53 protein-coding genes and 1 pseudogene (2 of these 54 running past the window's edge) are annotated in these 56,402 nt (G+C 74.3%); 28 read left to right on the plus strand and 26 right to left on the minus strand.

Going from position 1 to position 56,402, the window contains the following annotated elements:
* Together fxsT and ACFP3R_RS04295 are read left to right on the plus strand one after the other, a co-directional pair.
* A protein-coding gene (gene fxsT / locus ACFP3R_RS04290; RefSeq protein ID WP_380633050.1) for an FxSxx-COOH system tetratricopeptide repeat protein crosses the window boundary here: on the plus strand, positions 1-1,268 show its end. Its footprint begins 2,590 nt before the window's first position; the window shows 1,268 of its 3,858 coding nt (coding positions 2,591-3,858); the start codon falls outside the window, past its left edge; it ends in the stop codon at positions 1,266-1,268.
* A gap of 115 nt (positions 1,269-1,383) precedes the next feature.
* Positions 1,384-2,367, plus strand: coding sequence for a hypothetical protein (locus ACFP3R_RS04295; protein ID WP_380633051.1), 984 nt, complete (start codon positions 1,384-1,386; stop codon positions 2,365-2,367).
* A gap of 126 nt (positions 2,368-2,493) precedes the next feature.
* On the opposite strand, the gene ACFP3R_RS04300 is transcribed toward ACFP3R_RS04295, so the two are convergent.
* The 3 genes from ACFP3R_RS04300 to ACFP3R_RS04310 all read right to left on the minus strand — a co-directional run bounded on the left by ACFP3R_RS04300 (position 2,494) and on the right by ACFP3R_RS04310 (position 7,353).
* Complete coding sequence (locus tag ACFP3R_RS04300) at positions 2,494-4,758, minus strand: hypothetical protein (RefSeq protein ID WP_380633053.1); 2,265 nt, start codon at positions 4,756-4,758, stop codon at positions 2,494-2,496.
* Positions 4,755-5,813, minus strand: a complete 1,059-nt coding sequence (locus tag ACFP3R_RS04305) for a P-loop NTPase family protein (RefSeq protein WP_380633054.1) — start codon at positions 5,811-5,813, stop codon at positions 4,755-4,757. The genes ACFP3R_RS04300 and ACFP3R_RS04305 overlap by 4 nt, the downstream gene beginning before the upstream one ends.
* Positions 5,814-5,931: 118 nt before the next feature.
* On the minus strand, positions 5,932-7,353 hold the full coding sequence (locus tag ACFP3R_RS04310; RefSeq protein ID WP_380633056.1) for an SDR family NAD(P)-dependent oxidoreductase: 1,422 nt from the start codon (positions 7,351-7,353) through the stop codon (positions 5,932-5,934).
* A 76-nt stretch (positions 7,354-7,429) separates the two neighbouring features.
* On the opposite strand from ACFP3R_RS04310, the gene ACFP3R_RS04315 reads away from it, so the two are divergent.
* Both ACFP3R_RS04315 and ACFP3R_RS04320 read left to right on the plus strand, forming a co-directional pair.
* On the plus strand, positions 7,430-8,839 hold the full coding sequence (locus ACFP3R_RS04315) for a hypothetical protein (protein WP_380633057.1): 1,410 nt from the start codon (positions 7,430-7,432) through the stop codon (positions 8,837-8,839).
* On the plus strand, positions 8,836-9,258 hold the full coding sequence (locus tag ACFP3R_RS04320; RefSeq protein WP_380633059.1) for a hypothetical protein: 423 nt from the start codon (positions 8,836-8,838) through the stop codon (positions 9,256-9,258). The genes ACFP3R_RS04315 and ACFP3R_RS04320 overlap by 4 nt, the downstream gene beginning before the upstream one ends.
* Before the next feature lie 68 nt (positions 9,259-9,326).
* Here the strand turns inward: ACFP3R_RS04320 and ACFP3R_RS04325 are convergent, their stop codons facing one another.
* Positions 9,327-10,280, minus strand: coding sequence for a LysR family transcriptional regulator (locus ACFP3R_RS04325; protein ID WP_380633363.1), 954 nt, complete (start codon positions 10,278-10,280; stop codon positions 9,327-9,329).
* Positions 10,281-10,491: 211 nt separating this feature from the next.
* Here ACFP3R_RS04325 and ACFP3R_RS04330 point away from each other — a divergent pair, with 211 nt between their 5' ends.
* The 9 genes from ACFP3R_RS04330 to ACFP3R_RS04370 all read left to right on the plus strand — a co-directional run bounded on the left by ACFP3R_RS04330 (position 10,492) and on the right by ACFP3R_RS04370 (position 19,810).
* Entirely contained in the window at positions 10,492-11,289 is a 798-nt protein-coding gene (locus ACFP3R_RS04330; protein ID WP_380633060.1) for a 2-amino-3,7-dideoxy-D-threo-hept-6-ulosonate synthase, read from the plus strand.
* Positions 11,290-11,327: 38 nt separating this feature from the next.
* Positions 11,328-12,401: a 3-dehydroquinate synthase II family protein gene (locus ACFP3R_RS04335; RefSeq protein ID WP_380633062.1), complete on the plus strand. Its 1,074-nt coding sequence runs from the start codon at positions 11,328-11,330 to the stop codon at positions 12,399-12,401.
* Between the two features lie 6 nt (positions 12,402-12,407).
* Positions 12,408-13,760, plus strand: coding sequence for a class I adenylate-forming enzyme family protein (locus tag ACFP3R_RS04340; RefSeq protein WP_380633063.1), 1,353 nt, complete (start codon positions 12,408-12,410; stop codon positions 13,758-13,760).
* A 24-nt stretch (positions 13,761-13,784) separates the two neighbouring features.
* Positions 13,785-14,363: an isopentenyl-diphosphate Delta-isomerase gene (idi, locus tag ACFP3R_RS04345; protein WP_380633064.1), complete on the plus strand. Its 579-nt coding sequence runs from the start codon at positions 13,785-13,787 to the stop codon at positions 14,361-14,363.
* 412 nt (positions 14,364-14,775) lie between these two features.
* Complete coding sequence (locus tag ACFP3R_RS04350) at positions 14,776-15,582, plus strand: DUF1996 domain-containing protein (protein ID WP_380633066.1); 807 nt, start codon at positions 14,776-14,778, stop codon at positions 15,580-15,582.
* On the plus strand, positions 15,579-17,282 hold the full coding sequence (locus ACFP3R_RS04355) for a discoidin domain-containing protein (protein ID WP_380633067.1): 1,704 nt from the start codon (positions 15,579-15,581) through the stop codon (positions 17,280-17,282). Before ACFP3R_RS04350 ends, ACFP3R_RS04355 begins: the two co-directional genes overlap by 4 nt.
* Before the next feature lie 56 nt (positions 17,283-17,338).
* Complete coding sequence (locus ACFP3R_RS04360) at positions 17,339-18,352, plus strand: LacI family DNA-binding transcriptional regulator (protein WP_380633068.1); 1,014 nt, start codon at positions 17,339-17,341, stop codon at positions 18,350-18,352.
* Between the two features lie 38 nt (positions 18,353-18,390).
* On the plus strand, positions 18,391-18,972 hold the full coding sequence (locus ACFP3R_RS04365) for a DUF305 domain-containing protein (RefSeq protein ID WP_380633070.1): 582 nt from the start codon (positions 18,391-18,393) through the stop codon (positions 18,970-18,972).
* Between the two features lie 40 nt (positions 18,973-19,012).
* On the plus strand, positions 19,013-19,810 hold the full coding sequence (locus ACFP3R_RS04370) for a DUF998 domain-containing protein (RefSeq protein WP_380633072.1): 798 nt from the start codon (positions 19,013-19,015) through the stop codon (positions 19,808-19,810).
* On the opposite strand, the gene ACFP3R_RS04375 is transcribed toward ACFP3R_RS04370, so the two are convergent.
* Positions 19,774-21,387 carry an AMP-dependent synthetase/ligase gene (locus tag ACFP3R_RS04375; RefSeq protein ID WP_380633074.1) on the minus strand — a complete coding sequence of 538 codons (1,614 nt, stop codon included), beginning with the start codon at positions 21,385-21,387 and terminating at the stop codon, positions 19,774-19,776. The genes ACFP3R_RS04370 and ACFP3R_RS04375 overlap by 37 nt on opposite strands.
* Positions 21,388-21,432: 45 nt before the next feature.
* Between ACFP3R_RS04375 and ACFP3R_RS04380 the strand changes: the two genes are divergently transcribed.
* From ACFP3R_RS04380 to ACFP3R_RS04390, 3 genes are all read left to right on the plus strand, one after another.
* The gene (locus ACFP3R_RS04380) at positions 21,433-21,981 is read left to right on the plus strand and encodes a TetR/AcrR family transcriptional regulator (protein ID WP_380633075.1); all 549 of its coding nucleotides are present in this window, start codon (positions 21,433-21,435) and stop codon (positions 21,979-21,981) included.
* A gap of 4 nt (positions 21,982-21,985) precedes the next feature.
* On the plus strand, positions 21,986-22,393 hold the full coding sequence (locus tag ACFP3R_RS04385) for a hypothetical protein (RefSeq protein WP_380633076.1): 408 nt from the start codon (positions 21,986-21,988) through the stop codon (positions 22,391-22,393).
* A gap of 162 nt (positions 22,394-22,555) precedes the next feature.
* Complete coding sequence (locus ACFP3R_RS04390) at positions 22,556-24,094, plus strand: cellulase family glycosylhydrolase (RefSeq protein ID WP_380633078.1); 1,539 nt, start codon at positions 22,556-22,558, stop codon at positions 24,092-24,094.
* Positions 24,095-24,135: 41 nt separating this feature from the next.
* Here ACFP3R_RS04390 and ACFP3R_RS04395 read toward each other — a convergent pair whose 3' ends face one another.
* Genes ACFP3R_RS04395 through ACFP3R_RS04410 form a run of 4 tightly spaced genes read right to left on the minus strand, consistent with a single transcriptional unit; the run spans position 24,136 to position 28,449 of the window.
* Positions 24,136-25,389 (minus strand): effector-associated domain 2-containing protein, encoded by a 1,254-nt coding sequence (locus ACFP3R_RS04395; RefSeq protein WP_380633080.1) that lies wholly within the window; start codon positions 25,387-25,389, stop codon positions 24,136-24,138.
* 57 nt (positions 25,390-25,446) lie between these two features.
* On the minus strand, positions 25,447-26,925 hold the full coding sequence (locus tag ACFP3R_RS04400) for a glutamate-cysteine ligase family protein (RefSeq protein WP_380633082.1): 1,479 nt from the start codon (positions 26,923-26,925) through the stop codon (positions 25,447-25,449).
* A gap of 22 nt (positions 26,926-26,947) precedes the next feature.
* Entirely contained in the window at positions 26,948-27,607 is a 660-nt protein-coding gene (locus ACFP3R_RS04405) for a 4'-phosphopantetheinyl transferase family protein (protein ID WP_380633083.1), read from the minus strand.
* Entirely contained in the window at positions 27,604-28,449 is an 846-nt protein-coding gene (locus ACFP3R_RS04410) for a metallophosphoesterase family protein (RefSeq protein ID WP_380633085.1), read from the minus strand. The genes ACFP3R_RS04405 and ACFP3R_RS04410 overlap by 4 nt, the downstream gene beginning before the upstream one ends.
* A 415-nt stretch (positions 28,450-28,864) precedes the next feature.
* On the opposite strand from ACFP3R_RS04410, the pseudogene ACFP3R_RS04415 reads away from it, so the two are divergent.
* From ACFP3R_RS04415 to ACFP3R_RS04425, 3 genes and pseudogenes are all read left to right on the plus strand, one after another.
* Positions 28,865-29,206 (plus strand): annotated as a pseudogene (locus ACFP3R_RS04415) (transposase); the annotation flags it as partial.
* A 97-nt stretch (positions 29,207-29,303) separates the two neighbouring features.
* Entirely contained in the window at positions 29,304-29,555 is a 252-nt protein-coding gene (locus tag ACFP3R_RS04420) for a hypothetical protein (protein WP_380633365.1), read from the plus strand.
* A gap of 151 nt (positions 29,556-29,706) precedes the next feature.
* Positions 29,707-30,504: an alpha/beta fold hydrolase gene (locus ACFP3R_RS04425; RefSeq protein WP_380633087.1), complete on the plus strand. Its 798-nt coding sequence runs from the start codon at positions 29,707-29,709 to the stop codon at positions 30,502-30,504.
* A gap of 36 nt (positions 30,505-30,540) precedes the next feature.
* Here ACFP3R_RS04425 and ACFP3R_RS04430 read toward each other — a convergent pair whose 3' ends face one another.
* From ACFP3R_RS04430 to ACFP3R_RS04460, 7 genes are all read right to left on the minus strand, one after another.
* Positions 30,541-31,713 (minus strand): histidine kinase, encoded by a 1,173-nt coding sequence (locus ACFP3R_RS04430; protein ID WP_380633088.1) that lies wholly within the window; start codon positions 31,711-31,713, stop codon positions 30,541-30,543.
* Positions 31,710-33,428: a sodium/solute symporter gene (locus ACFP3R_RS04435; RefSeq protein ID WP_380633090.1), complete on the minus strand. Its 1,719-nt coding sequence runs from the start codon at positions 33,426-33,428 to the stop codon at positions 31,710-31,712. The genes ACFP3R_RS04430 and ACFP3R_RS04435 overlap by 4 nt, the downstream gene beginning before the upstream one ends.
* Positions 33,425-33,808, minus strand: a complete 384-nt coding sequence (locus ACFP3R_RS04440; protein ID WP_380633092.1) for a DUF485 domain-containing protein — start codon at positions 33,806-33,808, stop codon at positions 33,425-33,427. The genes ACFP3R_RS04435 and ACFP3R_RS04440 overlap by 4 nt, the downstream gene beginning before the upstream one ends.
* Entirely contained in the window at positions 33,805-34,647 is an 843-nt protein-coding gene (locus ACFP3R_RS04445; protein WP_380633094.1) for a LytR/AlgR family response regulator transcription factor, read from the minus strand. The genes ACFP3R_RS04440 and ACFP3R_RS04445 overlap by 4 nt, the downstream gene beginning before the upstream one ends.
* A gap of 36 nt (positions 34,648-34,683) precedes the next feature.
* A complete protein-coding gene (locus ACFP3R_RS04450; RefSeq protein ID WP_380633095.1) occupies positions 34,684-34,815 on the minus strand; it encodes a hypothetical protein in 132 nt (43 codons plus the stop codon).
* A 170-nt stretch (positions 34,816-34,985) separates the two neighbouring features.
* Positions 34,986-38,000: an AfsR/SARP family transcriptional regulator gene (locus ACFP3R_RS04455; RefSeq protein ID WP_380633096.1), complete on the minus strand. Its 3,015-nt coding sequence runs from the start codon at positions 37,998-38,000 to the stop codon at positions 34,986-34,988.
* A gap of 46 nt (positions 38,001-38,046) precedes the next feature.
* Positions 38,047-40,542, minus strand: a complete 2,496-nt coding sequence (locus ACFP3R_RS04460; RefSeq protein ID WP_380633097.1) for a DEAD/DEAH box helicase — start codon at positions 40,540-40,542, stop codon at positions 38,047-38,049.
* A gap of 196 nt (positions 40,543-40,738) precedes the next feature.
* Here ACFP3R_RS04460 and ACFP3R_RS04465 point away from each other — a divergent pair, with 196 nt between their 5' ends.
* Positions 40,739-41,587: an SDR family oxidoreductase gene (locus ACFP3R_RS04465; RefSeq protein ID WP_380633098.1), complete on the plus strand. Its 849-nt coding sequence runs from the start codon at positions 40,739-40,741 to the stop codon at positions 41,585-41,587.
* Positions 41,588-41,775: 188 nt separating this feature from the next.
* Here the strand turns inward: ACFP3R_RS04465 and ACFP3R_RS04470 are convergent, their stop codons facing one another.
* From ACFP3R_RS04470 to ACFP3R_RS04480, 3 genes are all read right to left on the minus strand, one after another.
* Entirely contained in the window at positions 41,776-42,888 is a 1,113-nt protein-coding gene (locus ACFP3R_RS04470; RefSeq protein WP_380633099.1) for a lytic polysaccharide monooxygenase, read from the minus strand.
* Positions 42,889-43,315: 427 nt separating this feature from the next.
* Positions 43,316-43,735: an SRPBCC family protein gene (locus tag ACFP3R_RS04475; protein WP_380633101.1), complete on the minus strand. Its 420-nt coding sequence runs from the start codon at positions 43,733-43,735 to the stop codon at positions 43,316-43,318.
* A 28-nt stretch (positions 43,736-43,763) separates the two neighbouring features.
* Positions 43,764-44,345 carry a uridine kinase gene (locus ACFP3R_RS04480; RefSeq protein WP_380633102.1) on the minus strand — a complete coding sequence of 194 codons (582 nt, stop codon included), beginning with the start codon at positions 44,343-44,345 and terminating at the stop codon, positions 43,764-43,766.
* A gap of 133 nt (positions 44,346-44,478) precedes the next feature.
* Here ACFP3R_RS04480 and ACFP3R_RS04485 point away from each other — a divergent pair, with 133 nt between their 5' ends.
* From ACFP3R_RS04485 to ACFP3R_RS04505, 5 genes are all read left to right on the plus strand, one after another.
* Positions 44,479-44,943, plus strand: coding sequence for a hypothetical protein (locus ACFP3R_RS04485; RefSeq protein ID WP_380633103.1), 465 nt, complete (start codon positions 44,479-44,481; stop codon positions 44,941-44,943).
* Positions 44,940-46,154: a PPE domain-containing protein gene (locus ACFP3R_RS04490; protein WP_380633105.1), complete on the plus strand. Its 1,215-nt coding sequence runs from the start codon at positions 44,940-44,942 to the stop codon at positions 46,152-46,154. Before ACFP3R_RS04485 ends, ACFP3R_RS04490 begins: the two co-directional genes overlap by 4 nt.
* Before the next feature lie 277 nt (positions 46,155-46,431).
* Positions 46,432-46,698, plus strand: a complete 267-nt coding sequence (locus ACFP3R_RS04495) for a WXG100 family type VII secretion target (protein WP_380633107.1) — start codon at positions 46,432-46,434, stop codon at positions 46,696-46,698.
* Complete coding sequence (locus ACFP3R_RS04500; protein WP_380633109.1) at positions 46,691-47,371, plus strand: hypothetical protein; 681 nt, start codon at positions 46,691-46,693, stop codon at positions 47,369-47,371. Before ACFP3R_RS04495 ends, ACFP3R_RS04500 begins: the two co-directional genes overlap by 8 nt.
* Positions 47,372-47,400: 29 nt before the next feature.
* Complete coding sequence (locus ACFP3R_RS04505; protein ID WP_380633111.1) at positions 47,401-48,078, plus strand: pentapeptide repeat-containing protein; 678 nt, start codon at positions 47,401-47,403, stop codon at positions 48,076-48,078.
* On the opposite strand, the gene ACFP3R_RS04510 is transcribed toward ACFP3R_RS04505, so the two are convergent.
* Positions 48,005-48,775: a helix-turn-helix transcriptional regulator gene (locus ACFP3R_RS04510; RefSeq protein WP_380633113.1), complete on the minus strand. Its 771-nt coding sequence runs from the start codon at positions 48,773-48,775 to the stop codon at positions 48,005-48,007. The two genes, ACFP3R_RS04505 and ACFP3R_RS04510, sit on opposite strands and share 74 nt — an antisense overlap.
* A 55-nt stretch (positions 48,776-48,830) precedes the next feature.
* On the opposite strand from ACFP3R_RS04510, the gene ACFP3R_RS04515 reads away from it, so the two are divergent.
* Positions 48,831-49,574 carry an ESX secretion-associated protein EspG gene (locus ACFP3R_RS04515; RefSeq protein ID WP_380633115.1) on the plus strand — a complete coding sequence of 248 codons (744 nt, stop codon included), beginning with the start codon at positions 48,831-48,833 and terminating at the stop codon, positions 49,572-49,574.
* 63 nt (positions 49,575-49,637) lie between these two features.
* Here ACFP3R_RS04515 and ACFP3R_RS04520 read toward each other — a convergent pair whose 3' ends face one another.
* From ACFP3R_RS04520 to ACFP3R_RS04535, 4 genes are read right to left on the minus strand one after another with little or no spacing between them, the layout of a single operon-like run.
* Complete coding sequence (locus ACFP3R_RS04520; RefSeq protein WP_380633117.1) at positions 49,638-49,925, minus strand: hypothetical protein; 288 nt, start codon at positions 49,923-49,925, stop codon at positions 49,638-49,640.
* Positions 49,913-50,203, minus strand: coding sequence for a YbaB/EbfC family DNA-binding protein (locus tag ACFP3R_RS04525; RefSeq protein WP_380633119.1), 291 nt, complete (start codon positions 50,201-50,203; stop codon positions 49,913-49,915). Before ACFP3R_RS04525 ends, ACFP3R_RS04520 begins: the two co-directional genes overlap by 13 nt.
* Positions 50,200-51,213: a CHAP domain-containing protein gene (locus tag ACFP3R_RS04530; protein ID WP_380633121.1), complete on the minus strand. Its 1,014-nt coding sequence runs from the start codon at positions 51,211-51,213 to the stop codon at positions 50,200-50,202. Before ACFP3R_RS04530 ends, ACFP3R_RS04525 begins: the two co-directional genes overlap by 4 nt.
* Positions 51,213-51,962 (minus strand): type VII secretion target, encoded by a 750-nt coding sequence (locus tag ACFP3R_RS04535; RefSeq protein WP_380633123.1) that lies wholly within the window; start codon positions 51,960-51,962, stop codon positions 51,213-51,215. Before ACFP3R_RS04535 ends, ACFP3R_RS04530 begins: the two co-directional genes overlap by 1 nt.
* Before the next feature lie 118 nt (positions 51,963-52,080).
* On the opposite strand from ACFP3R_RS04535, the gene ACFP3R_RS04540 reads away from it, so the two are divergent.
* The gene (locus ACFP3R_RS04540; protein WP_380633367.1) at positions 52,081-53,400 is read left to right on the plus strand and encodes a replication-associated recombination protein A; all 1,320 of its coding nucleotides are present in this window, start codon (positions 52,081-52,083) and stop codon (positions 53,398-53,400) included.
* Between the two features lie 45 nt (positions 53,401-53,445).
* Positions 53,446-54,174, plus strand: a complete 729-nt coding sequence (locus tag ACFP3R_RS04545) for an SAM-dependent methyltransferase (RefSeq protein ID WP_380633124.1) — start codon at positions 53,446-53,448, stop codon at positions 54,172-54,174.
* Between the two features lie 52 nt (positions 54,175-54,226).
* On the opposite strand, the gene ACFP3R_RS04550 is transcribed toward ACFP3R_RS04545, so the two are convergent.
* Both ACFP3R_RS04550 and ACFP3R_RS04555 read right to left on the minus strand, forming a co-directional pair.
* Positions 54,227-55,441: an McrC family protein gene (locus ACFP3R_RS04550; RefSeq protein ID WP_380633126.1), complete on the minus strand. Its 1,215-nt coding sequence runs from the start codon at positions 55,439-55,441 to the stop codon at positions 54,227-54,229.
* On the minus strand, positions 55,395-56,402 hold the final stretch of the coding sequence (locus ACFP3R_RS04555; protein ID WP_380633127.1) for an McrB family protein. The gene runs 1,272 nt beyond the window's last position; 1,008 of the gene's 2,280 nt are visible here — the last part of the coding sequence; its start codon lies beyond the right edge, outside the window — the gene reads right to left on this strand; its stop codon occupies positions 55,395-55,397. The genes ACFP3R_RS04550 and ACFP3R_RS04555 overlap by 47 nt, the downstream gene beginning before the upstream one ends.

The following is a 56,402-nucleotide window of genomic DNA, read 5'->3' on the forward strand; positions in this document are numbered from 1 at the left end:
GCGCGATGGGCGGCGACGACCCGGAGGTCCGCCGCTGGCTGGTCAACCAGGTGCGGTTCCTGTTCACCGACGGCGGCGCGGGCGTACGGCGGGCCGCGCTGGGGCCCGGCCGCGCGCTGCTGGACTCGTGGACCGAGCGGTTCGGCGCCGCCGACCCGCTGCGCAACCGGCTGGCCGCGGAGCTGGCCAACGTCCACCGTGTGCTCGGCGAACCGGTCGAGGCGCTGCGCCTGGACGACCTGGCGCTGGCCCAGCAGCGGCGCGCGCTGGACCTCACCCACCCGCGGCCGCTGATCACCGCCCGGGGCCGGGCGGGTGACCTGCGCGGGCTGGGCCTGTTCGCCGAGGCGCTGGCCGAGGACCAGGCCACCTGGGAGGGCCTGCGCTCGGTGCTCGGCGACGACCACCCCGACACCCGCCGGGCGGCGAACAACCTGGCGTCCTCGATGTTCCTGTCCGGCGACGCGGCGGGCGCGCTCGCCGTCGAGGAGGACAACCACCGCCGGCGGAAGCGGCTGTTCGGGCCGGGCGACGCGCGGACCTGGACCACGCTTGCCCAAGTAGGGCTCTACCAGCGGGAACTGGGCCGCTACCCGGAGGCGCTGGAGTCGCTGCTGACCGCCTCCCAGCAGCTCCAGGCGCTGCGGCCGGAGCTGAACCAGACCCAGGTCGGCGTGCACTGGAACTACGCCATCGCGCTGCGCCTGGTCGGCCGGACCAGGGCCGCCAAGGAGCGCACCGGCAAGGCCCTGCGGGACTACCGCGAGGTCATCGGCCCGCACCACCCCTACACGCTGGGGTGCGCGCTGAGCTTCGCCGCCGACCACCGGCGCGTGGGCGGCGACCCGGACCTGGCCGTGGAGCTGGCTCGGTCCGCGCTGGACGGCTTCCGGCGGCACGTGGGGCTGCGCGAGCACCACCCGTTCGTGGCGCTGTGCGAGCTGGGCCTCGGGCTGGCGCTGCGCGCGGCGGGCGACCCGGCCGGCGCGGTGGGCCACGTCGGGACCGCCGTGGCGACCCTGCGGGACCGGCTCGGCGACACGCACCCGTGGACGCTGGCCGCGGCCGTGGACGAGGCGCGGGTGCTGCTGACCGCGGGCGAGGTGGACCGGGCGGCCGAGCTGATCGCCGAGGCGCACACCGACTGCGTGGAGTTCCTGGGCCCCGACCACCCGCACACCGCCGTCGCGGCGCACAACCTGCGACTGGCCGCGCACCCCGCGGACCAGGACTGGCGGGAGTGCGACGTCGACGTGCCGCACACCTGACGCCCCGCACACCCGACGCCCCGCACACCCGACGCCCCGCACACCTGACGCCCTGCACACCCGACGCCCCGCACACCCGACCCGCCGCACACCCGACCCCGCCGGAGGAGGCAGCGTGGAGCTGTACGAGGAGGAGGCCGAGCACCTCGGCCCCGAGTTCGACACGACCCGGCGCGCCTGCCGGGCGGCGATCCGCACCAGCCCCGCGCTGCACTACCTCGCCCACTACAGCAGCGGGGTGTTCGACTTCGGCGTCGACGTGCTCGGCGACCCGCCCGCGACGCCCGGCGCGCTGCCCGGCGGCACCCGCCGCGAGGACCTCAAGCGGCTCGGCAGGCACCTGACGTTCCAGGTGTCCGCGCTCGACCGGTCGTTGCAGGAGGTGCGGACCGGCCGGCTGATCCGCCTCGTGCTGCACACCGAGGAGGGCGCGCTGTTCTGCGACTCCGTCGTGCCGACCGAGCACGTGGTGGGCCTGGTGCTCGACCACGCGGGCGCGGGGCCGCTGTTCGGGCACCCGGCGGTGGACGAGGCGGACCGGGCGGTGGCCGGGCTCGCCACCCGGCTGCGCGCCGAGCTGAGCCTGGGCTCGCTCAACCCCGGCGGGTGGGAGGGCGCGGGTGCCGTGGCGGCCCTGCCCGCGCGCGACGAGGCGGAGCCGCACGTGACCGTGGGGGAGGAGCCGCCGGCGCCGTGCCTGTCGGCGGTGCGGGCGCGGGACCTGCACGTGGTGGCGCACGTGGTCGACGGCGAGGTGCGCGCCCTGGTCGACTGCCTGGGCGACGTGTCGCTGGCGCCGTTCTTCAAGCAGGTCACCGTGGAGGCGCGGCGGCGGTTCTACCAGGGGTTCGTGCCCGAGTTGGGCGCGCTGGCGACCAGGCTGAACCGGGCCGTGGCCCCGGTCGTCGGCGGGCTGCTGGTGCGGCTCGTGCTGGACGTCGAGATGGGCGCGGTCTACTACTACCGGCAGCGCGCCGGGGAATACCTGGTGGGCGTGACGATCGACCAGTCACGGGTGAGTTCGGCGGATGCCCGGATGTCCGGCCTGAGCGCGGAACTCACCCCGCCCGGTCCCCGAGCTCGGACCTCCGAACGTTGAACTCGGGGGTCGCGAACGTACGACACGACGGTCCCGAACGTACGACTCGCGCGAGTCGTACGTTCAGGCCGCGCGAGTCGTACGTTCGGGACAGGTGAGTTCTTCACTCGTGAGTAGGTTCGTGGGTCAGGTCGACCGGTCCACGGCGCGGCGGACGCGCGGGCTCAGGTTGCGCAGGGCGTGGTGCACGCGGGTGCGGCGGGCACCCTGGTTCACCCCGGTCACGAGGTTGCCCGCCCGCGCCGACCACGGCGGCAGGCTGAACAGCGGCTCCAGGGTGAACAGCGGCAGGAACTCGGCGATGTCGTCGTAGATCACGCACAGCGCCTCCAGCCGGTCCTCCGCGTCCGGGTCGCCCGCCGACCGGTACCACTGCGACACCGCCGCCCGGAACGCCTGCACGGCCCGCTGCATCATCAGCGCCTGCGCCGCCGCCCGGGTGAACTCCGGCATCCGCAGCCGCCGGTGCACCGCCTCCTGCGTCGCGGTCGGCGCGTGCTCGAACGCCTCCCCGAACATCGCGTCGACCTGCGTCAGGTCGTCCAGCGCGTCCACCGCGTCCCGGAACAGCTGCTCCACCTCGCCGGGCAGCCGGTCCGCCGGGGCGCGCAGCGCCGCGTCACCCGCCAGCGCCCCCAACTGCCGCTGGATCGCGCCGAGCTGCCGGTCCGCCGAGGTGCGCACGCCGTCCACGTGCTCGGCCAGCCGCTCGACGAACCCGTAGACGCTCGACTGCTGCCGCGCCAGCCGCTCCACCTGCACCCGCAGCGCGGTCAGCGGGTCGTCGCCCCCGCCGCCCAGCCGCTTGCCCGCCGCGCCGATCAGCGCCCTGAAGTCCTCCGGGAACGTCCGCTCCGCGTACACCAGCGGCTCGCGGCCCAGCAGCTCGCGCAGCTGGATCGCCACCCCGTCCGCCACCACGCCGTTGACCAGCAGCACCTGCTCGGCGCCCGGGTCGGCCTCGCGCACCGCGGTGACCCGCCGCACCACCGCGTCCAGGTCCGCGTTGTCCAGCAGCGACCTGGTCAGCAGCACGGCGCACCCGCCGGTCCGGTCCGGGAAGGTGACCCAGAAGTCGGCCATCGACTCCCCGCCCACGCCCAGCAGGTGCCGGTGCAGGTGGTCGTACCCGTCGGCGTCCAGCAGCCGCCGCACCACGCCCTCGACGTCGTCCGCGCTCAGCGACCCGAACAGCTCGCGCGCCGCCTGCCGCACCGCGTCCTCGGTGACCAGGAACTCGCCGCCCGCGCGCTCCGCGTCGTCGGCCACCCGGAACACCCGGTGGCACAACCGGATCACGTTGCGCGCGTTGCCGCGGGCGATGTCCCGCAGGTAGCGGATCACGGGCACGGTGAACGGCGCGAGCCGCCCTTGCCCGAACAGCGGCTCCTGCGCCAGCTCGACGAACTCCCGCACCTCCGCCTGGCTCAGCCCGGACATCACCACGGTGTAGGGGATGCGCTGCCGCACCGCGGGCGGCAGCACGGACTTGAAGTCGGGCAGCCCGCACAGCACCAGGCACGCGCCGGCCTTGGCGAAGACCTGCAACAGCGTCTGGAACGCCGCCATGGTCCGCTTCTGCGGCCTGCTGTCCGCGGAGAAGATCTTGTCCAGCTCGTCCACGGCCAGCACGAACCGCCGCTGCCTGCCGCCGAACAGCAGGGCGAACACGCCCATGGCCTCCAGCGCCGCGACCTCGTCGTCGATGGGCGTGGTGATGCCGCGCTCCACCAGCACCTGGTCCGGCGCGCCGCCGAGCAGCCACGACCACACCGAGTGCTCGAACCCCGGCCGCAGCAGCAGGGTGAGCGCGGTGCCGAAGTCCTTGTTGTTGGTGACCTCGCGCAGCGTGTCCTGGACCTCGCGCAGCAACGCGCTCTCCATCAGGCCCAGCCGCTCCACGACCTCCTGCGGCTCCAGCTTCCGGCTGCCCAGCCAGTCCAGCATGTCGCTGGTCAGGCCCGAGGACTGGAGCGAGTCCGCGACGATGTCCGCGTAGTACTCGCTGACCTGCGCGCGCACGCCCTCGCGGCCGAGCTTGCGCATGAACCGGCGGTACAGCTCGATGAAGCTGTCCGCGGTCGCGTCGAGGTAGAGGGCGTGGGTCGGGTCGGCCAGCACCTGCCGGGCGTGCCGCACCAGCCGGACCGCGAGGTGGGTCTTCCCGGTGCCGTAGTCGCCGAGCACGGCCACCACGGTGCCGGTGCGGTCACCGCGCGATGGCCGTTCGTCGAGGTAGGCGTCGAGGTGGGCGAGCGCCTGCCTGGCCGCGTCGGTGGTGATGGCCACGTCGACCGCGTCCGGGGTCGCGCCGAAGTCCGTGATCCGGGCGACCGCCATGGACGAGAAGGGGTTCTTCCGCGGGGGCGGGGGTTCGCTGCTGCCGCTCATGGCCCAATCCCCAGTCCATTCCGGGACCTCGTGTTGAAGAACGCCCTGATGTCCTCGACGGAGACCAGGTCGGCTTCGGTGTAGCTTAGCCCCGATTCGAGTTTGTGCTCGTAGGTGCCGTGCAGGAATCTTTGGAGCATGGCGACCGATTGGCACAGCTTCGCCACCAATTCGACCGCCTCATCACTCATCCGCGGATAACTCCCCGCTTCCGCGTGCCGGCTGAGCCGGTCCGCCGCGAACCGCTGCGCGTCGCCCTCGTCGAGCAGCCCGACGCACAGCGTCACCGGCGGTACCCAGGTCTCCAGCCGGCGCACCAGGTCCGCCACGTCGTCCGGGCCCAGGAACGCGGACTCGGCCAGGAACAGCACCTTGGCGCTGCGCAGCACCCGCGCGTAGCGGATCACCTCGTCGACCAGCTCGTTCGGGCTCGGCAGCAGCACGACGAGCGTGGTGTCCTCCCGCAGCGCCCGGCCGAGCCGGGGGAACACGCGGCGCGGCACGTCCCGGACCTCGCGCAGCTGCTCCTCCGCCTCCGGGCGCAGCGCGTCGTGGTCCACCAGCAGGTCGAACAGCTGGTCGCACACCTCGGTGGTGCGCTGGTCGATGGACAGCTCCTGGTCGGTGGGCAGGCAGCCGGTCACGTCCAGCACGACGCCGCGCAGCCCCCGCTCGCCCAGCCGCCGCACCACCCAGTCCGCGCACCGGTTGACCAGCGCCGTCTTGCCGCAGCCGGACTCGCCGGTGACCAGCACCAGCCGGCCGTCCTCCAGCAGGCCGGTCAGGTCGCCCATCTCGTGCTGGAACGCCTCGAACGCCTGCTCGGCGCCGTCCACGGGCACGTAGTAGTCGCGGTGGGCGTCCCGGTCGAACGGGCGCAGCGGCCGCATCGGCGTGCGCTCCCAGCCGGGCAGGGGGAACGGGTTGACCTGTCGGCGGGGCGCGGTCACGAGGAGCGCCCCGCGCGTCCCGGCGGCGCGCAGGCCGGACCGGCCCGATCGCCGTCCATGCCCACCCCCGTCGACCTCGCGGCGGCCCGCCGAAAGCCTCACCATACCGAGGGACGGTCGCACACCGTGCCGCGTTCTCCGGACGTGCTACCCGAACGGCGCATCGCCGTTGCTGCTCCCGGAAGTGGGACGAGCCGTCGTGGCGCCGATCACTTCCGCCGGGTCACCACGGGGACGGCGCGTAGTCCTTCAGGAAACACCCGTGCAGGTCCTCGCCCAGCTCGCCGCGCACGATCGGGTCGTACACCCGGGCCGCGCCGTCGACCAGGTCCAGCGGCGCGTGGAAGCCCTCGGCGGCCAGGCGCTGCTTGGTCGGGTGCGGTCGCTCGTCGGTGATCCAGCCGGTGTCGACGGCGGTCATCAGGATGCCGTCGGTCTCCAGCATCTCGGTGGAGCTGGTGCGGGTGAGCATGTTCAGCGCGGCCTTGGCCATGTTCGTGTGCGGGTGGCCCGGCCCCTTGTACGCGCGGCTGAACTGGCCCTCCATCGCGGAGACGTTCACCACGTACTTGCGCCGCGAGGGGGCGGCGGCCATCGCCGCGCGCAGGCGGGAGATCAGGATGAACGGCGCGGTGCTGTTGCAGAGCTGCACCTCCAGCAGCTCCACCGGGTCGACCTCCTCCACCCGCTGCACCCAGCTGTTGACCGGCGCCTCGTCCGGGACGAGGCCGCCCGCGTCGATCTCCTTCGACCCGGCGACCAGGGCCAGCGCGGTCACCGCCGGCGTGGCCCCGGGAGCCCCGGCCAGACCGCTGCCGGGATCGCCGTCGAGGCCGCTGGTGAGCGCCGCCGGGTGCGCCTCGGCGGTGCGGCCGAAGGTGATCAGCTCGGGCATCGGCCCGGACGGCAGGGGCACCGACTCGGCCGCGACGAGCGGCGCGTAGGCCCCCGGCGAGCGGCGCACGGTCTGCGCGGCGTTGTTGATCAGGATGTCCAGCGGCCCGGCGGCGGCCACCGAGTCGGCGAGCCGGACCACCTGGCCGGGGTCGCGCAGGTCGATGCCCACCACGCGCAGCCGGTGCAGCCAGTCGGCGCTGTCGGGCATGGACGCGAACCGCCGCGCCGCGTCGTGCGGGAACCGGGTGGTCACGGTGGTGTGCGCGCCGTCGCGGAGCAGCCGCAGCGCGATGTACATGCCGATCTTGGCCCGGCCGCCGGTGAGCAGGGCGCGCTTGCCGGTCAGGTCCACGCGCTGGTCGCGCTTGGCGCGGTTGAGCGCCGCGCAGGCCGGGCACAGCTGGTGGTAGAACGCGTCGACCTCGGTGTACCGGCTCTTGCACGTGTAGCAGGAGCGGGCGCGCAGCAGGGTGCCCGCCCTCGCGCCCGGTTCGGGCTCGGCCAGCAGCACGCCGCGGGTCTCGTCGTCGATGCGGGACGGGGAGCCGGTCGCGGTGGCCTCGGTCACCGCGCGGTCGGCGGCGGTGACGGACGCGCGGCGATCGGCCTTGCGGCGCTTGCGGAGGCTCTTCCAGATCCCGGCGGTGGCCCGGCGGACGGCGACCGCGTCGGGGTGCTCGGTGTCCAGTTCGTCCACCTGGGCGAGCACCTTCAGGGCGATCTCCAGTTCAGCGGGGTCAATCGACACGCGCCGTACTCTACCCGCGCGAAAAATCCCACCTGGACGGGTGAGTTTCGCGTGAACCCCGACTATGGTGCCCGGCATGCCTACAGCGGGTGCTGGTCCGCGGGTGCGGCGGTTGGCGCACCCCGACGCCGACATCCGGGCGCGTGCCCTCGGGTTGCCCCGGTCGCACCCCGTCCTGGTGGTCCTCGGCGCGGGGGACGACCCGGGCACCGACCTGGCCGCGACCGTGCTGCCGGTGCTGCGCGCGGTGCTCGCCGCCGCGGCCCGCACCGGTGTCACCGTGGTCACCGCGGGCGCGGACGCGGGGGTGGCGCACCTGGTCGGGTTGGCCGCCGAGGCGCTGGACGGGCGGTGGCCGAGGCTGGTCGGCGTCGCGCCGTCCGGCCGGGTGGCGGCCGAGGACGCCGAGCCGACCGGCGAGGAGGTCCGGCTCAACGCCAACCACGACACGGCGGTGCTGGTGCCGGGCTCGCGGTGGGGCGAGGAGCTGCCCGCGCTGTTCCGGGTGGTGGACGCGGTGGCCGGGGCCAAGCGCCCGGCGCTCGCGCTGCTGGTCGGCGGGGACGGGGTGACGCGCGCCGCGCTGGTGGAGCACCTGGGGCGCGATCGGCCGCTGCTGGTGCTCGCGGGCACGGGCGGCCTGGCCGACGAGATCGTGCACGGTCACCTCGCCGCGGGTGGCGGTGAGGCGGTCGATGCGGTCGGGGAGGACCGGGCCGGGGCTGACCGGGCCGGGGCTGACCGGGCCGGGGCTGAACGAGCGGTGACCGGGCAGGTCGTGGCGGAGGAGGACCCCGCCGCCGCCGCGCCACCCCCTACCGCGCCACCCCCCACCGCGCCACCTCCCACCGCCAGGCCCGACGACCTGGCCGTCCTCGTGCGCAGCGGGCAGGTAGCCGTGGTCCACGTGGACGAGGGCCCGGACAGGGTGGTCGCCGTCCTGGTCCGGGTGCTGACCGGCCGGCCGGGCGCCGAGGTCGGCCACACCGCCCCGCCCGCCACGATCTGGCCCCGCCCGCGCTTCCGCCCGCCCGAGCCGCACCCCGTGGTCGACCCCGGCTACGTGCTGGACTACCCCCGGCTCGCCGACGCGATCCACGAGGCCAACCAGCTGGTCGCCCCCGCCCTGCACGAGTGCGAGGTGGCCGCCCTCCGGGCCCGCGAGCGCGCCCGCCTCCTGGTCGCCCTCGCCATCGCGGCCGGGTTCGCCACCACCCTCTTCGCCGCCCTCCAGGTCTGGCTGCGGGACGTCCCGTGGCCCGGGGTGCTGCTGGCCGCGTCGGGCGCGGTGGCGGCGGTGCTGGCGGTCGTGGCCCGCCACGGCGAGGACCCCGACGCCCGCCTGCGCGCCGAGCGGCTGCGCGCCCTGTACTTCGACCACCTGGCCGCGCCACCCGCCGCCGACGACGCCGAGCGCGAGGAACGCGCCCGTGAGCTGTCGGCGGCCGTGGCGCGACACCGGTACGAACCGGTGAGCCGGGCATGACGACCACCCCCGACGACCACCGCGAGCAGTTCCTGCGCGCCTACCTGCGCCACCGGGTCGGCGACCGGCTCGCCGCCTTCGAGCGGGACCGCGCCCGCTGCACCACCGCCCGCCGCTGGACCACCGCCACCACCGTGCTGCTGTTCACGGCCGCCGCCGCCCTGGGCGCGGTCGCGGTGGCGGACGGGCCGCGCCGCGCGCAGTGGGCGTTCCTGGCCACCGCGGCGGCGGCCCTGGCCAGTGCGGTCGCCACCTACGAGGCCGCGTTCTCCTTCCGCGCCCTGTCGCGGCGCTCCGCCCACGGCGGCGCGCTGCTCCACCTGCTCCAGGCCCACGGCGCGCCGGAGGGCCGGGACGGCGTGGAGGCGTTCCGGACCGAAGCGGAGAGCGTGCTGCGGCATTCGGACCAGCCGCTGTGAGAAAAAGCCGCCGGGACCACCCCGCGAATCCCCGCGACCGCCACCACGCCCGGCCCGGTCGGACGACGTCAGCTGGCCGCCACGGTCAGCCCGGTCGCGGCCAGCTTCGCCGACCGCCCGTGGCCCCAGGTCCGTTCCTGGTAGGCGCGCAGCAGGGCCGCGTAGACGTCCTCGACGTACTCGGCGGCCTCGCAGTCCCGCTGCCACACGAGCATGACGCACCGGTGCACGGGGTTGCCCACGATCGGTTTCAGCACCACGCCCGGTAAGTCGTTGCCGCTGGGGAAGAAGCACGCCACGGTGTGCGCGGACCGCACCAGCTCCGCGGCCGACACCGGGTCCACCCCGAAGTGCGCGCAGCGCGGCGTGAACCCGGCGGCCTCGCACGCCAGCTGGAGGTTCAGCCGCCCGCCGCCGTAGCACTCGTCGAGCACGGCCCACTCCTCGTCGGCCAGTTCGGACAGCCGCACCTCGCCGCGCCCGGCCAACCGGTGCCCACTGGCGATCCCGACCAGCATCGGTTCGGTGACGACGGTCCGGTAGTCCACCTCTTCGGGAATCCGCAGAGGACTCTGGGGGAACTCGGTCACCAGGGCCAGGTCCACCTTGGCCGTGCGCACCAGCTCCAGCACCGCGTCACCGCTGCGCTCGATGTGCGTGGTCTGCGGGTGCGTGGGCAGCAGCGACCGCACCACCCCGACCAGCAGGGGGGTGAGCGACCCGGCCACGCCGCCGAGCCGGATGCCCGTCCCGGGGTGCTCCGCGGCCAGCTTGCGCGTCGTGACGAGCAGGTCGTCGAAGCGTTCCACCAGGTCGCGTGACCGCAGCACGACGTGCCGACCCAGCTCGGTCAGCTCGACCCCGTCGCTCCGGCGCAGGAACAGCGGACCCCCGAACCCGCGTTCGATGCGGCGCAGCTGGGCGGTCAGCCCCGCCTGCGCGATCTTGAGCAGCGAGGCGGCCCGGCTGATGCTGCCCGCCTCGGCGACGGTCAGCACGACGTGGAGGTGCCTGAGCTCCATGTGCACCGACGCAGCCTAGGGCAATCGGATGACGGCAAACACCGACCGCGAGAGTGTCGGGGCATGACGCTCTGTTCAGGAGACCGGAACGGCGTTGCTCCAACAGGTGCATAACTGGGGAGTTATCGCCAGTTCACACCTCCCGCCGCGCTCGCCGGCTACACCACCCTGCTCCATGGCCATCGCCGCAATAATCGGGAGGTGTGAGCGAATGAGGAAAGCGTTGCGGCTGCGACGGCTTTCCCGCCCGCGTGACGACAGGTACCTCTTCGTCCCGCTCGACCACAGCGTTTCCGACGGTCCGGTGGTGCCGCGCGACCGGTGGACCGACCTGGTCGACTCCGTCGTGGTGGGCGGCGCGGACGGCATCATCGTCCACAAGGGACGTGTCCGGACCATCGACCCGGCCGTGCTGGGCGGGTGCGCGCTGGTCGTCCACTTGAGCGCGGGCACCGCGCACATGGTCGACGCCAACGCCAAGGTGCTCGTCGGCGACGTCGAGGAGGCGGTCCGGCTGGGCGCCGACGCGGTCAGCGTGCACGTCAACATCGGCTCGGACACGGAGGGGCGGCAGCTCACGGACTTCGGCGTGGTCGCCAAGGCGTGCGACGACTGGAACGTGCCGCTGATCGCCATGGTCTACCCGCGCGGGCCGCGCATCGCCGACCCGAACGACCCCGAGCTGCTCGCGCACGTGGTCAACATCGCGGTCGACCTGGGCGCCGACATCGTCAAGACCAACCTCGCGCTGCCCACCGAGCGGATGGCCGAGGTCGTGGCCAGCTGCCCGATCCCGGTGCTGGTGGCGGGCGGTCCGGCGACCGGCGGCAGCCTGGTCGACCACGCCCGCACCGCGATGGCGGTGGGCTGCTCGGGCCTGGCCGTCGGCCGCCGCGTGTTCACCTCGCCCTCGCCGATGCCGCTGGTCGCGGAACTGGCGTCGATCGTCCACGAGGACCCCCGGGCGGACCTGGTCCGCGCCGTGACCGGCGTCGTGGCCTCGTCCTGACCCGCGCCGCCCCGGGTCCGACACCTTTTGGAGCACCGTTGAAGTTCGCCTGGATCGACCTGCGCGCCGTGCCCGAGGCGCAGCGCGAAGCCGTCGTCGACGCCGCCGTGCACGCCCGCCTCGCCGGCGTCGTGTCCGACGACCCGGCGCTGCTGGACACCCTGCCCCCGACGATCGACCGGGTCCTCGTCGCCGAGGCGCCGGTGGAGAGCCCGCACCTGGTCGTCGTGGTCGTCGACGACGAGGACCGGCTCGACCGGCTCGCCGCCGACGCGGCGTTCGTGCAGGTGAGCGACGACCGCACGCTCAAGCTCGCGTGCACCGCGGCGGTCCGGCTCGGCCACACGATCGTCGCGTTCACCGACCCGACGAAGATCCCGCTGGAGATCGTCATCGCGGCCGCCGACGGCGCGCCCGGCAAGCTGGTCACGGTCGTCGCCGACCTGGAGGAGGCGGCCATCGTGCTCGACGTGCTGGAGCACGGCTCGGACGGCGTGCTCATGGCGCCGCGCGACGCCACCGAGGTGTTCCAGCTGGCCAGGCTGCTGGAGGCGAACACCCCGCCGCTGGAGCTGACCACGCTCACCGTCGACCGCATCGCCCACAACGGCCTGGGCGACCGGGTCTGCGTGGACACCGCGTCCCACTTCCAGGAGGACGAGGGCATCCTCGTCGGCTCGTTCTCCTCCGGTTTCATCCTCTGCTGCAGCGAGACCCACCCGCTGCCCTACATGCCGACCCGGCCGTTCCGGGTCAACGCCGGCGCCCTGCACTCCTACGTGCTCGGCCCGGACAACCGCACCAACTACCTGTCCGAGCTGCGCTCGGGCAGCACGGTGCTCGCGGTGAACTCCGAGGGCCGCACGCGCAAGCTCACCGTCGGCCGGGCCAAGCTGGAGTCGCGCCCGATCCTGACCATCACCGCGCACTCGCCCGTGGGCGTCGAGGTGAGCCTGACCGTGCAGGACGACTGGCACGTGCGCGTGCTCGGCCCCGGCGGGAAGGTCCGCAACGTCACCGAGCTCCAGCGCGGTGACGAGCTGCTCGGCTACCTCGCGACCGAGCAGCGGCACGTGGGCATCCCCATCGGCGAGTTCTGCAAGGAGTCCTGAACACCCATGCGAGAGTTCGTCACCGACCTGTTGCGCCGCCACGGCGACGACGTGCCGGTGTTCACCCACGAGCACACCGTGACCCGCGGCGCCCTGCGCGCCTCCGTCGCCGCCGAGGCGGGCCTGCTGGCCGCCGCGGGGGTGGGGGAGGGCAGCTCGGTGATGCTCCAGGTGCCCCCGAGCTTCACCCAGTTCGAGGTGGTCCTGGCGCTGTGGACGCTCGGCGCCAGGGTCATCCCGGTCGACCACCGGCTCACCCCCACCGAGGTGGGGGTGCTGGTGGGGCTGACCGAGCCCCAGCACTTCGTGCGCGCCGCCACGCCCGCCGGCGACAGCTTCCGCGAGCGCTACGAGCTGGTCACCGAGCTGCGGCCGGACGGCGTGCCCGCCGCGACCGGGCACCGGCTGGTCCAGTTCACCTCCGGCTCGACCGGGCGGCCCAAGGTCGTAGGGCGCGGCACCGGGTCGATCATCCGCGAGGTGCTGCGGTTCGGCGCGGCCGAGGGCATGACGCGGCGCGGCGAGCGGTTGCTGCTGCTCAACAACCCCGCCTACAGCTTCGGCCTGATGGGCGGGCTGCTGCACTCGCTGGCCGTCGGGGTGGAGGTCGTGTTCTCCGCGCGGCACCTGGCCGAGGACGTGCTCAAGGCGGCGGAGCGGCACCAGGTGCACTTCATCAGCGGTCAGCCGTACCACTTCGGGCTGCTGGCCGACGTCGCCGACCGGTCGGCGCTGCGCTCGGTGCGCGCGGCGTTCTCCGGCGGCGAGATGATGCCGGGGGAGGTGGCCGAGCGGTTCGCCGCCGCCTACGGGTTCCGGGTGGGCGAGTGCTTCGGCACCACCGAGACCGGCGCGCTGACCATGGACGCCGCGGGCACGTCCCGGCCGTCGGTGGGCCGGCCGCTGCCCGACACCGGCATCCGGGTGCGCGACGGGCTGGTGGAGGTGGCGCTCGACGAGTCGCCCTACCTGGTCGGGGACGACCCCTCGCGGTTCGCCGACGGGTGGTTCCGCACCGGTGACCGGGGCGAGTTCGACGCGCACGGCAACCTGCGGTTGCTCGGCCGGTCGGACTCGCTGGTGATGGTGCGCGGCTTCAACGTGGACCTCACCGAGGTGGAGGCCGCGCTGCGGGCGCACCCGCTGGTGACCGAGGCGGTCGCGGTGCTCGACGGGGTGGTCACGGCGTACGTGGGCGCGCCGTCGGGCGGGGTGACGGCCGAGGAGGTCCGGGCGTGGTGCGCGGGGCGGCTGGCCGAGTTCAAGCTGCCGGAGCGGGTCCGGGTGCGGCGGGCGCTGCCCCGCACGTCCGGCGGCAAGCTGGCGCGTGACCCGGGGGTGCTCGCGGGCGCGCGGTGATCCCCGTTGTGGCAGGGTGGGCGTGTGGAACAAGTCGTGCTCCTGGACGAGCGCGGGACCGGCATCGGCGTCGCCGACAAGGCTTCCGTGCACCACGCGTCCACCCCGCTGCACCTGGCGTTCTCCTCCTACCTGTTCGACCCCGCCGGGCGGCTGCTGCTGACCAGGCGCGCGCTGCACAAGAAGACGTGGCCGGGGGTCTGGACCAACTCGTGCTGCGGCCACCCGGCGCCGGGCGAGGCGCTGGTGCCCGCCGTCACCCGCCGCCTGCACGACGAACTGGGCCTACCGGAGGTCTCGCTGGACCTGGTGCTGCCCGCGTTCCGCTACCGGGCGGTGATGGAGAACGGCGTCGTGGAGAACGAGATGTGCCCGGTCCTGCGCGGCCTGGTCACCGCCGACCCGGTGCCCAACCCGGACGAGGTCGACTCCGTCGAGTGGGTGCCCTGGGCGGACTTCGCCCCGGCCGTCCTCGCGGGCGTGCGCCCGATCTCACCCTGGTGCGCCCTCCAGGTGGCCGAGCTGTGGGAACTGGGCCCCGACCCCCTGACCTGGCCCATCGCCTCCCCGGCCACCCTCCCGTCGGCCCTGACCTACTCGTAAGTAAAGAACTCACCCGTCCTGAACGTACGACTCACCCGTCCTGAACGTACGACTCGCGCGTCCTGAACGTACGACTCGCGCGACCTGAACGTACGACTCGCGCGACCTGAACGTACGACTCGCGCGCGAGTCGTACGTTCGCGGCGGGTGTGTCGTACGTTCGCGACCCCCGAGTTCGGCGTTCGGGCGAGAGAGCGCTCTCTGAACGGCGGTTCCGGTCCGACCGGAACTGGGTTCTTTCCTTGACTGATACAGGGGGCGAGCTTACGTTCCGTTGTGAGAGCGCTCTCCCGAAACCCACTCGTAACTCTACGAAAGGGGAGTCGTGATCCCCACCATTCGCCGATGGCGTCGTATGGTCACGGCCCTTGCCACAGCCGCGGCAGCCGTGTGCGGTCTCGCCCTCGTCACCGTGCCCGGATCCGCCGCACCCCAGGGGGAGGTCGGGGCCAACGTCGTGCGGGTCGCCGAGTTCCTCGCGGAATGCCCCTACACCCACCGCCTGCCCGACGACCCGATCGTCTTCCCCAACCTGCCCGGTGCCTCGCACATGCACAGCTTCTTCGGCAACCGGAGCACCAACGCCCGCAGCACCACGCAGTCCCTGCTCGCGGGCACGAGCAGCTGCAACCCGGGCATCGACCTGTCCTCGTACTGGGTCCCCACCCTGTACGTGAACAACCAGCCCGTGGAGCCGACCGGCACCACGTTCTACTACCTCGGCGAGGGCGTGAACCCGGACGTCACCGCGCGCATCCAGCCGTTCCCGCTGGGCCTGCGCATGATCGCGGGCAACGCCAAGGCCACCGGCGTGAACGACCCCAGCTCCAACGCCCGGTGGTCCTGCCTGCACGCGGGCCACGTGGGCTCGTCCAAGGACTTCGTCAACTGCCCGTCCGGCACGATGCTGGAGTCCTACCTGGACTTCCCGCAGTGCTGGAACGGTCGTGACCTGGACTCGGCCGACCACAAGTCCCACATGTCCTACCCGGTCGCCGGCGGCTGCCCGTCGAGCCACCCGGTGCCGGTGCCGAAGCTCCGCCAGGTGCTGCGCTACCCGGCGAGCGGCAACCCGGCCGGCTTCCGACTGGCCTCGGGACCCGGCTACACCATGCACGGCGACTTCTTCAACGCGTGGCCGGAGGCCGAACTGGCCCGTCGGGTGCGCGACTGCATCAACCCGGTCATCAAGTGCGGCGCGGACGGCCGCCCGTCGTGAAGCTCAAGTCCCTGATCGCGGTGGCCGCGCTGGCCCTGCCGCTGTTCCTCCCGGTCGCCGCGCAGGCGGCCGAGTGCGGCACGGCCAACGCGGCGCTCAACGCACCGGTGACGGCGTCGTCGGTGGAGGGCCCGTTCACCGCCGCCTCCGCGGTGGACGGGAACCCGGGCACCCGCTGGTCCAGCGGGTTCTCCGACCCGCAGTGGCTGCGGGTGGACCTGGGCACCAGCCGCCAGGTCTGCGGCGCGACGCTGAACTGGGAGGCCGCCTACGCGACGGCCTACCAGATCCAGGTCTCCGCCGACGGCAACGCCTGGACCACGGTGTTCTCCACCACCACCGGCGCGGGCGGGGTGCAGAACCCCTCCTTCACCGGCACCGGTCGCTACATCCGCCTGAACACCACGGCGCGCGCCACGCAGTACGGCGTGTCCCTGTGGGAGTTCGCCGTCCGCATCGAGACCGGCGGCGGGGACCCGGGCGGTTCCGAGCGGCTGCTGTCCTACAACAAGCCCGCCACCGCCTCGTCGTTCCAGGACGACGGGGCGTGCCCGGGCTGCACGCCGGCCAAGGTGACGGACTACAACCCGGCCACCCGGTGGGCCACGAGCACCACCACCGGCTGGGTCGACCCGGGTTGGATCCAGGTCGACCTGGGCGCGACCGCCCGCATCACCAGGGTCGTGCTCCAGTGGGACCCGGCGTACGCCACCGGGTTCCAGGTCCAGACCTCCGAGAACGGGTCGGGCTGGACCACGATCCACACCACCACGACGGGCACGGGTTTCAAGCAGACCCTGAACGTCACGGGCACCGGTCGGTACGTCCGGGTCAACCTCACCAAGCGCAGCGGCCCCTACGGGTACTCGCTGTGGGAGTTCCAGGTCTACGGCACCGGTGGCAGCCCCACGTCGCCGCCGGCGCAGGCACCGGACCCGGGCAACCCGCTGCGCCTGGTGTGGAGCGACGAGTTCAACGCGCCCGCGGGCACCCGGCCGGACGCGAGCAAGTGGCGTCCGGAGGTCGGCACCGGGCAGAACGCGGAGCTCCAGTACTACACCGACAACCGCAACGCCTCCACCGACGGCAACGGCAACATGGTGCTGGAGGCGAGGCGGGAGGTCACGCCGGGTTCGGCGTGCCCGGTGGACCCGGTCAGCGGCAGCGGCACGTGCCAGTACACCTCGGCGCGCATCATCACCGAGGGCAAGGCGTCCTGGACCTACGGGCGCTTCGAGGCGTCGATCAAGGTGTCCGGCTCCAAGGGCCTGTGGCCCGCGTTCTGGATGCTCGGCACCGACATCTTCCGGGGCACCCCGTGGCCCGCGAGCGGTGAGATCGACATCATGGAGCACCTCGGTCGCGAGCCCAACACCGCGTACCAGACCATCCACGGCCCGGCCTACTTCGGCGGGGGCGGGATCGGCGCGATGCGCGACATCGGCCAGGACTACGCGAACGCGTTCCACCTGTTCCGGGCCGACTGGAACAGCCGGGGCATCACGTTCAGCATCGACGGCGTGACGGTCCTCACCATCGACAAGGCGACGGTGGAGGCGACCCGCGGGCCGTGGGTGTTCGACAAGCCCTTCTTCATCCTGCTCAACAACGCGGTGGGCGGTGACTGGCCCGGTCCCCCGGACGCCACCACGGTCTTCCCGCAGCGCATGTTGGTCGACTACGTCCGCGTGTACCAGTGAGCCCGGGGGTGCGGTTCCACGGAGGTGGGACCGCACCTCCCGGTATAAAGGCTCACGTGGACCGCAGACCAGTCACGTTGGAGGAGGTCGCGCGGGTCGCGGGGGTGTCCCGGGCCACGGTGTCCCGGGTGGTCAACGGGGTCGCCACGGTGGACCGGGAGCTGCGCCAGGTGGTGGAGAGGGCGATCTCCACGACCGGGTACACCCCCAACCGCGCGGCGCGTTCGCTCGTCACCCGGCGGGCGGGCGCGATCGGCCTCGTCCTCCCGGACGAGGGGCGCACGCTGCACGACCCCTACTTCGGTCGGGTGGTCAGCGGCGTGCTGCCGGTGATCCGCCCGCTGGGCGTCCAGCTGGTGCTGACCACCACCGATGCCGGCGGCCACCAGGAGGTGGTCGACGACGTCCGGCAGCGCAGGCTGGACGGCGTGATCCTGATCCACACGCACGGCGCGGACCCGTTGCCGCGCCTGCTCACCGACTCGAACCTGCCGGTCGTGCTGGCCGCGCGCCCGGTCCGGCCGATGTCGATCACCTACGTCGACGTCGACCAGGCCGCGGGCGCGGGGCTGGCCGTCGACCACCTGGTGGCGCGCGGGTGCCGCCGGGTGGCCACCATCACCGGACCGCTGGAGGTGCCCGCCGGCCAGGACCGGCTGCGCGGCTTCCGCGACGCGGTGTCCCGGCACGGCCTGCCCGACCCCGTGGTCGTCGAGGGCGACTTCTCCCGCGAGGGCGGCGCCGCGGCGGCCCGCCGGCTGCTGGCGACCCGGGAGCCGCGGGGGGAGGGGTTCGACGGCCTGTTCGTCGCCTCCGACCTGATGGCCACGGGCGCGCTGCCGGTGCTGCGCAACCGGGGCCTGCGGGTGCCCGAGGACGTGAAGGTGGTCGGGTTCGACGACAGCAGCCCCGCGGTCGAGTGCGACCCGCCCCTGACCACGGTGCGGCAACCCGTGGAGGACATGGCGGCCGAGATGGCCCGGTTGCTCGTGGAGCGCGTCGAGCGACCGGACCGCCCGATCAGCTCCGTCGTGTTCGCCCCGACCCTGGTGGTCCGCCACTCCGGCTGACCCGTCCCCACGCGCCACCGTCCCCCCCTGGAGCGCTCGTGCGTCGGTTGTCGGTCCTGTTGTCCCTGGTCAGCCTGGTCCTCGTGGTGGGCGCGTGCGGAGCCGAACCGGCGCCGGCGCCGACCACCACCGCGCCGCCACCGCCCACGACGACGCCCACGACGCCCTCCGCGGTCGGCGGCCTGAGCCCGACCGACGCGGCCTACGTGCAGCTGGCCATCCCGCAGGCCGAGTCGGCCCTGCCGCTGCTGGACGCGGTGCGGGCGCGCGCGCAGGACCCGGCGCTGGCCGAGCTGGCCGCCCGCGCGGGGGTCGGCCACCGCGGCGAGCTGACCGACCTGCACGGCGTGCTCACCCGGGCCGGCCTGACCTACCTGGGCGAGCACGAGGCCCACGACATGCCCGGCATGATCACCCGGGACGAGTACCAGGCGGCCGACCGGCTGACCGGCGCGGAGTTCGACGCCGAGGCCCGCGTGCTGCTGCGGAAGCACTTCGAGGAGTCCGTCGCGGTGGCCAGGTCGGAGCTGGAGGCGGGGACCGACGCCGGGCTGCTGGCGCTGACCCGCGACCTGACGGAGTCGCGCGCGGACTACCTGTCGAAGCTGTCGATTCCCTGAACCCCGGAACACCCGCCGGTCACCGTCCGTTTCGTCCGGTGTGCTGACCGCTGACCCCGCGCCGACCCGCTCCCCGGCCCGCTCCCCGGCCCGCTACGCCGCCCTCGCCGGGGTCGCCGCCGTCGTGCTGACCGTCGCCCTCATCGGCGGGCTCGACCTGCTCCGGCTGACCGAGTCCACCTACCACCTGCGCCGCACCATCAGCGAGTACGCCCTCGGGCCGTACCGCGCGGTGTTCGACACCGGGGTGCTGCTGCTGGTGCTCGGCTCGCTGGCGATCCTCGCGGTGCTGGTCCGGAGGGGGATGGCCAGGTGGCGCTCGGTGGGGGCGCTGGCGTTCGCCGCGTGGTCGGTCGGCCTGGCCCTGGTGGTGGTCTTCCCGAAGAACGACTGGGCGATCGGCCCGAGCGTGAGCGGCAGCATCCACCGCTTCGGCAGCCTGCTCGCGTTCACCAGCCTGCCGATCGCGATGGTGCTGCTGGCCCGGCCGTGGGTGCGCGACGCCGCGTGGGGCGCCTACGCGCGCTGGACGTCGCGCTTCGGCCTGCTGTCCGCGCTCACCTTCACCCCGCTGCTGTACGCGATCCTGGTCAACGCCGTCACCGGCAGGTCCTGGTGGCGCGTGTTCCCGCTCGGCTACGTCGAGCGCGTGCTGGTGCTCACCGAGGTGGTCGCGGTGCTGGTCGCCGGGGTGTGGGCGGTCGCGTGCGGCGCGGCGGCGCGGACCTCGCCGCCCACGCCCGAACCCGCGCCCGAACCCGTGCTCGACCCGGCCCCCGAACCCGCGCCCCGACCCGCCGCTCAGCCCGAGTACAGCCCGTCCAGGACGTCCCGGTAGCGGGTCTCGATCTCCTTGCGGCGCATCTTCAGGCTGGCGGTGAGGGTGCCGTCCTCGACGCTGAAGTCCTCCGGCAGCACGGCGAACTTCTTGATCGCCTCGTGCCGGGCCAGCCCGGCGTTCGCGGCCTCGACGGCGCGGCCGACCTCGGCGTCCGCGTCCAGGCCGGCGGGCGCGGTGTCGGGGTCCAGGGTGACCAGCGCGACGCAGTAGTTGCGCTGGTCGCCGTGCACCAGCACGTTGCCGATGTACGGGCTGTTGGACTTGATCAGGCCCTCCACCGCCTGCGGCGCCACGTACTTGCCGCCGGAGGTCTTGATCAGCTCCTTCTTGCGGTCGGTGAGCCGGAGCCTGCCCTCCCCGTCCAGCTCGCCCACGTCACCGGTGTGCAGCCAGCCGTCCACCAGCGCCTCGGCGGTCTCCTCGGGCAGGTTGTGGTAGCCGCGCATGATCCCGCGCCCGCCGATGAGCACCTCGCCGTCGTCGGCCAGCCGCACCTCGGTGCCCGCGAGGGGCCGGCCGACCGTGCCGAGCTCGTTCGACTCGGGCCGGTTGACGAAGGAGGCGGCGGAGGACTCGGTGAGGCCGTAGCCCTCCAGGATGGTGATGCCCGCCTTGGCGAAGAACCGCGCGACCGGCAGGGACAGCGGCGCGGAGCCGGAGATGAAGTACTTGATCCGGCCGCCCACGCGGTCCCGGAGCTTGCCGAACACCAGCCTGTCGGCGATCTTGTTGCGCAGCTTCCGGTCCGGGTGCTCGGCGACGTCGAGCGCCCACTCGAACAGCTTCTCCTTCACGCCGCCCGCCTCGCGCATCGAGGCGACCACCCTCTGGTGGATCTTCTCGAAGATGCGCGGCGCGGCGGCCACCACGGTCGGGCGCAGCTCGGCGAGGTTGGCCGCGATCCGGTCGACGTCCCCGTCCACGGCGGTGGGCGTGCCGGTGGCGATCATGCCGACCTGGAGGACCTTGCCGAACGCGTGGGACATCGGCAGCCACAGGAAGTGCAGCTCGTCCGGGCCCAGGACGCCCAGCTCGTCGATCGCCTCGGCGGTGTGCAGCCAGTTGTCGTGGGTCAGCTCCACGCCCTTGGGCGTGCCCGTGGTGCCGGAGGTGTAGATGAGCGTGGCCAGGCGGTCCGGGGTCAGCTCGTCGACCATGGCGTCGTAGTCGCCCGCGGGTTCCCCGTCCGGGGCCCAGTCGGGGGTGATCACCTCCGCGTCGACCCCGCCCGCCAGCCCGGGGTCGGCCACCACCAGGACGCTGCCGGAGTCCCGGACGATGTGGGCGACGACCTCCCGCGTGCTGCTCGGGTAGATGGTGGTGGTGACGCCGCCCGCCGCGAGCACGGCCAGGTCGGTCAGCACCCAGTCGGCGCTCGTCGCGGCCATGATCGCCACGCGGGCCTCGTCGCGCACGCCCAGCTGCCGGAACCCCAGGGCGCGCCGGCGCACCTCCTCCCCGACCTCGGCCCACGTCATGGAGGTCCACGTGTCGCCGTCGCGCCGGCGCAGGGCCTCGCGGTCGGGGGTGGCGCGCACCCGTTCGCGCAGCAGGTCGGGGATGGAGCGGGCCACGGTGTCCTCCTCTGGAGCGGCGCTCTAGAGCGGTACTCTAACCACATGGGACCGACCAGTCGGCAGGCCGTGCTGGACGCGGCGCTCGAACTGGTCGCCGAGGGCGGGCTGGGCGCGGTCACGATCAGCGCGCTGACGGCCCGCTCCGGGGTGTCGAACGGCAGCGTCTACCACCACTTCGGCAGCCGGGCGGGGCTGTTCGCGGTGCTGTACGGGGAGAGCTTCGCGCACTGCGTGGACGCCCTGGCGCCCGCGCTGGGGACCGGGGACGCGGAGCAGGCGGTGCGCGCGGTGGTGGCGCGGTACCTGGGCTGGGTGGTCGGGAACCCCGGGCGGGCGCGGTTCCTCTACGCCGCGCCGCGGTCGGCCGACCCCGCGGTGAAGCTCGCCGCGTTCGAGCCGGTCGCGCGCTGGTTCGCGGACCGGATGGCGGCGGGGGAGCTGCGCGCGGTGCCGCTGTGGGCGCTGGACCCGGTGGTGATGGGTCCCGCGCACGAGTGCGCCCGGCGGTACCTGCTGCACGGGTTCGACCTGGGGGCCGCGGTGCGGCTCGTGGCCGACGCCGTGTGGGGGGCGGTCGCGCCCGTAGGGTGATCACATGGCCACTTGGGGAGACCTCGCCGCGTACGTCCACGACACCTACGACGTCATCTCGGAGAAGGAGGACGAGATCCGCATCCTGTTCAACTTCGAGCAGTTCGACGAGGACGACGAGCGCACCCAGGTGATCATCCTGGTCCGCGAGGTGCTCGACCGGCAGCACGAGTGGGTGCAGATCGCCTCGCCCATCGGCCTGGCCGCCGCCGTGGACCTGAAGGCGTTCCTCGTCGAGGTCGGCAACTCGACCATCGCCTGCGGCGCGGCGGTCATGGGCGAGCACGTGGTGCTGCGGCACTCGCTGCCCCTCTCGCACCTGGACATCCACGAGTTCACCGAGCCGCTGGCGCTGCTCGCGGGGACGGCGGACCGGCTGGAGGAGACCTTCTTCGGGGGCGACGACTACTGACGGGGCCGGTCCCCACCGGGGTCCGGGGACCGATCGGGGCGCGCCGGGGCGTTGACAGCGGGCGTGCGGGGATGCTGTGATCCCCGACAACAGATAGGAAAGTTTCCTAACTGTTCCGCCGCCGCCGTGTTCATCCCCCCGAGACCCGTGGGAGGCACCCCCGTGGCACCCCGTCCCCGATGGCTCGCGACCGTCGCCGCGGCCGCTCTGCTGGCCGCACCGGCGCCCTGGGCGCAGACCGCCTCGGCGCAGCCCGGCGCAGCGGAGTCCGACGCGGCCCGGTCCGACTCAGTCCGGTCCGAAACAGTCCAGTCCGCCGCCGCCCGGTCCGCCGCCGCCCAGCCCAACGCCGTCCGGTCCGACGCGGCCGCCGTCGAGCACCAGGCCGAAGGCGCGGCGATCTCCCTGGGCGTGGTCGAGTCCAACCACGCCGGCTACACCGGCGGCGGGTTCGTCAACTACGACAACGCCTCCGGCAGCTCCGTCGAGTTCACCGTCACGGCCCAGGCCGGCCCGGCCACCCTGGCCCTCCGGTACGCCAACGGCACGACCACCAACCGCCCGATGACCATCTCGGTCAACGGGACGGCCCAGGCGAGCGGCGTGGCGTTCGCCGGCACCGGCGCGTGGAGCACCTGGCGCACCGCGACGGTGCCCGTCACCCTGGCGGCGGGCGTCAACCGCGTCCGGGCCACCGCCACCACCGCCGCGGGCGGCCCCAACCTCGACCGGCTCGACGTCACCGCCGACGGCCCGGCGCCCGGCCGCCCCGCCGACGTGAACGGGCAGCTGCGCGTGTGCGGGACCAAGCTGTGCAACCGGTACGGCAAGCCGGTCCAGCTGCGCGGCATGAGCACGCACGGCATCCAGTGGTACTCGCAGTGCGTCAAGACCGCGTCCCTGGACGCCCTGGCCTCGGACTGGGGCGCCGACGTCCTGCGGATCTCGATGTACGTGCAGGAGGGCGGGTACGAGACCAACCCGCGCAAGTTCACCGACCTGGTGCACGGCTACATCGAGGAGGCCACCCGCCGCGGCCTGTACGCGCTGGTGGACTGGCACCAGCTGTCGCCGGGCGACCCGAACGCCAACCTCGCCCTGGCCCGCACGTTCTTCACCGAGGTCGCCTCGCGGCACCGCGACAAGACCAACATCATCTACGACATCGCCAACGAGCCCAACGGCGTGGCGTGGTCGGGCATCAAGTCCTACGCCGAGCAGATGATCCCGGTCATCCGGGCCCAGGACCCGGACGGCGTGGTGTTCGTCGGCACCCACGGCTGGGGCTCGCTGGGCATCTCCGACGGCCGGTCGGAGCAGGACATCGTCAACAACCCGATCAACGCCACGAACTTCATGTACACGTTCCACTTCTACGCGGCCTCGCACCAGGACGAGTACTTCAACGCCCTGACCCGCGCGGCGGCCCGGCTGCCGATCTTCGTGACCGAGTTCGGCACCCAGACCTACACCGGCGACGGGGCCAACGACTTCGCGTACAGCCAGAAGTACCTGGACTTCCTGGCGGCCAACAAGATCGGCTGGACGAACTGGAACTTCTCCGACGACTTCCGGTCGGGGGCGGTGTTCAAGGAGGGCACCTGCGCCGGGAACTCGTTCTCGGGCACGTCCGTGCTGAAGCCGGCGGGCCAGTGGATCCGCGAGCGGATGCGCACGCCGGACGACTTCCCGACGAGCTGATCGACCGGTGACGAGCGGCGGGGTCCCGTCCCCGCCGCTCGTCACGCGGCGTGGTCGGAGAGCAGGCCGGCGCGGACGGCGGTGAGTTCGGCGTCGAGCCCGATGCGCCCGGCGTGCCGGTCGTTCCACCGCCGCAGCCCGTCCGCGAGTTCCGACCCCGCCGCGAGGGCGATGCGTTCGAGGAACACCAGGGGCAGCGGGACGCCCGAGGAGTGGTGGGCGAGGCCGGCCAGGCTCGCCAGGACCTCCGCGTAGCTCGTCCCGGCCGGTAACGCGGGTGCCGCGGGGCCCGCGACGTCGCGGTAGGCGTGCGCGACGTCCGGGAGGACCACCCCGGCGAGCATGGCCAGCAGCCGCGCCAGCTCCTCCTGCTGGAGCAGGTCGTCGGCGCTCCAGGAGTCGACCACCTCCCGGACCGCGAGGAACGGTTCGGAGTCGGTGGTCTCGAACAGCTCCAGGACCTCCAGCAGCGCGGTGACACCGCTGGCCTGGTCGAGGCAGAAGAGGACCAGGTTCGACAGGTGGACGCCGGGGTCGGGGCTCTCCTCGACGGTCACCGGGGCGCCCAGCCGGTCGGCGAGCAGCCTGGTGGCCAGGCCCCGGCCGGCCGCGTCGGACAGGCTGGGCAGCCGGACGAGGGCGCGGACCAGGGACGTCGTGAGCATCCGCCGCGTGGTGCCGTCGAACGCGCTCGCCGTGGGGACGCGCAGTTCGCCGAGCGCCTCGGCGAGCCGGTCCAGACGCGCGCCCTGCTCCGCCAGGTACGCGTCGATGGTGTCCGGGCCGATCCCGGGATCGGCCGCCCCGGCGACGACCCGCGATCCGTGCGCACCCGCGCCGCCGCGCAGCTCGGCCTCCAGCGCCCGCACCTTCGCCGTGGCCGCGTGCGCCACGCGCAGCGCGGTCAGCCGGTCGGCCCTGGCGCGGTCGAGCTGCTGCTCCACCCTCCGCTCGGACTCGCGTGCCCGCGCCAGCTCCGCGTTGCGCCGCTCGGCCTCGTCGACGAGGTGGTCGCGCTCCCAGGTCAGCCTGACCACCACGTCCTGCGCCCGCATCAGGACCACCTGGAGCGCCCACACCGCCCGGGTGAGGTCGCGCTCAGCGGCCAGGCTGTCGACCAGCTGCCGCCGGACCTGGCCCAGCTCCTCGTACAGGGCGACCACGCGTTCCTGGTCGCCGGCCGGGTGGATGTGCACGTCGCCGCTGATCGTGTGCGCCTGCACGGTCGCCCCGAGGACCGTGCCCGAGACGTCGTTGCGCCCGTTCGACTCCACCAGCGCCTCCGTCGCAGCCACCGGTACCGTTGCCCGGATTGTCGCACCGGAGGCCGCACCCCGGCCGAAAAGATCCGCTCAGCTCACCGGCCAGGTGTGCACCGGTTCGTTCGAGTGCATCAGGTCCCGGTACGTCCGCAGCATCCGCCGCAGCGCCTCCGGCCGGTCCAGCGCTGTGTGGTCGTAGTGCCGGTGGAACGCCCGCGCCTGCCACGTCGCCCCGTTCACCCCGGTCAGGCAGCGCTGCTCGATGATCCCCAGCAGCCGGTCGCGCTCGGCGGCCTCCACCTTCATCTTCACCAGGCCCTCGTGCGCCATCGGCAGCAGCCGCCGCAGGACCAGCTCCACCACCGGCACCGTGCCCAGCCCCGGCCAGTAGACCTGCGCGTCGATGCCGTTGCGCGCCCCGGCGGTGAAGTTCTCCTCCGCCGCGCTGAACGACATCTGCGACCACAGCGGCCGCTCCTCCTCGGCCAGCGCCCGCACCAGCCCGTAGTAGAACGCCCCGTTCGCCAGGGTGTCCACGACCGTCGGCCCGGCGGGCAGCGTCCGGTTCTCCACCCGCAGGTGCGGCTTGTCCCGCACCACGTCGTACACCGGGCGGTTCCAGCGGTAGATCGTGCCGTTGTGCAGCCGCAGCTCGGCCAGCGACGGCGTGTCGCCCCGCTCCAGCACCTGCACCGGGTCCTCGGGGTCGCAGATGGGCAGCAGCGCCGGGAAGTAGCGCACGTTCTCCTCGAACAGGTCGAAGATGGACGTGATCCACCGCTCCCCGAACCACACCCGCGGCCGGACGCCCTGCTCCTTCAGCTCGTCGCTGCGGGTGTCGGTGGCCTGCTGGAACAGCGCGATCCGGGTCTCCCGCCACAGCTCCTTGCCGAGCAGGAACGGCGAGTTCGCGCCCACCGCCACCTGCACGCCGGCGATCGCCTGGGCCGCGTTCCAGTAGGGCGCGAACGCGTCCGGCGACACCTGGAGGTGGAACTGCGTCGACGTGCACGCCGCCTCGGGCACGATCGAGTCGGCCGTCATCTGCAACCGCTCGACGCCGTCGACGGAGATCTGGATGTCCTCGCCGCGCGCCGCCAGCACCTGCTCGTTGAGCAGCGCGTACCGGGGGTTGCCCGACAGCGCCTCCTCGGCCATGTGCCTGGCCTGGAGCGTCGGCAGGATGCCGATCATCACCATGTGCGCGTCGACCTCGCGCGCCTTGCGGTCGGCCTCGTTGAGCGAGTCCCGCACCACCGACTCGAACTCGGTGATCCCGCCCGCGGTCAGCTGCCGCGGCGCGACGTTGATCTCCAGGTTCCACTGGCCCAGTTCGGTGACGAAGTCCGGGTCGGCGATGGCCTCCAGCGCCTCGGCGTTGCGCATCGCCGGGTCGCCGGCGTCGTCCACGAGGTTCAGCTCGATCTCCAGCCCGGTCATGGGCCGGTCCACCTCGAACCGCGACTCGCTCAGCATCCGGGCGAACACGTCGAGGCAGCGACGCACCTTCGTGCGGTACCGCGTGCGGTCCTCCCGGGTGAACTCGTGCCGCCCGACGTCGTCGCCCATTGCCCGCCTCCCAGCCGGTGGATCAGCGCGCGGGTACCGCGATCGCGGTCACCACAAACCCCTCGCGGGCCAGCCAGCGCCCGGTGAACCCGGTGACGGCGACACCGTCCACGACCGGCGGCTCCACCAGGATGCGGGCGCTGAACGTGCCGTCGTCCGGGTGGATGGTCACCTCCGCGTCCTCGAACCCCAGCCACCGCCGGGCCAGCGGGTACCACGCCTTGTAGACCGTCTCCTTGGCGCTGAACAGCAGCCGGTCCCAGGCGACCTTGTCGCTCGCGTCCCGCAGCCCGTCCATCCGCGCCAGCTCGGCGGGCAGCGCGATGGCGCCCAGCACCCCGTCCGGCGTCGGTTCGTTCGGCTCGGCGTCGATCCCGATCGTGCGCACCTGGTCGGTCCGGCCCACGGCCGCCGCCCGGTAGCCCTTGCAGTGCGTGATGCTGCCGACCACCCCATCGGGCCACGCGGGCTCGCGCGAGGGCAGGGGCACCAGCGGCGCGGGCGGGAAGCCGAGGGCCGCCAGCGCGGTGCGCGCGCAGTGCCGCCCGGTGGCGAACTCGCGGCGCCTCTTGTCCACCGCCCTGGCCACGTGCTGCTCCTCCTCCGGGAACAGCACCACCCCGTCGGGGTCGCCGAAGACGTCGAACGCCGAGACCGGCGGTGCGAGCAGGTCCGTGATCATCGGGCGTCCCCCTCGCGCAGCACGTCCAGCAGCGGCGCCGCGGTCCAGCCCCGGGGCTGCCACTCCCTCGGGTAGCCCAGCGACACCTCGTCGAAGCGCACGCCGTCCTTCCGGATGGTGCGCGGGATGTGCAGGTGGCCGTAGACGGCGACGGCCGCCCGGAACCGCAGGTGCCAGTCCGCGGTGCGCTCCGTGCCGCACCACAGCGCGAACTCGGGGTAGCGCAGCACGAACGTGGGGTCCCGGACGAGCGGCCAGTGGTTGATCAGCACCGTGCGCAGCGACGGGTCGACGGCCGCCAGCCGCCGCTCGCTCTCCGCGACCCGGGCGGCGCACCACGCCTCGCGGCTCGGGTAGGGGTCCGGGTGCAGGAAGTACTCGTCGGTGCAGACGACCCCGGCGTTCTGGGCCGCGGCCAGCGCCGACACCTTGTCCGTCGTCCCGGCGGGCCGGAACGTGTAGTCGTAGAGCGTGAACAGCGGCGCCACCGCGACCGGCCCGCCCGCGCCCTCGAACACCGCGAACGCGTCCTCGGGCGTCAGCACGTCGATGCTGCGGCACAGCTCCACGAGCTGCTTGTAGCGCACCTCGCCGCGCGCCTGCACCGAGTCGTCCTTCGTCGTCCAGAGCTCGTGGTTGCCCGGCGACCAGACCACCCGGGCGAACCTCCGGCGCAGGAGGCCCAGCGCCCACTCGACGTCGTCGAACTTCTCCGCCACGTCGCCGGCCACGATGAGCCAGTCGTCGGGGGAGTGCGGGTGGATCGCGTCGACGAACTGCCGGTTCTGCTGGTAGGTCACGTGCAGGTCGCTGGTGGCGAGCAGGCGGGGCGGGGTGGTCACTCCCCGAGCGTATCGCCGGCGGGGCGACTCGGGGAGTGACCGCTCATCCGCTCGTCGCTCGCGGGGGCCCGTTCGGCGGCGCCCGGGTGGCCGCGTGACGCTGCACCGCTCCCGTTCGTCGCGCGTCGTCTTACCAGGGGGCGCCGGTGTTCCTAGCGTGATGGGTATCACGACGTCCTGGGCGGAGGACCCGATGACCAACCAAGTACGACCCGCGCAACCGTTCGGCCGAACGGTCGGTGCGGAGATCGCCCGGCAGGTGCAGCAGCACGCGTATCCGGTGGCCGCGCCGCGGCGCGCCGACGACGCCGCCCTGGCCACGTTGCTGCGCGCCCGCCAGCGCGGCGACGCCCAGCGGCAGGAGCCGTGGGTGCGCCGGGCGCCCGAGGCGCCGCCCCGACCCCCGCACGCCGACGTGATCGAGCAGCTGGCCGCGCGCCTGGTGCCGCCGTCGCTGTGGGCGGTGGTCGAACCGCTCATCCCGCCGGCCAAGGTGCGCCGCCAGGGCGGCGGCCGGGGCCGGGTGTCGGACCGGGCGATCTTCACCGCGATCGTGTTCGTGCTGACCAGCGGCTGCGCGTGGCGGCACCTGCCGCCCACGTTCGGCGTGACCGTGCCCACGGTGCACCGGCGGTTCCAGGAGTGGACCGAGGCGGGCCTGTGGCCGCGGCTGCGGCGGGTGGCGGTGGAGGGCGCGGTGGACGAGGCCGAGTGGCTCGGGCTGGTCCTGGACGCGGCGGAACGGCGCGGCGCACGAGCCGCGGGGTAGTTCGAGCAGGGGAACGGCGGCCGGCGCGCGGGCGTCCCACCGAAGAGGTCCGCGCGACCGCTGTCCCCCGGAGGTGGCGATGATGATGCCGGAGTTGTCCAGACGCGAGGTCGCCCTGCTGCGCGCGACCGACGCCGACCGGGTCGAGCTGACCGGGAGCGAGGAGCCCGACGTGCGGGTGGACGCGCTGCCGTTCTGCGACCCGGTCACCGCGCGGGGGCTGGTGCACGCGGGCCTGATCCGGCCGGTCGTGCCGGTGGTGCCGGGCCAGTGGGCCGCGGCCTGCCTGACCGAGGCGGGCGCGGCGGCGCTGGGGTCGGCCCTGCTGGTGGCCTGAGGTCGGCCCTGGCGGTGGCCTGTCGGCCGTGCCGCCGGCCTGAGGCCGGCCCGACCGGCAGCCTGAGCCGGCCGTGCCGCCGGCCTGAGCCGACCCGACCGCCAGCCGTTCGACGGGTGCCCACCCGGCCGGGAGTCGCTTGACTGGGCACATGACGCCCCCGGTGCACGCGACCGTCGTCGAAGGCCCCACCGGCGCACCACCCGCCGTGTTCCTGCACGGCGTGCTCAGCTGGGGCGACGACGAGGTCTACGGCTTCGGCAACCAGCGCCCGCTGGCCGCGTGCCGGCGGCTGCTCCTGGTGGACCGCCGGGGCTACGGCGACAGCCCCGACCTCGACGGCCCGCACCGCAGCGACTACGTGGTGGACGCGGAGGACGTCATCCCCCTGCTGGGCGACGGCGCTCACCTGGTCGGGCACTCGTACGGCGCGGTGGCCGCGATGCTCGCCGCCGCGGCCCGCCCCGACCTGGTCCGCTCGCTGTGCCTGGTCCAGCCCGGCGCGCTGCGCCCCGCCGAGGGCCACCCGGTGGTCGCCGACGCCCTCGCCCGTGCCCGCGCGGCCACGGCCGCCATGCCCGACCTGACCCCCGAGGACTACCTGAGGCTGTCCACCGACGCCGTCGGCCTGCCCGCGCCGGAGCCCACGCCGCGCCGGCTGCGCGCGGCCCGCGCCACCATGGGCGAACGGCCGTGCTGGGACGCCGACGTGCCGCTGGAGCCGCTGGCCGCCGCCGGGTGGCCGGTCCTGGTGGTGCTGGGCGACTGGACGGGGGCGCCCGCGCGGTACCGGCGGCTGGCCGGTGAGCCGCTGATCGCCGCCGGTGGCGAGATCGCCTGGCGGGTGGGCGCGGAGCTGCTCACCGTGCCCGGCTACTACCCCCACGTGCAGCGGGCGGAGCAGGTGAACGCGGCGCTGGAGGCGCTGTGGGCGCGGGCGGACGCCTAGCCGGGCAGGCCGGCGAGCTTCCCCGCCGGCGCGGCCTCAGGCGTGCACCCCGGCCGAGTACTTCGGCACCCGCACGCTGACCTTCGTGCCCAACCCCCGCTCGGTCTCCACCACCAGCCCGTAGTCGTCGCCGTAGCAGCGGCGCAGGCGCTCGTCGACGTTCCCCAGCCCGATGCCCGCCGTCTCGCCGACCTGACCGGCCAGGGTCCGGCGCAGCGCCTCGGGGTCCATGCCGATGCCGTCGTCCTCGATGGTGATGTGCGCTTCCTCGCCCGCGTCCGCCGCCAGGATCGAGATGCGCCCGGGGCCCACCTTGCCCTCCATCCCGTGCCGCACCGCGTTCTCCACCAGCGGCTGGAGGCACAGGAACGGCACGGTCACCGGCAGCACCTCGGGCGCGATCTGGAGCGTCACCTGCAACCGCTCGCCGAACCGGGCGCGCTCCAGCGCCAGGTACTGGTCGATCGACTTCAGCTCCTCCGACAGCGTGGTGAAGTCACCGGCCCGGCGGAACGAGTAGCGGGTGAAGTCGGCGAAGTCCAGCAGCAGCGTGCGGGCGCGCTCGGGGTCCGTGCGCACGTAGGAGGCGATCGCGGACAGCGAGTTGTAGATGAAGTGCGGCGAGATCTGCGCCCGCAGCGCCCGCACCTCGGCCTCCACCAGCCGGGTCCGCGACCGGTCCAGCTCGGCCAGCTCCAGCTGCCCGGACGCCCACCTGGCCACCTCGTTCGTGGCCCGCACCAGCCCCGCCGACGCCTCCCGGCTGTAGGCGGCGAGCACGCCCACCACCCGGCCCTCCACGGTCAGCGGCGCGAGCACCGCCGTGTGCACCGGGCAGTCGGGGCGCGCGCAGGTGATGTCGAACGCCCTGGTGCGCCCGGTGCCGAACACGTCCGCCGCCAGGTCCATCGCCTCGGCCGCGTGGTGGGCGCCCGCGCCCTCCCAGGCCACCACCTCGGTCTCGTCGGTCAGCGCCAGCGCCGGCGTGCCGAGCAGCGTGCGCAGGTGCTTGGCCGACTTCTTCGCCGCGTCCGGCACCAGCCCGGCGCGCAGCGGCGGCGCGGCCGACCACGCCGTGTGCAGCGTCTCGAACGTGATCCGCTGCTCCTGGGTCAGGAAGTCGTTGCGGGTGCGCGAGGTCCACCACAGCGTGATCACCACCGCGAGACCGACCAGCAGTATCGCGCCGACCGTCCACACCGCGGTCACAACCGGTCCTGGCTGCGCAGGCCCAGGTTCTCCGGCGCGTGCAAGCGCACCATCACGTGGTTCACCCCCGGTGGCACCCGACGCGGCGTCAGCAGCGACACCACGTACATCACGACGAAGCCGAGCGGCACGGTCCAGGCGGCGGGCCGGGCCAGGAACACGTGGTACCACGAACCGGCGCCGCCGCTGATCGTGACCAGCCCTGCCACCAGCGCGGGCAGCCCGCCCGCGAGCATCCCGGCGACCGCGCCCGCCGTGGTGATCCGGGTGCTCCAGATGCCCAGCACCAGCAGCGGGCACAGCGACGAGGCCGCCACCGCGAACGCCAACCCGACCATGTCCGCCACCGGCACCTTGCCCACCAGCCAGGTCATGCCCAGCGGCACCAGCACGGCGGGCACCGTCGACACCCTGAACCCGCTGACCCCGCGCAACCGCAGCACGTCCCGGCTCAGCACCCCGGCCAGCGACACCATCAGCCCCGAGGACGTGGACAGGAACGCGGCGAACGCGCCGCCCGCCACCAGCGCGCCCAGCAGCTGCCCGCCCAGCCCGTCGACCACCCGGCTGGGCAGCACCAGCACCACCGCGTCGGTGTTGCCGGTCATCAGCAGCTCCGGCGTGTAGAGCCGGCCGAGCGCGCCGTAGATCGGCGGCACCAGGTAGAACACCCCCAGCAGGCCCAGCACGATCAGCGTCGTCCGCCGCGCCGCGCGCCCGTTGGGGTTGGTGTAGAAGCGCACGATCACGTGCGGCAGGCCCATGGTGCCCAGGAACGTGGCGATGATCAGCGAGTACACCGCGTACAGCGGGAACCGCTCGCCGCCGCGCATGGGCATCGCCCAGGTCTCGTTGGTGTTCGCCGGGATCGAGCTGACGTGCGGCACGGCCGCGCCGCCGGGGAACGTCAGCCGCGAGCCCGCGGCCGCGGTGTGGTCGCCGGGGGCCAGTTCGCCGAGGCCGTCGACCCGGTGCCCGTCCACCACGCCGGTGCCGGTGTAGGGGATGGTCTCCGGCACGTGGAACGAGGCGGCGCCGTCGAAGGTCACCGTGGTCTGGGCGGTGAACTCGGGGTACTCCGGCCCGGTCAGCCCCTTCGCGCCGTGCGCGTGCCAGGCCACCACCAGGAACACCACCGGCACCGCGATCGCGGTCAGCTTGAGCCAGTACTGGAACGCCTGGACGAAGGTGATGCTGCGCATCCCGCCGGAGGCCACGTTCAGCGTGACCACCACCGCCACCACCAGCGCGCCCACCCAGTCCGGCGCGCCGGTGACCGTGTGCAGGGTCAGCCCCGCGCCCTGGAGCTGCGGCAGCAGGTACAGCCAGCCGATGCCCAGCGCGAACGCCGCCGCGACCGCCCGCACGGTCGGCGAGCCGAACCGGGCCTCGGCGAAGTCCGGCAGCGTGTACGCCCCGCTGCGCCGCAGCGGCGCGGCGACCAGCGCGAGCAGCACCAGGTAGCCGGCCGTGTAGCCGACCGGGAACCACAGCATGTCCGGCCCGTGCGCGAACACCAGGCCCGCGATGCCGACGAACGACGCGGCCGACAGGTACTCGCCGCCGATGGCCGAGGCGTTCCACCACGGCGAGACGGTGCGCGAGGCGACGAAGAAGTCCGAGGTGGTGCGCGAGATCCGCAGGCCGTAGGCGCCGACCAGCACCGTCCCGATCGCCACCGCCAGCACCGCGATGATGCCGTAGGTGCTGCTCACGACCGTTCCACCAGCTCGGCGAACTCGCGTTCACCGCGCTCGGCCTGCCGCACGTAGAACCAGCCCGCCAGGACGAACACGGGGAACACCAGCACGCCCAGCAGCAGCCACGGCAGCGGCACGCCCAGCAGCCGCTGCGCGCCGACCGGGGGCACGAGCGTGAACAGCAGCGGCAGCGCCGCCACGCTCCCGCACACCACCGCGCACAGCAGCAGCCCGAGCCGGCGCTGGGTGCGGATCAGCGAGCGCATGTAGACCGCGCCCAGCTCGCTCTGCTCGTCGATCTCCCGCGAGGCGGGGTAGGGGCGGGGCGCGCGCGGCGCGCGGGTGCGCGGGCTCGTCACCACCACGCGCTGACGCGGCGGCTGCGGTCCCGTCACGACGGCTGCCGGTTGCGGCGCACCAGCAGCTGCCGCAGCTGCCGGGCGTGCCGCCGGCTGACCGGGAGCACCGCGCCGCCGATGTTGACGCTGAGGTGGCCGTCCTCCAGGCGCAGCTCGTCGATGTGCCCGAGCGACACCAGGTGGCTGCGGTGGATGCGCACGAACCCGGCCGACCGCCAGCGCTCCTCCAGGCCGTTGAGCGCGGCGCGCACCAGCCCGCTGCCGGTGGCGGTGTGCAGCCGGGCGTAGTCGCCGTGCGCCTCGACGTAGCGGATGTCGGCCAGCCTGATGAACCGGGTGATCCCGCCCAGCTCGACCGGGATGACCTCGTCGCCCACGTCCGGCGGCTTCTCCGCGGGCGCCGCGGCGGGGGCCGGTTCGGCGGTCTTGGAGTCCAGCACCTCGTGCACGATCCGGTGCACCGACTCGGCCAGCCGCTCCGCGCGCACGGGTTTGAGCAGGTAGTCCAGCGCCTTGAGCTCGAACGCCTCGACCGCGGGCTCCTGGTGGGCGGTGACGAACACGATCGGCGGCGGCTGGGCGAACCGGGACAGCACGCGGGCCAGGTCCAGCCCGTCCAGGCCGGGCATCCGGATGTCCAGGAACACCGCGTCCACCGGCTGCCCGGCGTCCATGGCGCGGTGCAGCGTGCGCAGCGCCTTGGTCGCGTCGGTCACCGCCTCCACGTGGCCCACGCGCGGGTCGGAGCGCAGCAGGTAGACGAGGTCCTCCAGGGCGGGGGCCTCGTCGTCCACCGCGAGCACCCGCAGCGTCCGGTCGAGTGCCCCTCGGCGCTCCGGGCCCTCGCAGAGGGGACAGGGCAGTCCTGAGGTCATCAGCTTCCAATGCGGTGCGGTCGACGGCGACGGCGATTAGACCACCGGACGCCCATCCTCGCTCCTTGAGGCGACCGAGGGCAACGACCGCCGCGCGGCCGCGGCGTCGCCCAGGGTGACCTCCAGTTCGAGGAACGCCTCCTCCGCCCGCCGCGCCGCCAGCGACACCGAGGCCGCCGCCGCGCTGCCTTGGTGCCCCGCGCCGCGCCGCCGCGGAGGGGGCGGACACCGCCCGGAGGTGTGGCGTTCGGCGTGGTGGGGGTGGTGGGGGCGCTGGGCGCGCTCGGCTCCGCTCGGCCCCGCTCCGCTCTGCCCTGTCCCGCTCAGCCCCGCCCCGCTCAGCCCGGCTCCGCCAACGCCGCCGCCGCCACCCGCTCGAACACCGCGAACCCACCGCGCTCGGCCAGGTCGGCCAACGCGCGGGCGTGCCGCAGCGCCTCCGCCCGCCGCCCGTCCGCCGCCAGCGCCGTCACCAGGTGCCCGTGCGACTGGGCCACCCCGAACAGGTACTCCGTGGACGCCGCCAGCTCCAGCGCCCGCAGGTGGGCCGCCACGGCGGGACCCGGCTTGCCCAGGTGCCGCACCACCAGGCCCAGCGCGTTCTGCACCTCCGCCTCGACGCGCGGGTAGCCGCCCAGCTCGTGGACCAGCCCCAGGGCCCGCTGCGCCGTCCGCAGCGCCTCCACGCGGTCCCCGCCCAGGCACAGCGCCACCGCCAGGTGCGCCAGCGCCTCGGCCCGCGCGGGCCGCACCCCGGTCCGGTACCAGGACGCCTCCGCGTGCCGCAGCAGCTCGACCGCCGCCGGGTAGTCGCCCTGCGCCGTGCGGCAGCGCGCGAGCAGGCCCGCGCACGTCGCCTCCACGTTGGACCCGTCCGCGGCGCGGGCCAGCGCCAGGCCCTCCGCCAGCAGCTCCGCCGCCCCCGCCGCGTCGCCGCGCATCAGCCGCAGCGCGCCGTGCCCGGCGAGCGCCCCGATCCGCACGTGCGGCGGCGCCCAGTCCTCGCCCGCCAGGGCCGCCACCCGGTCGAACGCGGCACCGGCCGCCGCCAGCTCGCCCAGCTCCATGCGCACGACGCCGTCCAGGCCGGCGTGCAGCCACCTCAGCAGGCCGTTCGGGCGGACCAGCGCCAGGTGCCGCAGCGCCACCCGGGGGTTGCCCAGGTTGCGGTGCTCGGTGGCCAGCCACACCAGCGTGGTCGCCTCCGCGTCCCGGTCGCCCGCCGCGCGCGCCGCGCCCAGCGCCGCGTTGACCGCGTGCAGGAACTCCACGTGGTGGCCGTGCGAGCCGAAGTACCCGCTGACCGCGTCGATCAGCCGCCACGACAGCTCGCGCGGGCCGTGCGCGGCGCAGTGCTCGGTCGCCGCCAGCACGTTCGGCCGCTCGGCCTCCAGCCACGCCCGCGCCTCGTCCGGGCCCAGCCGCGGCGGCCCGGACCGGCCCAGCTCCGGGTACAGCACGTCGCCCACCTCGACGGCCGTGCGCAGGTACCAGTCGAACAGGCGCCGCCGCGCCGACCCGAGGTCCTCGCCCGCCGCCGCGGCCCGGTCGGCCGCGTAGTCCCGGATCAGGTCGTGCGGCGCGAACCGGTCCACGCCCACCCGCTGCACGAGGTGCGCCGACGCCAGGTCGTCCAGCAGCCCCCGCGCCACCTCCTCGGGCGCGTCCAGCAGCGCCGCCGCGCCGTCCGCGCCGAAGTCCGACCCCGGCAGCACGGCCACCAGCCGGAACAGCCGCGCCGCGGCCGGCGCCAGCGCCGCGTACGACAGGTCGAACGCCCGCCGCACCGCCGCGGTGTCGTCGTTGTCCACGGCCAGCGCGGTCAGCCGGTCGCCGCCGCGCAGCTCGGCCACGTAGGAGGCGATGTCCCCGTGCGGCGAGCCGACCAGGTTGCCCAGCGCGATCCGCAGCGCCAGCGGCAGGTACCCGCACAGCCGCGCCAGCTCGGCCAGCGCGTCGAACTGCGCCGCCGCGGCCTCCGGGCCCACCGACCGCGCCAGCAGCTTCCACGCCTCGTCGCCGCGCAGCACGTCCAGCCGCACGGTCGTCGCCCGCAGCGGGTGGCGCAGCTCGTTGCGGCTGGTGATCAGCACCGAGCAGCCGGGATCGCCGGGCCCGGGTTCCCGGTGCCCGACCCCCTCGGGCAGCAGCGGCAGCACCTGCCCGACCGACGCCGCGTTGTCCAGCGTGATCAGCACCCGCCGCCCGCGCAGCCGCGCCCGGTAGCCGCGGACCAGCTCGTCCTCGCCCACCGGGATGTGGTCGGCCCGCACGCCCAGGGCCCGCAGGAACCGCGCCAGCACCACCGGGGTGGGCAGCGGCGGCGAGGTCGAGTGCCCGCGCAGGTCCACGTACAGCTGCCCGTCCGGGTACCGCTCGCGCGCCGCGTGCCCCGCCGCCACCGCGAACGCCGTCTTGCCCACGCCCGGCGGCCCGCACACGACCACGGCCGCCCCGGACCGGGCGAGCCGGCCGGCCACCCGGGTCAGCTCCGCCGCGCGCCCCACGAAGTTCCCCACCGGCGCGGGCAGCTGCGCCGCGGACGACCACGCGGGCTCGACCGGCCGGGGCGGCGCCTGGTCACCGGCCAGGATCGCGCGGTGCACCGCGCGCAGCGGCTCGCCCGGGTCCACGCCCAGCTCGCGGGCCAGCACCGTGGCCGCCTGCCGGTAGGCGTCCAGCGCGTCGGCCTGCCGGTCCGCCCGGTGCAGCGCCACCATCAGCTGCGACCAGAACCGCTCGCGCAGCGGGTGCCGCGCGGTCAGCCTGCGCAGGTCGGCGATCACCTCCTCGCACCGGCCCAGCTCCAGCCGCACGTCCACCAGCTCCGAGGTCACCAGCAGCCGCCGCTCGACCAGGCAGGGCGCCTCGACCTCGTGCAGCGACTCCGACGGCACGTCCGCCAGCGGCACGCCCCGCCAGCACGCCAGCGCCCGCTCGTACACCTCGGCCGCCGCGGCCGGGTCGCCCGCCCGGACCAGCTCCGCGCCCCGCGCGGCCAGCGCCTCGAACCGGTGCAGGTCCAGCGCGTCGGGCGGCAGGTCGATCCGGTACCCGGTGGGGGTGGTGCGGATCAGCTGCGGCTCGCCGAGCGCGCGCCGCAGCCGCATCACGTACACGGGCAGCGTCTGCGCGGCGCGGTCCGGTGGCGCCTCGCCCCACACCCGGCGGACCAGCTCGGCCGGGGGCACCGACCGGTTCGCGCCCAGCAGCAGGGTGGCCAGGACGATCCGGTGCTTGGCCGCGGTGACCTCGACCGTCCGGCCGTCGCGGCGGACCACCAGGGGCCCCAGCACGCCGAACTCGTCCCGCGACAGCGCCCCGCCCCCGATCTGGAAGTCGACCTCGACCATGGTCGTGCCCCGGTCCGGACCGGAGTACCACCGGATGGCCCCGGACCTACAGCCGGCCGACTTCGGTGACCCGCACCGCGGCCGTGCCGGTCTCGTCGGACTCGGCCAGGTCGATCTCGGCGGTGAAGCCCCAGTCGTGGTCGCGCGCCGGGTCGTCGAAGATCTGGCGCACCACCCAGCGCCCCGACTCCTCGCTGATCACCAGCATGGCGGGGCCGCGCGCGTCCGGGCCGGTGCCGATGTCGCCGTGGTCCTCGAAGTACGGCTCCAGCGCGTCCTGCCAGTCCTCGGCCGACCAGCCCGCGCCGCCGTCGAGCTGGCCCAGCTCGTAGTAGTCGCGCCGGGCCGCCAGCTCCACCCGCCGGAACAGCGCGTTGCGCACCAGCACCCGGAACGCGCGCACGTTGCGGGTGACCGCGGGCGGCACGTCGGTGAGCGCGGCCTCGGCCTCCTGGGCGGGGTTGCGCAGCTTCTCCCACTCGTCGAGCAGGCTGGAGTCGACCTGGCGGACCAGCTCGCCCAACCACTCCTGGAGGTCGCTGAGCTCCTCGGTCTTGGCGTCCTCGGGCACGGTCTGCCGCAGCGCCTTGTACGCGTCGGCCAGGTACCGCAGGACCAGGCCCTCGGAGCGGGCCAGCTGGTAGTGCGAGACGTACTCGGCGAAGGTCATCGCCCGCTCGAACATGTCCCGCACGACCGACTTCGGCGACAGGTGGTGGTCGGCGACCCAGGGGTGCCCGCGCCGGTAGGTGGCGAACGCGGCCTCCAGCAGCTCGGCGAGCGGCTTCGGGTGCGTCACGTCCTCCAGCAGCGCCATCCGCTCCTCGTACTCGATGCCCTCGGACTTCATCGCGCCGATCGCGTCGCCGCGCGCCTTGTGCTCCTGCGCGGACAGCACCTGGCGCGGGTCGTCCAGGGTGGACTCGACCACGGACAGCACGTCGAGCGCGTACGACGGCGACTCGCGGTCCAGCAGCTCGACCGCGGCCAGCGCGAACGGCGACAGGGGCTGGTTGAGCGCGAAGTTCACCTGGAGGTCGACGGTGAGCCGGATGTCGTCGCCCTGCCGCTCCACCACGCCCGCGGCCAGCAGGCCCCGGTACATCGAGATGGCGCGCAGGACGTGTTTGCGCTGGGAGGGCCGGTCCTCGTGGTTGTCCTCCAGCAGGTGCCGCATCGCGGCGAAGGCGTTGCCGGGGCGGCCGATGACGTTGAGCAGCATGGCGTGGCTGACCTGGAAGCTCGACGTGAGCGGCTCGGGCTCGGCGTTCTTGAGCCGCTCGAACGTCTGGTCGCTCCAGGAGACGAAGCCCTCGGGCGCCTTCTTGCGCACCACCTTGCGCCGCTTCTTCGGGTCGTCGCCCGCCTTGGCCAGCGCCTTCTCGTTCTCCACCACGTGGTCGGGCGCCTGGACCACGACCGTGCCCACGGTGTCGTAGCCGGCGCGGCCGGCCCGGCCCGCGATCTGGTGGAACTCGCGCGCCTTGAGGTGGCGGGTGCGCTGGCCGTCGTACTTGGACAGCGCGGTGAACACCACCGTGCGGATCGGCACGTTGATGCCCACGCCCAGGGTGTCGGTGCCGCAGATCACCTTCAGCAGGCCGGCCTGCGCCAGCTGCTCGACCAGGCGCCGGTACTTGGGCAGCATCCCCGCGTGGTGCACGCCGATGCCGTGCCGGACCAGCCGGGACAGCGTCTTGCCGAACCCGGAGGTGAACCGGAACCGGCCGATCATGGCCGCGATGTCGTCCTTCTGGGCGCGCGTGGCGACGTTGACCGACATCAGCGACTGGGCGCGCTCCAGGGCGGACGCCTGGGTGAAGTGCACGACGTAGACCGGGGCCTCGCGGCCGTGCAGCAGCTCCTCGATCGTCTCGTGCAGCGGCGTGGTGACGTACTGGAAGTGCAGCGGCACCGGGCGCTCGGCCGAGCGGACCGTGGTGGTGGGGCGGCCGGTGCGGCGGGTGAGGTCCTTCTCGAAGAAGGCGACGTCACCCAGGGTCGCCGACATCAGCAGGAACTGCGCCTGGGGCATCTCGATCAGGGGAACCTGCCACGCCCAGCCCCGGTCGGGCTCGGCGTAGAAGTGGAACTCGTCCATCACGACCTGGCCCACGTCGGCCCGGTCCCCGTCGCGCAGCGCGATGTTGGCCAGGATCTCGGCGGTGCAGCAGATGATCGGCGCGGTCTCGTTGACGCTCGCGTCGCCGGTCATCATGCCGACGTTCTCCGCGCCGAAGACGTCGATCAGCGCGAAGAACTTCTCCGAGACCAGGGCCTTGATGGGCGCGGTGTAGAAGGTGCGCCCGCCGCCGCCCTCGCGCTGGCGGGCCAGCGAGGCGAAGTGCGCGCCGGTGGCGACCAGCGACTTGCCGGAGCCGGTGGGCGTGCTGAGGATGACGTTCGAACCGGAGACGATCTCGATGAGCGCCTCCTGCTGCGCCGGGTACAGCGACAGCCCGCGGTCGGACGCCCACTCGGCGAACGCGTCGTAGAGGAGGTCGGGGTCGGGGGTGGCCGGCAGCCGGTCGGTGAGAGTCATCGCAGGCGGAGCATAGTGGTAACGCCGGGTGATGGGCTCCGCTGACCTGCCGTTCCGAGTGGTGGGGTCCGGGTCCCGGCCCTAGGGTGCCGGCGTGGCCGCCCGTCCCGGCGATCCCCGCGGCGGCGGCCCGCGGCGGCGGTCGGGGGCGCGGCCACGCACGTCCGCCGTCCGAACCACCCGCGAGGAACACACCATGATCGTCGTCACCGGCGCCACCGGTCAGCTCGGCCGCCTCGTCGTCACCGCCCTGCTGGACCGGGGCGTGCCCGCCGACGGGGTGGTCGCGGCCGTACGCGACCCGAGGAGGGCCGAGGACCTCGGCGTGACCGTGCGCGAGGCCGACTACGACCGGCCCGGGACCCTGGCCGGCGCGTTCCGGGGCGCGGAGGAGGTGCTGCTGATCTCCGGCAACGAGGTCGGCCGGCGCGTCCCGCAGCACCGGGCCGCGGTGGACGCCGCCAAGGCGGCGGGGGTGCGGCTGCTGGCCTACACCAGCGTCCTGCGCGCCGACACGACCACCGTCTCCGTGGCGCCGGAGCACCGGGCGACCGAGGAGTACGTCCGGGCGTCGGGCGTGCCCTTCAGCCTCCTGCGCAACGGTTGGTACAGCGAGAACTACGAGCAGACGATCAGGCAGGCGCTGGCCACCGGGGTGATCCCCGGCGCGGCCGGCGACGGGCGCGTCGCCTCGGCCTCCCGGGCGGACTACGCCGCCGCGGCGGCCGCCGTCCTGACCGGTGAGGGCCACGAGGGCACCGTCCACGAGCTGTCCGGCGACACCGCGTGGAGCATGGCCGACCTGGCCGCGATGATCACCGAGGTCTCCGGGACCGAGGTCGTCTACCAGGACCTGCCCGTCGAGCTCTACACCCGCACGCTCGCCGGCATCGGGCTGCCCGAGGAGGTGGCGCTGATGCTGGCCCGCATGGACACCGACATCGCCGCCGGCCTGCTCGCCGACACCCCGGGCGAGCTGTCCCGGCTCCTCGGCCGGCCCACCACGCCGATGCGGGACACCGTCCTCGCCGTGGTGAAGGGCTGAGGTCCCCGTCTTCACCCGATCGGGGCCGAACAGCGCGACGCGGGGGTTCCAGGCCGGTGCCATCGGCCTGGAACCCCCGCGTCGGGTTCGGTCGGGGACCGGGGGTCCCGGTCCCGCCCCGTGCCGAACCGGCCCGGTCAGGGGTCGGTGCGGCTCAGGGGTCGGTGCGGCTCAGGAGCCGGTGCGGCTCAGGGGCTGGTGCAGGTCACCGTGGGCAGCGGGTTGGTGCCGCTGTAGCTGCCGGTGAAGCCGAACTTCGCCGTGCCCGAGGGCGCGACCGTGCGGTTCCAGTCCACGTTGCTCACGGCCACCTGGGACCCGGAGCCGGACCGCACGCCGTTCCAGACGCTGTTGATCACCTGACCACTGGCGAGGTTCCACCTGGCGGTCCAGCCGTTGAAGGCGCTGGTGCCGTGGTTCATGATCTCGACCTCGCCCTGGAAGCCACCCGACCACGCGCTGGTGATCCGGTAGTTCGCCATGCAGCTCGCGCTGCCCGGCGGGTTCGTCGTCGTCGTGGTGGGCGTGGTCGTCGTCGTGCTGGTGCTGGTGCCCGTCGTGGTCGTGGTGGTGGTCGTGGTGCCGCCACCGCCGCCGACGCCCGTCTCCTGCCCGTTGCCGCCGTCGAACACGACGTCCGAGCAGTTGTAGAAGGTCTCCTGGCTGTCCGAGCGGGTCCACACCGAGTAGATGATGTGGCGGCCCGACTTGGCCGAGGGCAGGTTCGCGTTCCAGTAGTACTGGCCGTCCACGGTGCCCACCGAGCCGCTCGCCTGCGGGTTGGTCACGCTGTGGAACGGGGTGCTCTCCAGGTCGTCCCAGGCCAGCGCCCGGGTCGGGCTCCAGCTGTCCTTGGTGACGTACAGGTGGAAGGTGCCCGGGTGGGCGGCCCACATGTTGTAGGACCAGCGGATGTTCGAACCCGCGGTCAGGTGCGTCACGGGGTAGTCGTTGCGGGCGATGTCGAACCCGGAGAACGTCGGGTTGCCACCGCTGCACAGCTTGCCGTCGGGGATGAAGCCGCGGGTGCGGCCACCGCCGTCGGAGCGCAGCACGCCGAACCAGTTGTAGAGGGAGTTCGTGCCACCCGCGGTGACCGCCGCGCTGCACGCGGGGTTCTGGGGGCGGATGTCGCCCTGCGGCGACAGGCCGTCCTTCCAGCACAGGAAGGTCCGGCTGCCCGGCTTCATCATGGCGCCGTGGGCGGACGCCGCCGGCGTGCTGACCACGTTCACGAGCACTGAGACCAGCACACCGGCCACGCCGGCCGCGGCCAGCGCGACCCATCGTCGGGTCTTCACCGTCGTGCACCTCCTCGTTGAGGTTCTGGGAACGCTCCCAGGAATCGGGCCAACTGTAGCCACGGACACAGCGGTCTGTGAATCTTCAGCTACCCAGTGCAGCCGGGCGGTCGAACGTGAGCGACCCTTCAGCGGAAGATCGCTACCCCCGGACGCGGGCATCGGGTCTGGGAAGGCTCCCAGAGCGCGTCGAACCGATCGGCGGGGTCTCGCCGCACGTCGAGGGCCCGCACGCCGAGGGCCCCGCACGCTGAAGACCTCGCACGCCGAGGAGCCGGCACGCCGACGCCCCGCTTCTCGACGCCCCTCTCCCGACGCCCCGCTCCCCGGCAACCCCGCGCGCCGAAGACCCCGCTCCTCCGGCCCGAGCAGGTCCGGGGGAGCGGGGTCGTCGGGGTGGCCTACCCGTTCCGGTCGGGTGGCGCGGTCACGCGGCGCCGTCGGTGGCCAGCGCGGCGAGCCGGTCCAGCGCCTGGCCCAGGTACTCGTCGGTCAGCTCGTGGGCCTCGCCGCCCACCGCCTCGGGGTGCTCGCCGCGCACGTCGAGGTGCAGCACCACGCGGCTCGCGCCCGGCCCGTCCTCGTCCACCTGGAGCCAGCCCGAGTAGCCGTCGCCCTCCAGGTCGCCCCACTCCAGCCGCCGCTGCTCGGGGACGGCCGCCAGGTAGCCCTCGGCCTCGTCGATCTCGTCACCGATCGAGACCCGGCCGGTGACCCGCTCCGGCCCGCTCGACTCGACCTGGAGGCCGTCCGGCAGCCACGCCTCCATGGACTTCACGTCCCGGGCGAGGTCGAACACCACCCGCGCGTCGACCGGGATCCTCTGCTCACGCTCGAACTCAGCCATGCCGCAGCCGTACCCGCGACGCGCGGGATTACACCGACGCCGGGAGCCCGGCCCCGATCGAGGCCAGCTCCGCGCGGGCCCGGTGCGGGGTCACCGGCCGCATCCCGGCGTCCGCGCACCGGCGCACCACCTCGGGGTGCTCGCGCAGCAGCCGCAGGCCGCGGCGCAGCAGGAGCGGCACCGGCTTGCGCGCCTCGGCCACGTCCCGGGCGAACCGGCGGGCGAACGTGACCAGGGCGTTCGGCGCGAGCACGACCGCGTCGGCCAGCACCCCCGCCGCGCGGCAGCCCGTCACGAGCCGGTCGGCGAACAGGCCCTCGGCGATGAAGAAGCCCGGCGCGTCCAGCGTGCGGCAGCCCACCCGGCGGTCCTCGCCGATCGAGTACACGGGCGCGTCGACCGTGCCGGTGGTGGCCAGCCCGACCACGGCGGCCAGCGCGTCCCCGGTGTTCCAGGAGCCCTCGGCGTCCCAGTCCGGGCGGCCCGCCTCGTCGCGGGGCAGCAGCGGGTCGTCGCCCTCGCGGTAGAAGTCGTCGAGCCGCAGCACGGGCCAGCCCAGGTGGGCGGCGAGGGTGGACTTGCCCGAACCGGAGGGGCCGGCGAGCAACACGGCGCGCGCGTGAACGGCAGGTGACGGCACGGGGCACGATTTTCGCACACGCTTGTCCGATCGTGCACCGCCGATGCTCCCGCTGTGCACCCGGCCTTGGTCACCGCGCGCGCGACCCAGCACCATGTGCGTCATGGTCAGGGTGCGCGGCGTCGAGGACGCCCAGCGGTTGCGCGAAGAGCTGAAGGACGACGAACGCGGCAGGGGCTCCGTCGACGCCCCGGACGTCGCGGCGCCGACCGGCGCGGGCGCGGCCGGTGTGGTCGCCGACGGCGCGGCCGACCGGATCGAGCTGGACCTCGACGAGTTCACCCGCGCCGGCGGCGAGCTCGAACGGCTGCGCGGCGAGCTGGTCGAGCTGCTGCGCCGCGCCGAGGGCGAGGTGGACCAGCCGCTGGGCGACGGGCAGGGGCCGGTCGCGCTGCACATGCGGCGGGCGTTCGGCCTGCGGGCCGGCGAGGTCGGCGGCGGCGTGCGGGTGGCGCTGCGCTCGTACCTGAGGGAGCTGGACGCGCTGCGCGAGGCCCTGGACCGGGTCGGCAAGACCCACCAGGCGGAGGACGAGGAAGCGAAGCGGACGATGGGACGACTGGCGTGAACGAGCGCGAGCAGGCCCGGCGGGCGCGGCGGCAGGCCCGGCGGGTCCGGCAGGAGAACCAGCGCAAGGACCAGGTCGAGCGCAACCGCGAGCTGCGCAACTTCGGCCGGATCAACTGGGAGGCGTACCCGCACCGCCGCCTCTGGGACATGGTGATGTCCTCGGACGCCGCGGTGATGTCGCAGCGCACCTGGGCCTGGCAGCGGCTGGCCGCCGACGTCGACCAGACCACGGCGCGGGTGCAGGGCCTGGTGCAGCGGCTGGCCATGTCCTGGCGCGGCCCGTCCGCGGGCGTGGCCGCCGCGTCGGTGACCCGGCTGACCAGGTGGGCCGCCGACGCCTCGGAGCGGACCTACCAGGTGGGCACCGGCCTGGAGCGCTACACCGAGGCCGTGGACGAGGCGCGGCGGCGGATGCCCGTGCCGGTCCACCCGACCGCCGAGCGCTGGTTCGAGGACGGGCGCGACGTGAGCACGCTGGACGGGCCCGAGGGCGCGTACATGCTCGACCAGCTGCTGGACGACCACATGCCGTCGAAGAAGGAGCAGCAGCGGGCCCGCGCCGAGGCGGTGCGGGTGATGACCGAGTTCGAGGACGCGAGCCGCGCGGTGCACACGTCGCTGCCGGAGGTCTTCCAGCAGGCGCCGGAGGGCGCGTCGACCGTGCGGCCGGACCACCGGCTCCCGACCCCGCCGAACCACCCCCCGATCCCGCCGAACCACGAGGTGCGCCCCCCTGACCCGCCGCAGGTCCCCGTGCCGCCGGTGGTCCCCACGCCCCCGCCGGTGGTCGAACCGCTGCCGCCCGCGCGCCCGGATGACACCACGGGCGTGGCCGGCGTGGGCCAACCCGGCGCGCCCGCCCTGGGCGCGCCCGGCGCGGCCGGTGGTTACGGCTCGTTCGGCCCCACGGGCGGCGGCGCGGCCGGCGGTGGCGGTCGGGGCGGCGGTGGTCCGGGTGGGGCGGCCGGGTTCGGCCCCGTGGGCTCCGGCACCACGTCCGGCGTGCTCGGCGCGGTGCCCGGCGGCGCGGCGGCCCGCGGCGGCTTCGGGCCGGTCACCGGCGCGGGCGGCCCCCAGGGTTTCGGGATGCACCCGCCGATGGCCCCGGCCAACCGGGCCGAGGACAGCGAGCACCGCAACCGCTACGACCTGGGCCTGGACCTGCTGGACGACCTGCCGCCCGCCTACCCGCCGGTGCTCGGCGAATGAGGGACCCGGAGCGGCTCGGTGACCGGCCGGGCCCCGGTGGCCGGGGCGGTGCCGGCGGCGGGCGCCCCGCAGGCCGGCGCTCCGCCCGCTGGCGCCCTGCCGGGTACTCCACCGGCGGGCACCCCACCCGCCGGCACCTCGCTCGCCGACACTCCACCGGCGGGCACCCCACCGGCCGCGCCCTCCTCGTCCACACTCCCTCCACCCGCGCCCTCCTCGCCCGCACCCTCCCCACCCGCGTTTCCCCCACTCCCACTCATCCCCGGCCCGGTCGGGGATGAGCGACGGCTACCGGGTCGACCCGGACACCCTGACCGCCTTCGCCGCCCGGCTCGACGAGACCGCGGACGAGGTGCGCGCCGCGGCCGCCTCCCTGGAAGATCCGGTCGGCGACCTCGGTCCCGAGGGCATCACCGAGGCGGTCGACCACCTCGTGGCCGAGTGGGCGCGGGTGTTGCGCGGTGTCGGGCTGGACGTGGTGGCGGAGGGGCTGCGCGCGGCGGGCAACAGCTACCGCGAAGCGGACGAGTGGCGTCATGACTGACTACCGCGGCCTGGGGTTCGACCCGACCCCCGGCCACGCGGGCGCGGTGGCGGCGGCGAGCGAGCGGTGCGCGGCGGCCTTCGCCGACCCCGGACCGCCGCCGGAGGGGTGGACGGGTGCGGCGGCGAACGGGTTCAGGACCCGGTTGGAGGCGGTGGTGTCGGAGCTGACGGCGGTGCGGCGCGCGATGCGGGCGGCGGCCGAGGTGCTCGACGACTGGGCCACCACGCTGCTGGGCAACCAGCGCCGCGCGGAGGAGCTGGACCGGCGCGCGGTGCGGTTGCGTCGCGAGCTGGCCGACGCCGCCGACGAGGTCGACCACACCGGCGCCCTGGCCCGCTTCACCCCCTCCCACGCCGCGGCCCACCAGGAGGCCGTGGCCCGGCACGACGAGCTGAGCGCCAGGCTGGACGAGGTGCTCGACGAGGCCCGGACGCTCGCGCGGGACCACCGCGCGGAGGCCCGGCGGGTCGCCGAGCGGCTGCGCGCCGAGGAACCCCGGACCGCCGTCGCTGGTGCCCAGACCGCTGTCGTGGATACCCGGACCGCCGTCGCGGACGCCCTGACCGGCTTCTCCTCCCTCACCGCCGAGCTGGCGTCCGTGCTGCTCGGCCCACCTCGACCGGCGCCCTCCGCGGGCGCGGCGGCGGCGTTCCGGGCGGGCCTCGGGTGAGACTGGCTCCCGTGCCGGGGGTGACCCCGGTGGCACTAGGCACCCCCGAACGCACCGCCGCCGAGCTGCTGGCGGTGCTGCGCAGGCTCAAGGGCTCCCGCGACCCCGGCCTGGAGGTGTCCGCGACGCAGGCGGCGGAGCTGGCGCACCGGCACGGCGCGGGCCTGCTGGCCGTGGTCGAGCACCCGGACGCCGACCCGGCGCTGCTGATGGCGGGCGTGGTGCCGGTGGACCGGCCCGCCGGACCCGACGAGCCCGCCTTCCACCTCGACGGGCCGGCGATCCGCGAGGTGACCAGGGGCGAGACCGCCACCGGCTACCCGGTGGTGATCGTCGAGCGCATCCCGGTGACCGGGCCCGGCGCGCAGCTCCAGGTCGTGGTGACCGACCCCCACCACCCGCGCGTCGTCGTGTTCACCCTGCACTCGCCGAGCGGCCGCGGCTGGCTCGACGTCGCGGGGGTGGCGGGCCGATTCGTGTCCGGGGTGGAGTTCGACGCCCCCGACCTCGCCGGCACCGACCTCGCCGGCACCGACCTCGCCGGCACCGACCTCGCCGGCACCGACCTCGCCGGCACCGACCTCGCCGACGCCGACCTCACCGACGCCGACACCGACGTCACCGCCCCCGACGTCACCGCCCCCGGAACTCGCTCGGCGTCCGGCCGACCACCTGGCGGAACGTCCGGGAGAAGTGCGCGGCGCTGACGAACCCGCAGTCCCTGGCGATCTCCCCGATCCCGCGCGCGGCCTTCGCCGGGTCCGCCAGCAGCGCCTTGGCCCGGTCGATCCGCAGGCCCCGGATGCGCTCGGACACGCCCTGCCCGTCGTCGAACAGCTGGTAGAGCCGCCGGCGCGAGATGAACAGCGCCTCCGCGATCCGGTCCGCGCCCAGGGTCGGGTCGGCCAGGTGCTCGCGCATGTACTCCAGCGCCTCGCGCCGCCGCGCCGCCGGTGAGTCGACCCGGTCCAGCTCCGCCCGCAGGGCGCTGCGCAGCACCAGCTCCGCCAGCCCCAGCAGGTGGTGCGCCATGCCGTGCGGGTCCAGCACGTGCGCGGCGGCCAGCACGTGCGCCACCGCGCCCGAGAACACCGACCGCAGCGCCGCGTCCACCGGCACCGGCTGGAACATCAGCGGCTTGAGCTCCCCGAACCCGATGGTCAACCGGGTCTCCGCGACGGTCAGCATCACCACGCCCACCGGCAGCACGTGCAGCGAGCAATCGGGGAACCGAAGCGCGGTCCCGGTCGCCGGCACCCCCTTGGGCACGGTGCAGCGCAGCAGCAGTTGGAGGTGCTCGGGCGCCGACGCACCCCCGTTGAGCGCGGCTTTGGCGGCGGCGGCGCCCGAGGCCCGCACCGTCAGGAAACCGCCCTCGACGTCCACGCCCGGCAGCCTAGCCACCGGTGTCGCCCCTCCCGTCCGCACGAGTTGGGGGCAGCGACTACCTTCGTGCCCCATGGCGCGACGTTCGGCGACCGGTGTGGTGCTGACCCACCTGGAGTTCGACCTGCTGTGGGAAGACCTCGGGACCGGCGAGCCGCCGTACCCGCTGGAGGTGCCCTCGCACGGGGAGACCCAGGACGAGCGGGACGCGCTGGGCGGCGAGGTCCTGCGCACCCTCACGGAGGCGGGCCTGGCCGACGGCGAGGAGGTCTCGCCCGAGCTGGAGGACCTGTTCGGCCGGCTGGCCCACGGCTCCACGTCGGTGGACGCGCTGGTCTTCCGCCCCACCCCGTGGCGGGTGCTGGCGACGGCGCGCGGCCCGCGCGGCGTCCTGGCCGTGCTGAACGACCACGAGGTGGCCCTGGAACCCGTCACCGACCTGACCGCGGCCGTCACCCGGGTCATCGGCGACGCCCCGGCGGGCCCTGGTGAGCCGGTCTCCCTGCCGCGCCCGGCCTTCTCGGCCGCGATGGACGCCTACGCCAGGTCCGGCCACGCGGGCATGGAACGCGCCCTCGCGCAGGCCCGCGTCACCGGCCGCGCCACCCGCGCCATCACCACCCTGGTCGACTCGCCCCGCACCGCGAGCGGCCAGCTGGCCGTCACCGGCCCGGCCGGCCGCTCCCCGGTCCTGAGCTGGACCGACACCGCCGCCGGCCGCTACGCGATGTCCACCGACGACACGGGCTGGGTCCGCGTCACCCCCGCCGACACCGCCTGGCTGGCCCGCCACCTGACCACCCTCCTCACCCCCTAGAACCCCGCGAGTCGTACGTCCAGACCCCGCGTGTCGTACGTCCAGGACCCCCGAGTTCAGCGTTCAGGCCCCCCGAGTCGGGTGAGCCCCGGGTGACAGGGGCTCCAGCAGCTCCGCCGGCACCACCTCGCCGACCACCGCCAGCCCCTCCGCCAAGGCCCCCTCGGCGGCCTCGTCCACCAACCCCCGCACCACGCCCGCCAGCTCCGCCGGGCGCAGCGCCAGCGCCTCCCGCGCGAACGACAGGTCCACCAGCTTCCCGTGCAGGTCGACCACCACGGTCACGCCCCGCCCCGACGCCTCGCAGCGGACGGCGTCCACCCTCTCGCCCAGCCCCATCACACCCGCCACGTCTCGGGGATCGTGTCCTCGACCGACTCGGCCATCCGCGCCTCCACCCCCAGCCCGAGCGCGTCCACCTCGCCCACGGCCCGCCGCACCCGCGCGTTGGCCCGCGCCGTGGCCGTGTCGACCAGCGCCAGGACCGCCCTCGCCAGCCCCGCCTGACCCAGCCGCAGCGAACGCTGGTCCAGCACCAGGTCGCGCAGCCCGCCGCCGGGTCCCACCTCCACCGAGATCCCGGTGTCGGGGTCGTGCGCCCGCGCGGTGATCGGCGCGTCCCCGGTCACGGGTGCACCCCGCCGTAGAACGTGGCCGAGCTGAGCCGGTGGGTATTGCGCCGCACCGCGTCGCCCGAGTTGCCCTCGATCAACGTCACGGTGCCGCCGGAGACCTTCTCGACGATCCCGATGTGCTTGCTGGTCGCCGGGCTGCCCGGCCCCGTCCCGAACAGCAGCACGTCACCCGGCTTCACCGCGCTCAGCGAGGTGTACGCCTTGCCGTTGCGCTGCCCCCACCGGAACACGTCGCCGGTGAACGGCAGCACCGGGATGTCCACCCCGGCCTTGCGCCACATCGCCGTGGCGAACGACGAGCACCACGCCGCCGTCGGCCCGTACGGGTTGCGGTTGCTGCCCGGCGGGTTCTCCCGGACGCCGAGCTGGCGCCGCGCCGCCGAGATGATCGTCCGGGCCCGGCCGCGGGCACGGGCGTCGGACGGGCTGGTGCGGGACCGCTCGGGCCGGGCGTCGGCCACGCCGTCGTGCTCGACGTCCTTCTCCAGCGCGCGCAGCCTGCGGGCGGCGTCCTCCATCTCGCCCCGCACCTCGCGCACCGCCGCGGCGGTCTCCCTGGTGTACTTCGGCTCCAGGTCGGCGGCCCGCGCCACGGCCTGGAGCACCGCCGCCCGGGTGCCGACCGCCCGGCCCGCGTCGAGCAGCCGCGTCGCCTCGTCCAGGTACTCCTCGACGGCCCGCCGCGCCCGCCCGTGCCCGGTGGTCAGGGCGGCCGACACCCCGGCGACGACCCGCTCGGCGTCCCGCGCCGCGTCGGCGGTCGTGCGCAACTGCCCGCCCAGCCGGTTCGCGCGCTTCTCGAAGCCCTCGGAGTTGTCGCCCCGCCAGTGCTCCAGCACCGTCTTGGCGGCCTTTGCCTGCTCCTCCTGGTGGTCGGTGAGGCCCGCCGCGGTCCGGTTCAGCGCGTACTGCGCCTTCACCGCGTCCTCGGCCTTGCCCGCCAGCGCGTTGCGGTGCCCGATCATGCTCTCCGCGAAGTGCCGGGCGATCGCACGGGTGTCCACTAGCCCTCACCCCCTCCGGTGACGCCCCGGCCGCCGTTCAGGGCGCGGGCGTTGTCGTCGTCCTGGTCGCGGTACGACCTGGCGGACCTGGACGCCGACGTGGCCAGCGCGTCGGTGTTGTGGGCGACGCCCTTGACCTGCTTGCGCAGCGCCGCGCCGAAGCTGTCCAGCGCCTCGGCGAAGCCGGACTGCCTGCCGACGCGCCCGAAGCTGTCGTCGGCGATCTCCCGGACCTCGCGCACGTGGCCCCGGCCGAGCGCGGTCAGGTCGTCGGCGGTGCCGCGCGTGCGCCGCGCGTAGTCGCGCAGCACGCCCACGTCCACGGAGAACCCGCCCCCGGACCCACCGCGCCCGCCACCGCCACCGCCGGAGCCGCCGCGCTTCATCGCCGCGACCCCGCGCCGCGCCTCGTCCAGGTGCCGCCGGTACTTCCCGCTCGTGTAGGTCGTCCACGGCGTCCACGACCGACCGTCGCCGGAGATCCTGTTGGCCGCCTTGGCGTTCTCGCGCGGGTCGAACAGCTCCCGGTTGGACCCCAACCCGAACTCGCGCCGCCGCGCCGGCCCCATGGACCCCAGCATGTTGATCTGCCACAGCCCGTAGGAGTTGTCGGGCGGGGTGTCGTTGTGGGCGCGCGGGTCGCCGCCGGACTCGGCCAGCGCGACCGCCACCGCGATCGTCAGGTCCTCCCCGCGGAAGCCGGCCGCGTGCGCGTGCCGGGCGATCTCCTCCGGGCTCAGCTCGCTCATGCCGGTCACCCTGCCCGCCCGGCGCCCGCCACCGGAACCACCGCTGCACGCTCGGACAGCACCCGTGCACGGGACGACTACAGTCGAACACGTGGACGAAGGGCTGTTCGACCAGGGCTTGTTCGGCGCGAGCGAGGAGGAGAAGGCGTCACGCATCGCCGCCAACGCGCCGCTGGCCGTGCGGATGCGCCCGCGGACCCTCGACGAGGTCGTCGGGCAGGACCACCTGCTCGGACCGGGCGCGCCGCTGCGCAGGCTGGTCGAGGGCTCGTCACCGGCCTCGGTCATGCTCTACGGCCCGCCGGGCACCGGCAAGACCACCCTGGCCACGCTCGTGTCCCGGGCCACCGGCCGCCGGTTCGCCGCCCTGTCCGCGCTGTCGGCCGGGGTGAAGGAGGTGCGCGCGGTCATCGACGAGGCGCGCCGCCGCCTGGTCCGCTCCGGCGAGTCGACCGTGCTGTTCATCGACGAGGTGCACCGGTTCTCCAAGACGCAGCAGGACGCGCTGCTCGGCGCGGTGGAGGACCGGATCGTGCTGCTGGTCGCCGCGACCACCGAGAACCCGTTCTTCTCGGTCGTCTCGCCGCTGCTGTCCCGGTCCCTGGTGCTCCAGCTGCGCCCGCTGACCGACGACGCGGTCCGCGCCCTGGTCCGGCGCGCGGTCGCCGACGAGCGCGGCCTGGGCGGCGCCGTCACCGTCGAGCCGGCCGCCGAGGACCACCTGGTGCGCCTGGCCGGGGGCGACGCCCGCCGCGCGCTGACCGCCCTGGAGGCCGCCGCGGACGCCGTGGACCCCGGCGGGGAGCTGGACCTGGCGACGCTGGAGGCCACGGTCGACCGGGCGGCCGTCCGCTACGACCGGCAGGGCGACCAGCACTACGACGTGACCAGCGCGTTCATCAAGTCCATCCGCGGTTCGGACGTGGACGCCGCGCTGCACTACCTGGCGCGGATGATCGAGGCGGGGGAGGACCCGAGGTTCATCGCCCGGCGGCTGGTGATCCACGCCAGCGAGGACGTGGGCATGGCCGACCCGAGCGCGCTGCCGGTGTGCGTGGCCGCCGCGCAGGCCGTGCAGCTGATCGGCCTGCCCGAGTGCGCGCTGAACCTGGCCCAGGCGACCGTGCACCTGGCCACCGCGCCCAAGTCGAACGCGGTGACCACGGCCATCGGCGAGGCCATGGCGGACGTGCGCAAGGGCGCGATCGGCACGGTGCCCGCCCACCTGCGCGACGGGCACTACGCGGGCGCGGCCAAGCTCGGCAACGCGCAGGGCTACCGGTACCCGCACGACGTGCCGGAGGGCGTGCTGACCCAGCAGTACCCGCCGGACGACCTGGTCGGCCGCGACTACTACGAGCCGACGGGCCGCGGCGCGGAGCGCGTGCTCGCCGAACGCCTGCCCAGGCTGCGCCGCGTGGTGCGCGGCCAGGAGTAGGGAAAATCCGTTCCCGATCGTTCCCGCGTCTGACACGGTGTGGCGGTGACGGACGTCCCGGCCAACGGCCATGCCCTCCTCGACTTCAACTCCCCGTTGTCCGACGCCAAGGCGTTCGACCTGGTCAACAGCCTGCACCTGGCGCCGGGGCAGCGGATCGCGGACTACGGCTGCGGTTGGGCGGAGCTGCTGCTGCGGGCGGTCGAGCACGCCCCGGGCACGCACGGCCTCGGCGTCGACAGCGACGAGCACGCGATCGGGAGGGGCCGGGCGAACGCCGGGGCCAGGGGCCTGGCCGACCGCGTCACCCTGGAGCCGGCCGACGCCACCACCTGGACCACCGACCCGGCCGACGTGGTGATCAGCATCGGCGCCTCCCACGCGTGGGGCGGCACGAGGGGCGCCCTGGAGGCCATGCGCTCCCGCGTGCGCCCCGGCGGCACCCTCCTGCTCGGCGACGGCTTCTGGGAGCACCCGCCGAACCCCGTCGCGAGCGCGATCTTCGGCGAGGAGGGCTTCGGCACCCTGGCGGACCTGGTGGACCTGGCCACGACCCGCGGCTACCGCCTGCTCAACCTGGCCACCGCGACCCCGGACGAGTGGGACGCCTTCGAGTCGCGCTGGTGCGCGTCGCGCGAGCGCTGGCTGCTGGCCAACCCGGACCACCCGGGGGCGGCGGAGGTCCGCCGCGTCGTCGACGACCACCGCGAGGGGTGGCTCAAGGGCTACCGCGGCGCGCTGGGCTTCGCCTACCTGACCCTGGCGCGCACCTAGGACCCCGGCCGCCTCGCCCGGCCGGGGATACCGGGCGAGGTGGCCGAACCGCTCATCCGGTGACCAGGTCCCTCGCCTCGTCCGCGACCGCGCGCACGGACGCGGTGATGTCCTCGGGGGAGCCGCTCAGGTCGATGCCGACCACCGAGATCGTGGTGCGGCCGTCCACCAGCCGGTACCGCGTCGCCCCGCCCCCGGTGGCGTGGACGAGCAGCCCGAACGGCACGCCGAGCGCCGTGCAGTAGGCGTGCGCCTGGTACAGGTCCGCGTTGCCCGGCCCCCGGTCCAGCCTCTTGTACTTCACGTCAGCGACCAGCGCGGGCACCCCGTCGCGCAACCACAGCACGTCCGGTTCCAGCCGGACGCGCCCCTCCCGGTCCAGCACCACCCGGTCGGACGGGCGGGCCTTGCGCACCACGCCGTCGAGCTGCTCGCGCAGCGCCCGGCGCGCGAACCGCTCGAACAGGTCGTTCATGTCGACCAGCACGCCGTGCGCGCGGTGCGCCCCGGCCGAGTGCGTGACCGACGAGTGCGCGAGCACCAGCAGCGCCAGCTCCACCGCGTTCCGGTACCGGGCGTTGAGCGGGTTCCAGGTGATTCCCGGGGGAGCGGACCACGCGGTGCGCGGCAACGACGCGACGTGCCCGCCGAACCGGGCCAGCGCCCGGCTCACGTGCTTTCGCGCGCCGGGGTCCGCCACGGCCGCGCGCACGTGCCGCAGCGCGGTGGCCACGACGCGGTTCTCCGGGACGTCCTCGGTGTAGTCGTCGTAGCTCACCTCGGCCGGCACGAACCGCCCCTGCCGGGCGCGCACCTGGTCCTCGACCCGCCACCGGCCGCGCACGACGGCCAGCGCCTCGTCCCGCCGCCGGTAGCCCTGGAGCACCCCGGCCCGGGTCGCCCGCAGCGCGGATTCGGCCAGCAGGTGCGCCATCGCGTCCACGGCGTCCGCGACGCCGTCCACCGGCACCCGCTCATCCCGCCAGGCCAACCGGTCGGTGGCCCCGGACAGCAGGTGCAGCAGGCCGCGCACGTCCACCTTGGGGTGTATGCGCACGGTGAGGTCGTCCACGCGCAGGAACCCGACGTGGTGCCCGGCCGTCAGCGTCCACCGGGAACCGCCCTGGTAGTCGGCCCGCAGCGAGGGGACGGCGGCCCGCAGCGCCCGCACCTGCGCCGGGCTCACCCCGTCGACGTCGGTCGACGCGTACTCGCGGAGCTCAACCGGCGGCACGGAGGACGTCGAGGTCGAAGGCTGCCAGCTCACGCTCGTCGAGCACTTCGCCGAGGTAGGGGAGCACGCTGTGCCGCCAGATGCGGGCCAACCACTTCTCGTCCAGGTCGGGGCGGAGGAAGAAGCTCGGCCCGATCGCGCGCTCGTGGGCCCGCAGCATCCCGTTGGCCCGGTCGACGAGGTCCGCGACCCAGGCCATGCCCGGCACGTGGCCCGCGAGCCAGGTCCGCAGCAGGTCCTTGACGGGACCGCTGACCGGGGACAGCTCCACGAAGTAGAAGCGCCTGCGCAGGGCCGCGTCGACCAGGGCGATCGACCTGTCGGCCGTGTTCATGGTCGCGATGATCCGCAGGTTCCCCGGCATCGCGAACCCCTCGTCGGAGTACTGCAACCGCATCGGGGAGTCGCGGTACTCCAGCAGGAAGTACAGCTCGCCGAACAGCTTGGCCACGTTGCCGCGGTTCAGCTCGTCGATGATCAGCACGTGGGTGCTCGCCGAGTGCCGGCGGGCGTGGTCCGCGAGGTGCTTGAGCGGCCCCTCCCGCAGCTCGAACCCCTTGCCGTCGGGGCCCGGCCGGAAGCCCTCCACGAAGTCCTCGTAGCTGTAGGAGGGGTGGAACTGCACCATCTCCACCACGCCGTCCTCGCCGGCGACGTGCTTGGCCAGCGCCCGGGCCAGGAACGTCTTGCCGGTGCCGGGCGGGCCGTGCAGCACCAGCTGCCGCTTGTCCGCCCACAGCTCCTCGACCTCGGTCAGGAACGACTCGGGCAGGCTCAGCCGCTCGGCCAGCGACCCCGTGGGCTGGGCCGCAACGGGGACCTCGCCGCGCCACCTCGCGAACTCGGCCTTCCGCTCGGGCGACCAGCCCGCCGCCGGGTCGCGCTTCACGATCCACCACACGAGGGTCTGCGCGTCCAACCGGTCGCGCAGCTCGAGGTCGTTGCGCGCGGCCTGCTCGATGAAGTCGTCCAGCCACTCCAGCACGCGTTCGTA

The organism is Saccharothrix lopnurensis, from assembly GCF_042658445.1.
Taxonomy (GTDB): Bacteria; Actinomycetota; Actinomycetes; order Mycobacteriales; family Pseudonocardiaceae; genus Actinosynnema; species Actinosynnema lopnurensis.

What these genes read in the sequence shown, in the direction of transcription:
- ACFP3R_RS04300 (WP_380633053.1), bottom strand. Translation starts at nt 4,758, where the DNA reads ATGAGCGGCAGCAGCGAACCCCCGCCCCCGCGGAAGAACCCCTTCTCG.
- ACFP3R_RS04305 (WP_380633054.1), bottom strand. Translation starts at nt 5,813, where the DNA reads ATGGTGAGGCTTTCGGCGGGCCGCCGCGAGGTCGACGGGGGTGGGCAT.
- ACFP3R_RS04315 (WP_380633057.1), top strand. Translation starts at nt 7,430, where the DNA reads ATGCCTACAGCGGGTGCTGGTCCGCGGGTGCGGCGGTTGGCGCACCCC.
- ACFP3R_RS04320 (WP_380633059.1), top strand. Translation starts at nt 8,836, where the DNA reads ATGACGACCACCCCCGACGACCACCGCGAGCAGTTCCTGCGCGCCTAC.
- ACFP3R_RS04325 (WP_380633363.1), bottom strand. Translation starts at nt 10,280, where the DNA reads ATGGAGCTCAGGCACCTCCACGTCGTGCTGACCGTCGCCGAGGCGGGC.
- ACFP3R_RS04330 (WP_380633060.1), top strand. Translation starts at nt 10,492, where the DNA reads ATGAGGAAAGCGTTGCGGCTGCGACGGCTTTCCCGCCCGCGTGACGAC.
- ACFP3R_RS04340 (WP_380633063.1), top strand. Translation starts at nt 12,408, where the DNA reads ATGCGAGAGTTCGTCACCGACCTGTTGCGCCGCCACGGCGACGACGTG.
- ACFP3R_RS04380 (WP_380633075.1), top strand. Translation starts at nt 21,433, where the DNA reads ATGGGACCGACCAGTCGGCAGGCCGTGCTGGACGCGGCGCTCGAACTG.
- ACFP3R_RS04385 (WP_380633076.1), top strand. Translation starts at nt 21,986, where the DNA reads ATGGCCACTTGGGGAGACCTCGCCGCGTACGTCCACGACACCTACGAC.
- ACFP3R_RS04400 (WP_380633082.1), bottom strand. Translation starts at nt 26,925, where the DNA reads ATGGGCGACGACGTCGGGCGGCACGAGTTCACCCGGGAGGACCGCACG.
- ACFP3R_RS04405 (WP_380633083.1), bottom strand. Translation starts at nt 27,607, where the DNA reads ATGATCACGGACCTGCTCGCACCGCCGGTCTCGGCGTTCGACGTCTTC.
- ACFP3R_RS04420 (WP_380633365.1), top strand. Translation starts at nt 29,304, where the DNA reads ATGCCGGAGTTGTCCAGACGCGAGGTCGCCCTGCTGCGCGCGACCGAC.
- ACFP3R_RS04425 (WP_380633087.1), top strand. Translation starts at nt 29,707, where the DNA reads ATGACGCCCCCGGTGCACGCGACCGTCGTCGAAGGCCCCACCGGCGCA.
- ACFP3R_RS04445 (WP_380633094.1), bottom strand. Translation starts at nt 34,647, where the DNA reads ATGACCTCAGGACTGCCCTGTCCCCTCTGCGAGGGCCCGGAGCGCCGA.
- ACFP3R_RS04455 (WP_380633096.1), bottom strand. Translation starts at nt 38,000, where the DNA reads ATGGTCGAGGTCGACTTCCAGATCGGGGGCGGGGCGCTGTCGCGGGAC.
- ACFP3R_RS04460 (WP_380633097.1), bottom strand. Translation starts at nt 40,542, where the DNA reads ATGACTCTCACCGACCGGCTGCCGGCCACCCCCGACCCCGACCTCCTC.
- ACFP3R_RS04465 (WP_380633098.1), top strand. Translation starts at nt 40,739, where the DNA reads ATGATCGTCGTCACCGGCGCCACCGGTCAGCTCGGCCGCCTCGTCGTC.
- ACFP3R_RS04475 (WP_380633101.1), bottom strand. Translation starts at nt 43,735, where the DNA reads ATGGCTGAGTTCGAGCGTGAGCAGAGGATCCCGGTCGACGCGCGGGTG.
- ACFP3R_RS04485 (WP_380633103.1), top strand. Translation starts at nt 44,479, where the DNA reads ATGGTCAGGGTGCGCGGCGTCGAGGACGCCCAGCGGTTGCGCGAAGAG.
- ACFP3R_RS04495 (WP_380633107.1), top strand. Translation starts at nt 46,432, where the DNA reads ATGAGCGACGGCTACCGGGTCGACCCGGACACCCTGACCGCCTTCGCC.
- ACFP3R_RS04500 (WP_380633109.1), top strand. Translation starts at nt 46,691, where the DNA reads ATGACTGACTACCGCGGCCTGGGGTTCGACCCGACCCCCGGCCACGCG.
- ACFP3R_RS04515 (WP_380633115.1), top strand. Translation starts at nt 48,831, where the DNA reads ATGGCGCGACGTTCGGCGACCGGTGTGGTGCTGACCCACCTGGAGTTC.
- ACFP3R_RS04535 (WP_380633123.1), bottom strand. Translation starts at nt 51,962, where the DNA reads ATGAGCGAGCTGAGCCCGGAGGAGATCGCCCGGCACGCGCACGCGGCC.